The 57,671-nt window shown below is 48.1% G+C and carries 50 protein-coding genes, 5 tRNA genes, 1 rRNA gene, 1 pseudogene and 1 riboswitch (1 of these 58 running past the window's edge); of the genes and pseudogenes, 25 read left to right on the plus strand and 32 right to left on the minus strand.

What is annotated here, in order from left to right:
• From FYJ53_RS14380 to FYJ53_RS14390, 3 genes are all read right to left on the minus strand, one after another.
• A 16S ribosomal RNA gene (locus FYJ53_RS14380) occupies positions 1 to 86 on the minus strand; the annotation flags it as partial.
• Positions 87 to 502: 416 nt separating this feature from the next.
• Positions 503 to 1,066 (minus strand): ECF transporter S component, encoded by a 564-nt coding sequence (locus tag FYJ53_RS14385; RefSeq protein ID WP_013379303.1) that lies wholly within the window; start codon positions 1,064 to 1,066, stop codon positions 503 to 505.
• Positions 1,067 to 1,154: 88 nt separating this feature from the next.
• Positions 1,155 to 1,285: riboswitch (FMN riboswitch) on the minus strand.
• A gap of 71 nt (positions 1,286 to 1,356) precedes the next feature.
• The gene (locus FYJ53_RS14390; protein ID WP_013379302.1) at positions 1,357 to 2,289 is read right to left on the minus strand and encodes a magnesium transporter CorA family protein; all 933 of its coding nucleotides are present in this window, start codon (positions 2,287 to 2,289) and stop codon (positions 1,357 to 1,359) included.
• 414 nt (positions 2,290 to 2,703) lie between these two features.
• Here FYJ53_RS14390 and FYJ53_RS14395 point away from each other — a divergent pair, with 414 nt between their 5' ends.
• The 4 genes from FYJ53_RS14395 to nudC all read left to right on the plus strand — a co-directional run bounded on the left by FYJ53_RS14395 (position 2,704) and on the right by nudC (position 8,612).
• Positions 2,704 to 4,242, plus strand: coding sequence for a GGDEF domain-containing protein (locus FYJ53_RS14395; protein ID WP_227206249.1), 1,539 nt, complete (start codon positions 2,704 to 2,706; stop codon positions 4,240 to 4,242).
• A 192-nt stretch (positions 4,243 to 4,434) separates the two neighbouring features.
• The gene (gadC, locus tag FYJ53_RS14400) at positions 4,435 to 6,072 is read left to right on the plus strand and encodes a glutamate:gamma-aminobutyrate antiporter (RefSeq protein ID WP_013379298.1); all 1,638 of its coding nucleotides are present in this window, start codon (positions 4,435 to 4,437) and stop codon (positions 6,070 to 6,072) included.
• Positions 6,073 to 6,152: 80 nt separating this feature from the next.
• Positions 6,153 to 7,571, plus strand: coding sequence for a glutamate decarboxylase (locus tag FYJ53_RS14405; RefSeq protein ID WP_038354114.1), 1,419 nt, complete (start codon positions 6,153 to 6,155; stop codon positions 7,569 to 7,571).
• Positions 7,572 to 7,784: 213 nt separating this feature from the next.
• Positions 7,785 to 8,612: an NAD(+) diphosphatase gene (gene nudC, locus FYJ53_RS14410; RefSeq protein ID WP_038354115.1), complete on the plus strand. Its 828-nt coding sequence runs from the start codon at positions 7,785 to 7,787 to the stop codon at positions 8,610 to 8,612.
• A gap of 59 nt (positions 8,613 to 8,671) precedes the next feature.
• On the opposite strand, the gene FYJ53_RS14415 is transcribed toward nudC, so the two are convergent.
• From FYJ53_RS14415 to FYJ53_RS14450, 8 genes are all read right to left on the minus strand, one after another.
• A complete protein-coding gene (locus FYJ53_RS14415) occupies positions 8,672 to 9,325 on the minus strand; it encodes a TetR/AcrR family transcriptional regulator (RefSeq protein WP_013379295.1) in 654 nt (217 codons plus the stop codon).
• Between the two features lie 200 nt (positions 9,326 to 9,525).
• A complete protein-coding gene (locus FYJ53_RS14420; RefSeq protein ID WP_013379294.1) occupies positions 9,526 to 9,963 on the minus strand; it encodes an ACT domain-containing protein in 438 nt (145 codons plus the stop codon).
• 30 nt (positions 9,964 to 9,993) lie between these two features.
• Positions 9,994 to 11,046, minus strand: coding sequence for a nicotinate-nucleotide--dimethylbenzimidazole phosphoribosyltransferase (gene cobT, locus FYJ53_RS14425; RefSeq protein ID WP_038354116.1), 1,053 nt, complete (start codon positions 11,044 to 11,046; stop codon positions 9,994 to 9,996).
• 91 nt (positions 11,047 to 11,137) lie between these two features.
• The gene (locus FYJ53_RS14430) at positions 11,138 to 11,719 is read right to left on the minus strand and encodes an HDIG domain-containing metalloprotein (protein WP_038354117.1); all 582 of its coding nucleotides are present in this window, start codon (positions 11,717 to 11,719) and stop codon (positions 11,138 to 11,140) included.
• 13 nt (positions 11,720 to 11,732) lie between these two features.
• Positions 11,733 to 12,587: a shikimate dehydrogenase gene (locus tag FYJ53_RS14435; protein WP_038354118.1), complete on the minus strand. Its 855-nt coding sequence runs from the start codon at positions 12,585 to 12,587 to the stop codon at positions 11,733 to 11,735.
• A 168-nt stretch (positions 12,588 to 12,755) separates the two neighbouring features.
• On the minus strand, positions 12,756 to 13,589 hold the full coding sequence (locus FYJ53_RS14440) for a MetQ/NlpA family ABC transporter substrate-binding protein (RefSeq protein ID WP_013379290.1): 834 nt from the start codon (positions 13,587 to 13,589) through the stop codon (positions 12,756 to 12,758).
• Positions 13,590 to 13,609: 20 nt separating this feature from the next.
• Positions 13,610 to 14,269 (minus strand): methionine ABC transporter permease, encoded by a 660-nt coding sequence (locus FYJ53_RS14445; protein WP_013379289.1) that lies wholly within the window; start codon positions 14,267 to 14,269, stop codon positions 13,610 to 13,612.
• Positions 14,259 to 15,293, minus strand: coding sequence for a methionine ABC transporter ATP-binding protein (locus tag FYJ53_RS14450; RefSeq protein ID WP_038354119.1), 1,035 nt, complete (start codon positions 15,291 to 15,293; stop codon positions 14,259 to 14,261). The genes FYJ53_RS14445 and FYJ53_RS14450 overlap by 11 nt, the downstream gene beginning before the upstream one ends.
• Before the next feature lie 331 nt (positions 15,294 to 15,624).
• Between FYJ53_RS14450 and FYJ53_RS14455 the strand changes: the two genes are divergently transcribed.
• From FYJ53_RS14455 to FYJ53_RS14465, 3 genes are all read left to right on the plus strand, one after another.
• The gene (locus FYJ53_RS14455; protein ID WP_148427549.1) at positions 15,625 to 16,719 is read left to right on the plus strand and encodes a hypothetical protein; all 1,095 of its coding nucleotides are present in this window, start codon (positions 15,625 to 15,627) and stop codon (positions 16,717 to 16,719) included.
• A 66-nt stretch (positions 16,720 to 16,785) separates the two neighbouring features.
• Positions 16,786 to 17,451, plus strand: a complete 666-nt coding sequence (pyrE, locus tag FYJ53_RS14460; RefSeq protein ID WP_148427547.1) for an orotate phosphoribosyltransferase — start codon at positions 16,786 to 16,788, stop codon at positions 17,449 to 17,451.
• Between the two features lie 166 nt (positions 17,452 to 17,617).
• Entirely contained in the window at positions 17,618 to 18,118 is a 501-nt protein-coding gene (locus FYJ53_RS14465; protein ID WP_148427545.1) for a hypothetical protein, read from the plus strand.
• A 54-nt stretch (positions 18,119 to 18,172) separates the two neighbouring features.
• Here the strand turns inward: FYJ53_RS14465 and FYJ53_RS14470 are convergent, their stop codons facing one another.
• Positions 18,173 to 18,613, minus strand: coding sequence for a hypothetical protein (locus FYJ53_RS14470; RefSeq protein WP_148427543.1), 441 nt, complete (start codon positions 18,611 to 18,613; stop codon positions 18,173 to 18,175).
• Positions 18,614 to 18,784: 171 nt separating this feature from the next.
• On the opposite strand from FYJ53_RS14470, the gene FYJ53_RS14475 reads away from it, so the two are divergent.
• Both FYJ53_RS14475 and FYJ53_RS14480 read left to right on the plus strand, forming a co-directional pair.
• A complete protein-coding gene (locus tag FYJ53_RS14475) occupies positions 18,785 to 19,384 on the plus strand; it encodes a nitroreductase family protein (RefSeq protein ID WP_013379283.1) in 600 nt (199 codons plus the stop codon).
• 81 nt (positions 19,385 to 19,465) lie between these two features.
• Positions 19,466 to 20,179, plus strand: a complete 714-nt coding sequence (locus tag FYJ53_RS14480) for an ATP-binding protein (protein WP_148427918.1) — start codon at positions 19,466 to 19,468, stop codon at positions 20,177 to 20,179.
• Between the two features lie 103 nt (positions 20,180 to 20,282).
• On the opposite strand, the gene FYJ53_RS14485 is transcribed toward FYJ53_RS14480, so the two are convergent.
• From FYJ53_RS14485 to gatC, 11 genes are all read right to left on the minus strand, one after another.
• A tRNA-Lys gene (locus FYJ53_RS14485) sits at positions 20,283 to 20,358 on the minus strand.
• 167 nt (positions 20,359 to 20,525) lie between these two features.
• Positions 20,526 to 20,601: transfer RNA gene (locus FYJ53_RS14490), tRNA-Gln, on the minus strand.
• Between the two features lie 8 nt (positions 20,602 to 20,609).
• Positions 20,610 to 20,685: transfer RNA gene (locus tag FYJ53_RS14495), tRNA-His, on the minus strand.
• A 20-nt stretch (positions 20,686 to 20,705) separates the two neighbouring features.
• Positions 20,706 to 20,782: transfer RNA gene (locus FYJ53_RS14500), tRNA-Arg, on the minus strand.
• A 13-nt stretch (positions 20,783 to 20,795) separates the two neighbouring features.
• A tRNA-Gly gene (locus tag FYJ53_RS14505) sits at positions 20,796 to 20,869 on the minus strand.
• A gap of 173 nt (positions 20,870 to 21,042) precedes the next feature.
• A complete protein-coding gene (locus FYJ53_RS14510) occupies positions 21,043 to 21,543 on the minus strand; it encodes a metallophosphoesterase (RefSeq protein WP_148427541.1) in 501 nt (166 codons plus the stop codon).
• An 18-nt stretch (positions 21,544 to 21,561) separates the two neighbouring features.
• Positions 21,562 to 22,161 carry an XTP/dITP diphosphatase gene (locus FYJ53_RS14515; protein ID WP_013379280.1) on the minus strand — a complete coding sequence of 200 codons (600 nt, stop codon included), beginning with the start codon at positions 22,159 to 22,161 and terminating at the stop codon, positions 21,562 to 21,564.
• A gap of 20 nt (positions 22,162 to 22,181) precedes the next feature.
• Positions 22,182 to 22,904, minus strand: coding sequence for a ribonuclease PH (rph, locus tag FYJ53_RS14520; protein ID WP_148427539.1), 723 nt, complete (start codon positions 22,902 to 22,904; stop codon positions 22,182 to 22,184).
• 68 nt (positions 22,905 to 22,972) lie between these two features.
• Positions 22,973 to 24,412, minus strand: coding sequence for an Asp-tRNA(Asn)/Glu-tRNA(Gln) amidotransferase subunit GatB (gatB, locus tag FYJ53_RS14525; RefSeq protein ID WP_148427537.1), 1,440 nt, complete (start codon positions 24,410 to 24,412; stop codon positions 22,973 to 22,975).
• A 17-nt stretch (positions 24,413 to 24,429) separates the two neighbouring features.
• Entirely contained in the window at positions 24,430 to 25,893 is a 1,464-nt protein-coding gene (gene gatA, locus FYJ53_RS14530) for an Asp-tRNA(Asn)/Glu-tRNA(Gln) amidotransferase subunit GatA (protein ID WP_148427535.1), read from the minus strand.
• A gap of 10 nt (positions 25,894 to 25,903) precedes the next feature.
• Entirely contained in the window at positions 25,904 to 26,191 is a 288-nt protein-coding gene (gene gatC, locus FYJ53_RS14535) for an Asp-tRNA(Asn)/Glu-tRNA(Gln) amidotransferase subunit GatC (RefSeq protein WP_013379276.1), read from the minus strand.
• 192 nt (positions 26,192 to 26,383) lie between these two features.
• On the opposite strand from gatC, the gene FYJ53_RS14540 reads away from it, so the two are divergent.
• A complete protein-coding gene (locus FYJ53_RS14540) occupies positions 26,384 to 27,004 on the plus strand; it encodes a class I SAM-dependent methyltransferase (RefSeq protein ID WP_013379275.1) in 621 nt (206 codons plus the stop codon).
• A 45-nt stretch (positions 27,005 to 27,049) separates the two neighbouring features.
• On the opposite strand, the gene ligA is transcribed toward FYJ53_RS14540, so the two are convergent.
• The 6 genes from ligA to FYJ53_RS14570 are packed head-to-tail and all read right to left on the minus strand — an operon-like array spanning position 27,050 to position 36,563.
• Positions 27,050 to 29,050 carry an NAD-dependent DNA ligase LigA gene (gene ligA / locus FYJ53_RS14545; protein ID WP_148427533.1) on the minus strand — a complete coding sequence of 667 codons (2,001 nt, stop codon included), beginning with the start codon at positions 29,048 to 29,050 and terminating at the stop codon, positions 27,050 to 27,052.
• Positions 29,051 to 29,080: 30 nt separating this feature from the next.
• A complete protein-coding gene (gene pcrA, locus FYJ53_RS14550) occupies positions 29,081 to 31,285 on the minus strand; it encodes a DNA helicase PcrA (RefSeq protein WP_013379273.1) in 2,205 nt (734 codons plus the stop codon).
• 20 nt (positions 31,286 to 31,305) lie between these two features.
• Complete coding sequence (locus tag FYJ53_RS14555; RefSeq protein ID WP_038354131.1) at positions 31,306 to 32,445, minus strand: iron-containing alcohol dehydrogenase; 1,140 nt, start codon at positions 32,443 to 32,445, stop codon at positions 31,306 to 31,308.
• Entirely contained in the window at positions 32,442 to 33,785 is a 1,344-nt protein-coding gene (locus tag FYJ53_RS14560) for a cell wall metabolism sensor histidine kinase WalK (protein ID WP_013379271.1), read from the minus strand. Before FYJ53_RS14560 ends, FYJ53_RS14555 begins: the two co-directional genes overlap by 4 nt.
• A complete protein-coding gene (locus tag FYJ53_RS14565) occupies positions 33,769 to 34,455 on the minus strand; it encodes a response regulator transcription factor (protein ID WP_013379270.1) in 687 nt (228 codons plus the stop codon). The genes FYJ53_RS14560 and FYJ53_RS14565 overlap by 17 nt, the downstream gene beginning before the upstream one ends.
• A gap of 2 nt (positions 34,456 to 34,457) precedes the next feature.
• Positions 34,458 to 36,563: a hypothetical protein gene (locus tag FYJ53_RS14570; protein ID WP_038354132.1), complete on the minus strand. Its 2,106-nt coding sequence runs from the start codon at positions 36,561 to 36,563 to the stop codon at positions 34,458 to 34,460.
• A 703-nt stretch (positions 36,564 to 37,266) separates the two neighbouring features.
• Between FYJ53_RS14570 and FYJ53_RS14575 the strand changes: the two genes are divergently transcribed.
• Together FYJ53_RS14575 and FYJ53_RS14580 are read left to right on the plus strand one after the other, a co-directional pair.
• Positions 37,267 to 37,623: a hypothetical protein gene (locus tag FYJ53_RS14575; RefSeq protein WP_148427528.1), complete on the plus strand. Its 357-nt coding sequence runs from the start codon at positions 37,267 to 37,269 to the stop codon at positions 37,621 to 37,623.
• Positions 37,624 to 37,967: 344 nt separating this feature from the next.
• Positions 37,968 to 39,158 carry a glycoside hydrolase domain-containing protein gene (locus FYJ53_RS14580; RefSeq protein WP_187367889.1) on the plus strand — a complete coding sequence of 397 codons (1,191 nt, stop codon included), beginning with the start codon at positions 37,968 to 37,970 and terminating at the stop codon, positions 39,156 to 39,158.
• Between the two features lie 59 nt (positions 39,159 to 39,217).
• Here the strand turns inward: FYJ53_RS14580 and FYJ53_RS14585 are convergent, their stop codons facing one another.
• On the minus strand, positions 39,218 to 39,907 hold the full coding sequence (locus tag FYJ53_RS14585; RefSeq protein WP_148427523.1) for a hypothetical protein: 690 nt from the start codon (positions 39,905 to 39,907) through the stop codon (positions 39,218 to 39,220).
• A gap of 694 nt (positions 39,908 to 40,601) precedes the next feature.
• Between FYJ53_RS14585 and FYJ53_RS14590 the strand changes: the two genes are divergently transcribed.
• The 6 genes and pseudogenes from FYJ53_RS14590 to FYJ53_RS14615 all read left to right on the plus strand — a co-directional run bounded on the left by FYJ53_RS14590 (position 40,602) and on the right by FYJ53_RS14615 (position 49,128).
• Complete coding sequence (locus FYJ53_RS14590; RefSeq protein WP_154557398.1) at positions 40,602 to 41,465, plus strand: DUF6017 domain-containing protein; 864 nt, start codon at positions 40,602 to 40,604, stop codon at positions 41,463 to 41,465.
• Between the two features lie 91 nt (positions 41,466 to 41,556).
• Positions 41,557 to 46,425, plus strand: a complete 4,869-nt coding sequence (locus tag FYJ53_RS14595) for an S-layer homology domain-containing protein (RefSeq protein WP_154557399.1) — start codon at positions 41,557 to 41,559, stop codon at positions 46,423 to 46,425.
• 50 nt (positions 46,426 to 46,475) lie between these two features.
• Positions 46,476 to 46,940 (plus strand): PcfB family protein, encoded by a 465-nt coding sequence (locus FYJ53_RS14600; protein WP_154557400.1) that lies wholly within the window; start codon positions 46,476 to 46,478, stop codon positions 46,938 to 46,940.
• Positions 46,941 to 47,089: 149 nt separating this feature from the next.
• Positions 47,090 to 48,451: pseudogene (locus FYJ53_RS14605) on the plus strand (VirD4-like conjugal transfer protein, CD1115 family); the annotation flags it as partial.
• 96 nt (positions 48,452 to 48,547) lie between these two features.
• The gene (locus FYJ53_RS14610) at positions 48,548 to 48,925 is read left to right on the plus strand and encodes a TnpV protein (protein WP_154467857.1); all 378 of its coding nucleotides are present in this window, start codon (positions 48,548 to 48,550) and stop codon (positions 48,923 to 48,925) included.
• Between the two features lie 8 nt (positions 48,926 to 48,933).
• Positions 48,934 to 49,128, plus strand: a complete 195-nt coding sequence (locus FYJ53_RS14615) for a hypothetical protein (protein WP_154467858.1) — start codon at positions 48,934 to 48,936, stop codon at positions 49,126 to 49,128.
• A 51-nt stretch (positions 49,129 to 49,179) separates the two neighbouring features.
• On the opposite strand, the gene FYJ53_RS14620 is transcribed toward FYJ53_RS14615, so the two are convergent.
• Complete coding sequence (locus FYJ53_RS14620; protein WP_154467860.1) at positions 49,180 to 50,028, minus strand: helix-turn-helix domain-containing protein; 849 nt, start codon at positions 50,026 to 50,028, stop codon at positions 49,180 to 49,182.
• 174 nt (positions 50,029 to 50,202) lie between these two features.
• Here FYJ53_RS14620 and FYJ53_RS21520 point away from each other — a divergent pair, with 174 nt between their 5' ends.
• The 7 genes from FYJ53_RS21520 to FYJ53_RS14650 all read left to right on the plus strand — a co-directional run bounded on the left by FYJ53_RS21520 (position 50,203) and on the right by FYJ53_RS14650 (position 56,839).
• Positions 50,203 to 50,682 (plus strand): hypothetical protein, encoded by a 480-nt coding sequence (locus FYJ53_RS21520; protein ID WP_243143990.1) that lies wholly within the window; start codon positions 50,203 to 50,205, stop codon positions 50,680 to 50,682.
• Entirely contained in the window at positions 50,666 to 50,971 is a 306-nt protein-coding gene (locus FYJ53_RS14630; RefSeq protein WP_154467864.1) for a molecular chaperone, read from the plus strand. Before FYJ53_RS21520 ends, FYJ53_RS14630 begins: the two co-directional genes overlap by 17 nt.
• 443 nt (positions 50,972 to 51,414) lie before the next feature.
• Positions 51,415 to 52,659, plus strand: coding sequence for a serine/arginine repetitive matrix protein 2 (locus FYJ53_RS14635; protein ID WP_154557403.1), 1,245 nt, complete (start codon positions 51,415 to 51,417; stop codon positions 52,657 to 52,659).
• A 48-nt stretch (positions 52,660 to 52,707) separates the two neighbouring features.
• Complete coding sequence (locus FYJ53_RS14640; RefSeq protein ID WP_154557404.1) at positions 52,708 to 53,361, plus strand: CHC2 zinc finger domain-containing protein; 654 nt, start codon at positions 52,708 to 52,710, stop codon at positions 53,359 to 53,361.
• A complete protein-coding gene (locus tag FYJ53_RS14645) occupies positions 53,321 to 54,679 on the plus strand; it encodes a virulence-associated E family protein (RefSeq protein WP_154557479.1) in 1,359 nt (452 codons plus the stop codon). Before FYJ53_RS14640 ends, FYJ53_RS14645 begins: the two co-directional genes overlap by 41 nt.
• A gap of 267 nt (positions 54,680 to 54,946) precedes the next feature.
• A complete protein-coding gene (locus tag FYJ53_RS21185) occupies positions 54,947 to 55,114 on the plus strand; it encodes a hypothetical protein (protein WP_008978104.1) in 168 nt (55 codons plus the stop codon).
• A gap of 72 nt (positions 55,115 to 55,186) precedes the next feature.
• The gene (locus FYJ53_RS14650) at positions 55,187 to 56,839 is read left to right on the plus strand and encodes a recombinase family protein (protein ID WP_154557405.1); all 1,653 of its coding nucleotides are present in this window, start codon (positions 55,187 to 55,189) and stop codon (positions 56,837 to 56,839) included.
• Positions 56,840 to 56,953: 114 nt separating this feature from the next.
• Here FYJ53_RS14650 and FYJ53_RS14655 read toward each other — a convergent pair whose 3' ends face one another.
• Positions 56,954 to 57,671, minus strand: partial view of an ABC transporter ATP-binding protein gene (locus FYJ53_RS14655; RefSeq protein WP_008978102.1) — the final stretch only. 1,037 nt of this gene lie beyond the right edge of the window; the window shows 718 of its 1,755 coding nt (coding positions 1,038-1,755); its start codon lies beyond the right edge, outside the window; the stop codon is at positions 56,954 to 56,956.

The raw sequence follows: 57,671 nt of genomic DNA on the forward strand, positions 1-57,671 counted from the left end.
GATCATTCAAAACCTTCTCGTTCGACTTGCATGTGTTAAGCATACCGCCAGCGTTCGTCCTGAGCCAGGATCAAACTCTCAATAAAAAGTTTATCGTTTAGCCTTTCGGCTTCTTGATCTGGTTCATGTGATGATTTTTTTGAAGTGTTCATCGCACTTGCGTTTTATCCTTTGCTGATTTTCATCAGCTGGAATTTCAGGTTTTATGGTACTATTCTCTTTTCTATGACCCGAACCTCTTTATCTATACTAATGAAGAGATTCATCTGCCGTCCTTGACAGCTTGTTTATGATACAACATCTCACAGGCTGTTGTCAAGCGCTTTTTTGCTTTTTTCAAAATCTTTTTTCGAAGACTTTTACTCAAAATCAGCAGCGCCTTATTGCTGACGACTTGACATAGTTTATCAGCTTTTTTATGAACTGTCAATAGGTTATTTGATTTTTTTTATAAAAAAAGCGAAATCCGTGAAGATTTCGCTTCTCAATGGCTTATTCAGGCTTATTCAGCCAGCTTTGTTTCTTTGATTTCCATGCCTAACACCTTTGATACAGACTTGTAGACAATAAATGTAATGAGCGCATTGACACCTGTTTTAATTAAATTAAATGGTATAATGACTGGAATGAGCATTGCTATAACCGCCTCAATTGGTGTTCCCATAAACAGCGGTGTGAAAATCAGATTCCAGATAACCATTGTGATCGTCATTGCCAGGGCTCCAAAGAGCAGTCCAACAACAGCGCCCTTCCGTGTACGATGCTTCTTATAAATATTGCCTGCCACTAGGACAAAGCTTCCCGTCGCAAAGAAATGCATCATAATGCCGATAATACCGCTGGCCGAACTTACCGTTAATCCCTGTAAAATAGAGACAACCGCTGTTAAAACCAGGCCACCTAACGGCCCAAACATAAATGTACCGATCAAAATGGGGATATCCGCCGGATCATACTCTAAAAAAGGAGCTGCCGGGAAAATTGGAAAGTGAATTAAGTAGACCAATAGTATGGACATCGCTGCCAATACCGCCATTTGAGTGATCGTCTTCGTTTTGACGTTCATGATGATACCTCCTGTGGGTCTGTCAGGTCGTATTAAAAAAGCCCTTAGGTCTGTGTACCTAAGGGCTCAATACTAAGCGCATCAACTGTGCTAATTTCTTTCATCCGGACTATACCGTTGGTTCTGGATTCTAACCAGATCGGCCTTTCGGCTCGTAGACTTATTGCTCCTTCGCACATCACTACCAGTGAGGAATTACACCTCGCCCTGAAACAGACATATCATTTAATTTTCTGTATACATTATAGCGCCATTCGTCTATATTGTCAAGCAGCTTGAACAATTTATTGCTATGAGAACATGTTTTTTCTGAATAATATCATTGCTACCAAAGCGGTTAGGATCACAACGATAATCACAACTGCTCCAAAATTAGCAAACGGCAGGCCCGAAACGTTCATTCCATAAAAGCTTGAGACCATTGTTGGTATTGCCATCAATATTGTAATGGAGGTTAAAACCTTCATTACAATATTCAAGTTGTTTGAAATGATCGACGCGAAAGCATCCATCGTACCGCTCAAAATATTGCTGTAAATATTGGACATCTCAATGGCCTGCTCCACTTCAATCAGCACGTCCTCTAACAGCTCGCGGTCATCTTCGTAAAGCTTGATGACACGCCCCCGCTGAAGCTTTTCAAGCACGGACTGGTTCGCTTTTAATGAAGTGGAGAAGAACACCAAACTCTTTTCCAAATCCAATAACTGGATAAGTTCTTTGTTTTTCATCGAACGATGCAGTTCCTTCTCGATTTCGGTGCTCATTCGGTTAATATGTCTCAGGTAAACCAGGAACCGGGTCGCAACACGGTAAAGCATCTGAAAAATAAACCGGGTTTTCAGATTTGTAAAAACATGCTTTACCCGGCCCTTTGCAAAGTCATCGATAATGGTATTGCTTTGCAGACAGACCGTTATAATGTTCTCATGGGTTTCGATAATCCCAACCGGTATGGTACTGTATAAAACCATCTGTGAGGTTTTATCCACTATGGGTACATCGATGGTTATTAATGCCTGATTCATATCCTCATCAAGCTCGACACGTGAGATTTCTTCTTCATCCAGTGCGGCACGGAGAAAATCCTCTTCTACATTTAATTGATCTGAAATTGACAGAAGCTCTTCCTCTGTGGGATTTACCATGTTAATCCAGGCATGCTTTTCAATTTCATCAATTTCTACAATTTTTCCATCAATCGTTTTGTAAATATTGATCATTTTGACCTCCCTCGTTAGAAAGCGGTCAAAATATATGCTGATATTATGACCGCTTGATTATTCAATTTTAGTAAGCGCTTCTCTCCAGGGTCTGCGTCCATAATATCACTCCTTTTTGTATCTTAAGGGCTTATCACAAAGAAAAAACCTTCACATAAAACATGAAGGTACTGTTTAGGATTGTGCCCTCTACCTACTATACGTGTTTGAGAGAATAATGTCAATCTTTTTTTATTTTTACTCTCGTTAAACTTGTGTTAAAATAAAGTAGAGTTGGGTAGAAATCTCCTGGAGGTGACACATATTTTGAAAGTAAAAAGAAAGCTCCCCCTTTTAATGATTCTGTTAGTGGTGATACCGCTTTTAATATTATCTTCCATTATAAGCATTTATATGTCAAGAAGCTCTTTGGAGATGCGAAAGCAGGCCCTGTCAGATGTTTCTGAATCCATCGCCAACTATCTGGAAGAGTTTTACAAAACACAAATGGATGATCTGGAATTCACAGCTCAGATTCCCGCTTTCGCCAAGAGTCTGAGCGATCCGTCAAACTCTGAGCTCCTGGAGCCGGCGCAGCAGCTCCTGAACATCAGCGCTAAAACAAACAGCGTTGTCAATCGCAATTCAATCATCGACCTGTCCGGAAATGTCGTGGCTTCATCGGACCCTAATTATCAGGGGACAAACGTGAGGGATTCAAGCATGTTCAAAACATTGATTGAGCAAAACAAGGATTCCTACAATGAAGTTGTGGACACGCCGTCCAACGGCAGTAAATGCCTCGCATTGGCCATAAAGATATACGATACTTCCCAAAAACCCATCGGAATTTTAAACCGCAATGTCAGTATTGGAAGTATTAACCAGCAGATCAGCCAGCGTAAGGTGGGCGACAGCGGCTATGTCTATATTCTGGACTCCAAGGCCAAACAGCTTTCTACAATTATGGAGGAAGGTCTCTCCTCAGAAGAAAGTCAGGAGAACGCCCTCAATAATGACGCAGATCTGAAAAAGTTCATATCCGATGTTGAAAACAACCGACTAAAGAGCAACACTGGATTCTTTACCTATAACTATGATGGTACCCCTGTTATTGCCAATTACGAAAAGATCCCTACCTCTGGCTGGGTCGTGGTTGTCTGTATGACGCAAACCGAGGTTTTTAAAGAGGCCAACACCCTGCAGACCATGCTGCTTCTCACTACATTGACGATTACACTGGTCGCTCTGTTTATCGGAATTCAGCTTGCCAAAACCATTACAAACCCTCTTACCTATCTGACCGAAAAGATCAAGCAGATTCAGCATGAAAACTTTTCTGTGCGCTGTGAAATTCCAGGAGACGATGAGTTTCACGAGCTGGCTGACAACATCAATCAGATGACTGAAACCCTGGAAATCAGCAAGCATGAGCTGGTAAAAACAAATGAACTTTTAAAGAAGTCGGCTTATATTGACGGGCTGACCAACATTCCAAACCGTAAGTCTATTTATCACACAATGGACACGCTGTTCAGAAAATACAACAATCAGGCTCTTTTTCTTTTTGACCTTGACGGTTTTAAAACCATCAATGATACCTTCGGACATCATATGGGCGACGCCGCACTCAATGCTGTGGCCAAAATTCTAAAGGGCATTGCCAGCGATAATGTTTTCCCTGCCCGTCTGGGCGGTGATGAATTCCTGATATTTATCAATAATTATTCAAATCCAAAGGATGTTTTGGATTTAGCGGAAAATATCCTTCGGAATATCGAAAATATTAAAAATCTCAGGGAGCACCCTGTCAATCTTTCTGCCAGTCTGGGGATCACTTTCCTCAAGGATGATACCATTAACCGCAGCCAGTGGATACGCCAGGCTGATGAGGCCATGTACGATGCCAAGCATAATGAGACCTCCGCTTATGCTATCTATGAAAAAGAAGCTGATTTGTTTCATGAAGATTGAGACGAATTACCCAAAAAGATCCTTAAAAATCGCCTTAAATGCGATTTTTAAGGATCTTTGTCGTTTTTCAATCATTTTTAAAATAAAAATTTTTATTTTTACTTTTTTCTTCTTTTTTGTTTAAACCAAAATTTCGCCGGGTAAGTAATTAACCGTAAACCAAAAGAACATTTTTTAGGAGGTGTTTCTCACATGAATAAACCAAGTTCGCAAAGCACTGGACCTAAAAAGACCTTAACCTTATTTGGCTTCTTTGCCATTACTGCTTCAATGGTTATGACGGTCTATGAATATCCAACCTTTGCATCATCTGGTTTCCAGCTTGTATTTTTCTTATTACTTGGTGGATTTTTATGGTTCATTCCTGTTGCTCTCTGCGCCGCTGAAATGGCGACGGTCGATGGCTGGCAGGACGGTGGTATTTTTGCCTGGGTCGGAAATACACTTGGTGAACGATGGGGTTTTGCCGCAATCTTTTTTCAATGGTTCCAAATAACCGTCGGTTTTGTCACCATGATTTATTTCATTCTCGGCGCATTCTCGTATGTGTTTGACTTCCCTGCACTCAGCAGCAATCCGACCATACAGTTTATCGGCGTATTAGTTGTCTTCTGGGCCTTGACCTTCTCTCAGCTCGGCGGAACCAAGTACACCGCGATCATTTCAAAAGTCGGCCTGATTGTCGGGATCATTATTCCGGCCATTATTCTTTTCGGTCTGGCGATTGCTTACTTTACAACCGGCGGTCCGCTGAATGTCGAAATCAGCGCAAAAGCATTCATTCCTGATTTTTCTAAAATCAATACGCTGGTAATTTTCGCTTCATTCGTTCTGGCCTTCATGGGTGTTGAAGCTTCTGCCTCACACGTCAATGAGCTGCAGAACGCCAACAAGAACTATCCGCTGGCCATGTTTATGCTGGTCATTATGGCCATTATCTTAAACACCATCGGTGGTATGGCGGTTGCGGCTTCCGTTCCGGCAAGCGAATTAAGCATGAACTCTGGTGTTGTCCAGGCGTTCGCCGCTTTGATGAATCATGTTAATCCACATCTTGGATGGCTGGTTAAAATCATTGCCTGCATGATTGCGGTCGGCGTTATGGGCGAAGTAAGCGCCTGGGTTGTCGGCCCTTCAAGAGGTCTTTACACCACAGCACAAAAAGGTATCTTACCTGGTGTTTTCAAAAAAGTCAACAAACACAATGTTCCTGTTCCGCTGATTATGGTACAGGGCGTTATCGTCACCATTTGGGCAGCTGTTCTGACCTTTGGCGGCGGCGGCGCAAACATTTCATTCTTAACTGCAATTTCACTGACCGTTGTGCTTTATCTGGTCGGTTATATTCTCTTCTTTATCGGCTACTTTGTTCTTGTCTACAAACACAAGGATCTCAAACGTGCTTACCAGGTACCTGGCGGCACAGCTGGTAAGACCATTCTGGCAGGCATCGGCTTGATTATGTCGGTTGCTACCTTTATTATCTCTTTCTTCCCGCCATCTCAGCTTGCAGCGACAAACGACGGAAAATACGAAACGGTTCTGATGATCAGTTTTATCCTGGCTGTTATCGTACCATTCATCATTTACGCACTGCATGATAAGAAGGGCAAGAAGATTAAAGAACCGCAGCATGTTACCATGGCAGACCGTCCAGGTCATTTCAATTACATCAGTTTAAGAGGCCGTGGCGAACATCATATTAACCCAGATCCTGAAGATTACATGAATCAGGAAACCGCGCCGATTGCTGACCCAGCCCAGGAGGCCGCAGCTGCAGCGCAGACCGCTCAAACGAGCAAAGCGGACAAGCTGTCCACTAAAAAATAACTTATTTTACGCTGTGTCGTCAATTATCATTGGCTTGACATAAATAAATTTAATTCAAACATTTTTAGGAGGTAATCAAAATGTTATATTCAAAAGATGATCAGGACAAATTAAAGGATCGCTACTTAACCCCAATTTTTGGTACAGAAGCAAGTGATGAACCCTTACCCAAATACAAACTTCGCAAGGACCCAGTTGAACCGGAGGTTGCTTACCGCTTAATCAAAGATGACTTATTGGATGAAGGAAGTGCCAGACTGAACCTTTCCACCTTCTGCCAGACTTACATGGAACCAGAAGCTACAAAAATCATGGCTGAAACACTTGAAAAAAATGCGATTGATAAATCGGAATACCCTCAGACAACTGAACTCGAAAACCGTTGTGTCAATATGATTGCTGATCTGTGGCATGCACCGGATGATGAAAAATTCTTAGGCACCTCTACCGTAGGTTCTTCCGAAGCTTGTATGCTTGGTGGTATGGCCATGAAATTCAGATGGCGTAACAATGCGATCAAGCAGGGCTTAGATGTAAAAGCTAAAAAGCCAAACCTGGTTATCTCCTCTGGTTATCAGGTATGCTGGGAAAAATTCTGTGTGTACTGGGATATCGAAATGCGTCTCGTACCCCTGGATGAACAGCATATGAGCATGAACATGGATACCGTTATGGATTTCGTTGATGAATACACCATCGGTATTGTCGGTATCATGGGGATTACCTACACTGGTAAATTTGACGACATCAAAGCTCTGGATACTTTAGTCGAAGACTATAACAAGAAAAACCCTAAATTCCCAATTTACATCCATGTCGACGGCGCTTCCGGCGGTATGTTTGCACCGTTTATTGAACCAGACCTGGAATGGGACTTCCGTCTTAAAAATGTTGTTTCCATCAATACTTCCGGTCATAAATACGGCCTGGTATATCCAGGTATTGGCTGGGTATTATGGAGAGATGAAAAATGGTTGCCGAAGGAACTGATCTTCAGCGTCAGCTACTTAGGCGGCAGCCTGCCGACAATGGCCATTAACTTCTCACGCTCTGCAAGCCAGATCATTGGACAGTATTACAACTTCTTACGTTATGGCTATGAAGGCTACAAGAAGATTCACGAAAGAACAAGAGACGTTGCCATGTATATCTCTAAAGAACTGGAAAAAACCGGTTTATTTGAAATCTACAACGATGGCTCCAACTTACCAATCGTCTGCTGGAAGATGAAAAAAGACGCAAATAAAGAATGGAACTTATATGACCTTGCTGACCGTATCCGCATGAAGGGCTGGCAGGTACCGGCTTATCCACTGCCGGAAAACTTACAGGACGACATTATCCAGAGAGTCGTTGTCCGTGCTGACTTAAGTGAACAGCTTGGCGTTCTGCTCATGGAAGACATGAACCGTGCGATCAAGGAACTGGACGAAGCACACATTCTGCCACATGGCGGCGACCAGGTTAACAACAAGGGCGTATATGGTTTTACGCACTAATAAGAACATCAAAACCGTTTGATGTTTTCCTCTCCTAACCAATAGAACAGGAGTGTCTCCTATCCACTCCTCTAATCCACTACAACCCGTATCGCAGCGATGCGGGTTGTTTTTTAATGGCTGCATTGTCGTCCAGGCGCTGTTGTGGTATAGTTAGTAGCAGACGCAGCGGCTACGCCCTACGCCATTTCACAGCATCAAAGGAGTAAAATCATGATACAGGACATTGAACCTTACCGGCTGGCAAATGAATATGAACCAGCCCCGCCAAAAAAGGATGCTTATATTTTATGGTACAAGGAGGATTACATTCTTCTCAGGCACAGCGATGAAGCCATTTCCTTTCCCCGCTTTTCGGACATCCCACCGGACATGGGCGGGCGTTATGCCTATCTTTTTTCGGTGGGCCAGGACACCTTTTACCTCTCCGAAGCGCCTGAGGCTGCTTTTAACGAGGACTTTTATCTCGAAAACATGCAGGTCCTGCGCCGCACAAGCCCCCGCTACCTGACCTATGCCGGGCTGGTCGGCTACCAGCTGTATAACTGGTACCGGAACCGCCGTTTCTGCGGCCGCTGCGGCGAGCCCATGAAACCTGCCGCCAATGAGCGCATGCTTTACTGTCCGGAATGCGGCAATCTGGAATACCCAAAAATCTCCCCTGCTGTCATCGTCGCAGTGACAGACGGCGACCGTATCCTCATGTCAAAATATGCCGGGCGGGCTTTTAAAAAATATGCATTGCTCGCTGGCTTTGCCGAGATCGGCGAGACCATTGAGGAAACGGTCAAGCGCGAGGTCATGGAGGAGGTCGGCCTTAAGGTAAAGAACATCCGCTATTATAAAAGCCAGCCGTGGCCCTTTTCAGATTCTCTTCTCTTTGGCTTTTTTGCAGACCTGGACGGTGACGATACCATCACTTTGGATGAAAATGAACTGGCGGTTGCCGAATGGTTTACGCGCGACGAGATGCCGGTCAAGGCTGATGGCTTCAGCCTCACCAATGAGATGATGATGCAGTTTAAAAATGGCCTTTACTAAAGGGACTCGTACATCATAAAAAACCAACCCGTATCGTGGCGATACGGGTTGGTTTTTGTTTAAACCAGAAACCGGATATGCTCTGGATTTTTATTCTTCAGAAAATCAAAAGCCTGCTTGATGGTGTTCTGGATCATATCTCCGTCCAGATCCATCAGTCTGAAAAGTGTTTTTACAAAATAAAAGCACATCTGGTCTTTTCCAAATTCAATCTCGCGTTCATAGTAGTTAATGAACAGTTCTTTTCGGGAACCAAACTCAGCCATTGCAATAACATCCAAGTCCTCGTCTGTATAGGATTTGTTTAAAAAATCAAGGCATGAGCGGTTAAGTGTTTTGGTGATGGACAGGCGTCCGCCATTATCCACATCCTTAACCAGCACCTCGTAATACAGCAGAGTATTGTGGGGGTCGGATAGAATCGCATTGTAATACAGCACCAGTGTAAAGCAATACTTGGTGTAAAGGTTCAAGTCTTTTTCTGACGCTTCAGAAACATAATCATAAAGCGCCATAAAAAAGGTATTGTAAATATCAGAAATCATATCATCTTTTTTCTTAAAGTAATATGTGATTGTTCCCAGCTTTACATTAGCATAATCCGCTATATCCTGGATACCTGTTTTATTATAGCCATTTTCATAAAAAAGCTGCTTGGCTGCATTAATAATGTTCTGTTTGGTGAGCGTCCCTTTTTTTGATTTAGCTACCATTAACAGTTCCTTTCTCGTTAATTTGGGGTGGGGTTTTTACTGTAAAAATTATTTATTCACTATTAAAATTGGATATTGGTTTTATTATATCTATTTTTTGAAAAAAAGTCCATAAAAAAATAAGAAAGCTTTGATTTTACGAGATTTTATCTTAATAAAAAACAGTGTTGACTCCGAGGAGGCAACACTGTTTTTTATTTTTATTTCATGAGCAGCTCATCACTCTCCAGAAGATTGGCGTGGGGCTCCTTGTCAAAGACTTCCCGCACCTTTTCGTCGTCGTCTTCATCAATCTTAAAAATGATAATGGCGTTGGAGGTGTTCTGCGGCAGGAAGGAGTAGGCATACTCAATATTGACGCCGCCTTCTGTCAGCAGCTCAACCATATCGCTCATTCCGCCTGGGCGGTCTGGAATCTCAACCGCCATGACATTTGTTTCATTCGCCATGATATGCGCTTCTCTGAGCGCCTCCAGCCCTTTATCCGTATTCTGTAAAATCAGGCGGACAACGCCGTAGTCAGCGGTCTCCGCGATGGTTAAGGAACGGATATTAACGTCTTCGGCCTTTAATACCTTGAGCATCTCGCTCAGGCGGCCTTCTCTGTTTTGTATAAATACAGATACCTGTCTGATCATATTCTGCCTCCTGTTTCTCTGTTTTCCTTTTTAAACAACGTCCATATTAACATCTGCATAGGTGGCCATATCGCGGTTCATGGCAACTGCGGCATCCAGCAGATAAAAAGCCAGCGCAGCCCCGCTGCCTTCGCCCAGGCGCATATCCATGTGTAAAAACGGTGCAAAATCCAACAGCTCTGAACCAAATTTTGCGCCCTTTTCATCAGAAGCATGCGAGCAGATCAGGTAATCCTTGACCTCTGGTTTCAGGGCAATGGCAATGGCGGCGGATGCGGTAGAAATATAGCCGTCAACCACAACCGGCACATGGCAGGCCGCGCCTGCGAGCATGACGCCTGTCATGGCCGCGATTTCCAGACCGCCAACCTTTGACAGGATATCGACCGGGTCGTTTTTATCCGGTTTGTTTAAAGCGATAGCATCGCGGATAACCTGTGCTTTGTTTTTTGTCAGGTCTTCTGAAAGATTGGCGCCCACACCGGTAATTTCCTCTGGATCAACATCGCCCAAAACGGCAAAAATCGCAGTGCTTGGGGTTGTGTTTCCAATGCCCATCTCACCGGTTCCTAGAACCTTATAGCCTTTTTCAATGGCTTCATTGGCGGCTTCAATGCCGATTTCCAGCGCTTTGACTGCTTCTTCACGGGTCATGGCAGGTTCCTTGCGCATGTTGGCGGTGCCGCGGCGGATTTTCTTATCCACAGCTTCACAGTCTGCCGGAAGGTCTGGGATCATGCCAACATCATAGACGAAAACATCGGCGCCTGCCAGGCGGCTGAGCACGCCGACACCTGTCCTGTAGGCCGCGATCATGGGGGTCATCAGCTCTGTGAATACCTGCGGCGCGGCAGAAACGCCTTCGTCGCACACACCGTGGTCGCCTGCAAAGCAGAGCACTGCCTTTTTCTTAATATCCGGGATGACCTCTCCGGTAATGGCTGAAAGCTGTTCAGCAATATTTTCCAGAACACCTAAGCTTCCCACTGGTTTTAAAAGGATGTCAATGCGTTCTCTCGACTGCTTTTTGGCCGCTTCGTCAATTTTCTGGATTTTATCCAGGGTTTCCTGTAATAAACTCATTTTATTTCCCTCTCAAGTTAATTTCTTTTTCTAATATAGTATTATAGCATTACCGCTTGTGCGATAAAAGATGATTTCATGCGAATTCGGGTTAATTTTCGACCTCGCCTCTGAGATCAATGGCGTCGCAGACTTCACGCATCCCCAGGATCACTTCCTCAATAACATCTCCGAGGTCCATTTCCAGCCGCTCACAGCCCTTTTTAATGATCTCACGGTCGACGCCTGCGGCAAACCCTTTGCTTTTAAACTTCTTTTTAACAGACTTGGTCTCCAGATCCAGCACGCTTTTAGACGGGCGCATAATGGCCGTGGCGTTGACCAGGCCCGTCAGCTCGTCAATGGTGTAAAGGACCTTTTCCATCTGCGACTGTGGCTCGATATCCACGCAGATTCCATAGCCATGGCTGGCCACTGCCCGGATGATTTCGGGGTCGATGTCACGCTCCTGCATAATTTCCTGAACCTTTACACAGTGCTGATCCGGATACTTTTCATAATCCAGGTCATGGAGGAGTCCGACGATTCCCCATTTTTCCTCATCCTCGCCGTATTTCCGCGCAAAATGGCGCATAACACCTTCTACCGCCAGGCCGTGCTTTACCAGCGCGTCACTCTCATTGTATTCCTTCAGAAGCGCCAGGGCTTCATTTCGGGTTAACATTTTTGACATATTCTGCCTCCTGTTATTTAAAATATTTATTTTGGACGTCATATACCGGCATTTCGTGTCCGGTCCACAGTTTAAAAGCGTCTGCCCCCTGCCAGAGCAGCATGCCCAGACCGCCGACGGTTTTACAGCCCTGTTCCTCCGCCATTTTTAGAAGCTTGGTTTCTCTGGGGTTGTATACAATGTCAGATACCACAAGCCCGGGATGGAGCAGGCTTTTGTCCTCAATCACCGACTGACCGGATCTTGGTGCCATGCCAATCTGGGTGGCATTGGTGAACAGCGCCGCGCTCTCAAGCGCTTTGCTGAGCTGAGCGGTGTCCGCAATGCTGTAGGCCGAGGCGATGCAGCCAGTGTGCCTGTTGATATCATCGGCGATTTTAACGGCTTTGTCCAGGCTCCGGTTAAAGATCACAATTTCTGCCACACCATCCAGGGCCGCCTGTATGGCAATTGCCCGGGCCGCACCGCCGGCCCCGCCCAGCACCATCTTTTTATGGATAACATCCACGCCATATTCGCGCAGCATCCGCATATAGCCGCTGCCATCGGTCGTATAGCCCTTTAATACACCGTTCTCGCTGACGACCGTGTTGACAGCCTCCATGAGCTGCGACGCTGGTGAGAGCTCATCGACCAGCTCACACATTTTTGTCTTGTTTGGCATGGTCAGGTTCCAGCCCCGGGCATTCAGAAGCTTCAGCCCTTTTACGGCTTCTGCCAGCTGCGTCTCGCCAACCTCAAAGGCAAGGTAGGCATAATCCAGCCCCAATAGCGAAAAGGCCATGTTATGCATTGCCGGCGATACGCTGTGGGCCACAGGGCTCCCCAGCAGACAGATCAATTGTGTTGTTCCTGTAATCTCTACCATCACGCTTATTCCTCACTTTTATCAAATCGTTATTGCTATTATAGCACAAATTTTCTAAAGAGGATGGACTATATAAAATTCAAAGGGTATCGCGGCAATACCCTTTGAATAAACCTTATAAAAAAACAGGAGACCGCCACCGGCGTGTCTCCTGTTCAGATTCGAGCTTTAGAAAATTGATACAACAGAGCCCTGGTAGGTATCTTCGATGAATTTTTTCACATCGTCGCTCTTTAAGGCTTCCATTAAGGCTTTGGTTTTGTCAGAGTTTTCATCGCCTTCGCGGACTGCTACAACATTAGCGTAGGTCTGGGCAGCTTCAGAATCTTTTTCTTCTTTGGCTAAAGCGTCAGTAACCTTTAAATCTGCCTGTAATGCGTAGTTGCCGTTGATGACAGCCATGTCAACATCCTGTAAGGAGCGGCCAAGCTGTGCGGCTTCCAGCTCCTGAACATTTAAGTTTTTGGGATTTTCTGTGATGTCTTTAGGTGTAGCGGACAGTCCAGCATCAGGATTTAATTTAATCAGTCCATTCGCTTCCAGCAACAGCAAAGCGCGTGCTTCATTGGTTGTGTCGTTTGGAACCGCAATGGTTGCGCCATCACTCAGCTCAGCAAGCGATTTTGTTTTTCCAGCATATAAACCAAGTGGTTCATAATGAACTGCCCCGGCTGATACCAGTTTAGTGCCATTTTTTTCGTTAAATTCATCCAGATAAGGCTTGTGCTGGAAGTAATTCGCATCCAGCTCTTTGTTTTCAAGCGCCATATTCGGCTGCACATAATCCTGGAATTCAGTAATCTTAAGCGTATATCCCTTTTCCTTCAGAACATTTTCAGCTGCTTTTAGAATTTCAGCATGAGGGGTCGGCGATGCGCCCACCACGATGGTTTTATCATCCGAGCCAGAGGCTGATCCCCCGCCGGAAGAGCTGCAGCCTGCGGCCATCACCGTCACAAGGCCTAACGCTACCAGTACAGACAATACTTTTTTAAATTTCATCCTTCTTTTCCTCCTGGAAATTATTTTCTCTTATCCTGCTTTTCAGCGATCTTCATCCCGATTTCCTGGAATACCTGAACCACCAGAACCAGCAGTACAACAGTCACAATCATCACGCCGTTCTCGTAACGGTAATACCCGTAACGGATGGCAATATCACCGAGGCCGCCGCCGCCCACAATACCAGCCATAGCTGAATAGCCCAGGATGGTGGTGGTCGAAATGGCTGCGCCCACGATCAGCGAAGGCTTGGCCTCCGGCAGAAGCACCTTGCAGATTACCTGGAAAGGGCTGGCTCCCATAGAAAGCGACGCCTCAATCAGTCCCTTATCCACCTCACGGAGTGAGGATTCCACCATACGCGCGATAAACGGCGCAGCCGCCATAACCAGCGGCACAATGGTCGCATTGGAGCCAATGGTGGTACCGGTAATGAAGCGTGTGATCGGGATAACCGCGATCAGCAGGATCAAAAACGGAATGGAACGGGTAATATTAACAATAATGTCTAAAATTTTATGGACAATGGGCAGAGGCTTAACCCCATCCTTGTCACAGGCCACCAAAATAACCCCCATCGGGATTCCCAGCACATAGGAAATCAGGGTAGATGCCAAAGTCATGTACAGGGTTTGAAGCAGGCCCCACCAGATCATATTAATCATTGTGCTATCCCACATAGTCCGGCACCTCCTCCACAGTCAATCCATTGGATCTCAGATAATTCAGCACCTTGCTGGCGGTTGTGCTGTCCTCAGGCAGCTGGATGACCATCTGTCCGCGGGCAATGCCGTCGATATTTTTCATGTCCGCATACATAATGTTGACCAGCGCCTTACATTCCAGAATCATCCGGGCTATTACCGGATCGTAGGACGAGCTTCCGTCAAAGACGATGCGGCAGCAGTTCTTGCCGACGTGGCCAGTGAGGTTTTCACCGTCCGGGAAAATCATTCTCCTGGCAATGGCAGTTTTTGGATTGGTGAATATTTCCTCCACACTGCCCTGCTCGGCAATATGGCTCTTATCAATAATGGCCACATGGCTGCATATTTCCTCCACCACGCTCATCTCATGGGTGATCACCACAATGGTGATGCCCAGACGCTTGTTTATATCCTTTAAAAGTGTGAGGATCGACCGTGTGGTGGTGGGGTCAAGAGCTGAGGTGGCTTCGTCACACAGCAGCACCTTCGGGTTGTTGGCCAGCGCACGCGCGATGGCAACACGCTGCTTCTGCCCGCCGGACAGCTGGGAAGGATAAGACTGCGCCCGGTCGCTGAGGCCGACGAGCTCTAAAAGCTCTGCCGCGCGCCCCTTGGCCTTGGACTTGTCATACCCCGCGATTTCAAGTGCAAATAAAATATTCTTTTCGGCAGTCCGCTGTTCCAAAAGGTTGAACTGCTGAAAGATCATCCCCATGGAATAACGTACTTTCCGAAGATCCTTTTCCGATATTTGCGAAATATCCTCACCGTCCACTAAAACGCCGCCCTCGGTTGGTTTCTCCAGCAGGTTCATACAGCGCACAAGCGTGCTTTTTCCAGCGCCGCTCATGCCGATGATGCCAAATATATCGCCTTTATGAATGGTAATATTAATATCATCCAAAGCCTTCACATCGCCACTTTTTGTATGGAAGGTTTTCCCCAAAGACCGTATCTCAATGATGGGCTGCGCCTGTTTGTTTATTGGTGTTTCCATTTCTACCTCCTCTCAAAAAGCTTGATTTTTCAAATATCATTTCGTACTCTTCCATATGGTATTGAAAGGATACACTTTTACAATTATATTCTAGATTTAAAGCCTTTGTCAAGGTATACAGCGTTCAAGTGCAAAACCTGCAATATTCATATAAATTTATTCATATATGTTTTATATGTTTTTATTATAAAGATTCTTTTCACTTTTGTCAATACTTTTGAAAAATATTCGTCCATGCCTTTTGTTCTGCGTTGAATCCCTGATTTTAAAGTGCTATAATGAGCTTTAAAAGGAATACTATTTTATGGCTATCAATTAGGAGTGAATTAAAATGATGTTTAAATTACCTGAATATATCCCACCTGACTTTCACACAGAGCATTTTGCCGGTTCTCCGGACGTTCATACCGAGCCCGCCCCCATGGACGGCGTCGTTCCAGAAAATTTTTACGCAACCTCCATTTTTCCTGAATATTTCAAGATCAACGGCCACTGGATTCTGATCCGTGAAAGCCGGATGGACTGTGTTGTCGTCATTAAGGACGGACTTCCCCACGCAGTCGAATTCCGAAACGTCAAAAAAGGCGACGCGGTTGTCATCGGCCGCAGCGACAACGGCGAAACCGGCGTCTATGTCCACCAAAATGCCTTTAACCGGAATTTCCAGGACAATACGGACAATTTTGCCTTTCGGATGAACAATTCCAGAGAGACGGCTTTTTCCAGCGATTATGACCGGCTTTACGACCTGCTGCGCTACGAAAAGGACCATGGCTACGTGGTCTGGGTGCTTGGACCGGCAGTCGCCTTCGACTACGATTCCCGAAACGCCATGTCATCGCTCATAAAATCCGGTTACGTCGACGCTCTTTTTGCCGGAAATGCCCTGGCAACCCATGATCTGGAGGCAAGCTTTTTTCATACCGCTCTGGGGCAGGACATTTATTCAAAATGCAGCTGTAAAAACGGCCATTACCATCATATCGAAACCATTAACCGTGCCCGCTCCTCCGGATCGCTTAAAAACCTGATCCATGACTATAACATCCGCGACGGCATTGTTCACGCCTGTCTGAAAAAGGACATTCCCCTGGTACTGGCCGGCTCGATCCGTGACGACGGCCCTCTGCCTGGCGTCTATTCCGATGTCTATGAAGCCCAGGACGCCATGCGGGCTTATACGCGCAGGGCAACCACCGTCATCTGTCTCGCAACCCAGCTTCACACCATCGCGACCGGCAATATGACACCCTCTTACCAGCTGGTGGGCGGCGTGGTCCGGCCTGTCTACTTCTACACCGTTGACATCTCTGAATTTGTGGTAAACAAGCTTAAAGACCGGGGCAGTCTGAGCAGCGAATCCTTTATTACCAATATCCAGGATTTTGTCGTGAATCTGGAGCGCCATCTGCTCGGCAACGGATAAACTGTTTGCCACCCGGGCAGATATCGTATATAATTTTATTTAGAAAACAATTATCTGGAGGATACTATGGGTTACAAAGAAGACTTTATCGATTTTATGGTGCGCTCCGGCGTTTTGACCTTTGGCGATTTCGTGACCAAGAGCGGCCGTAAAACACCTTATTTCATCAATACCGGCAACTATAAAACCGCCGAACAGATTTCAAAGCTGGGCGAATACTACGCAGCCTGCATCAAAGAAAATATCGGGGAGATGAATTTTATGTACGGCCCTGCTTACAAGGGTATTCCGCTCGTTATCACCTCCGCGGTTTCCCTTTACAGAGACCACGGCGTCAACATTCCCTACTGCTTTAACCGCAAGGAAGCCAAGGACCACGGTGAAGGCGGCAGCATTATCGGCTACAAGCCCCAGGACGGCGATAAGGCCATCATCATCGAGGATGTTATCACTGCCGGCTCCTCTGTCCGCGAGAGCGTTCCACTGCTCAAGGGCCTTGCTGATGTCGACATCACCGCCCTGATCATTTCGGTCGACCGGATGGAAAAGGGCAATAATGACAAAAGCGCCATCCAGGAAGTTGAAGAAGATTTTGGCATTATCACTTACCCGATTGTAACGGTACGGGATATCATCGCCCATCTCTACAATTACGAAATTGACGGAAAAATCGTGATCGACGACGAAATGAAAAAACGTATGGAAGATCATCTTGACAAAAACGGGATCTAACCCGAAAAGCTCCGGAAACCTCCGGAGCTTTTATTATACCGTTCATTAAATTCATATTAAATCCCCCAAAAGTCACTTTTTCTAAAATCATATTGCTTTCACTCACATAAGATGCTACAATGGACTTAATTAGAGATATTCTAAAATATATGAAAGGAGAAATCACATGTCCGATAGTATTTATTACTCTTCAACCGATGCGGGTGTTGCTGCTATTATTTTATCTTTTCTGGCCGCTTACTTCGTGATCATTTTAGTTATTGGTATCGTCTGCTATGTTTTTAACTCACTCAGCTTATACCAGATGGCCAAAAACCGCGGTTTTGACAGCCCCTGGCTGGCCTGGATTCCCATCGCCAAGACTTACCTGATGGGTAAAATCATCAACGAAAAGGTCGCATTTGGTTCATGGGTCATTCCATACGCCCATGTATTCCTGCCATTGCTGCCATTTGCGAGCGGACTGCTTTCCATGATTCCATTCATTGGCTGGCTGTTCCCCATCGCCTATGCCGTTTATTATTTCGGTGCATTATACCGTCTCTACCGCATGTATAAACCGGAAAACGCTGTTTTATTCCTGGTACTCAGCATTATTTTTGCCATTACTCAGCCGTTCTTCCTGTTCTCCATGCGCAACAATCAGGAAGAAGAATATCTGGCGTAAACCAGACGGTTCAATTCCTATTTACTAAAAAAACGTCCCCGCGGGGACGTTTTTTTATGCCTGCTGTGCTGAGCGCATATTTCTCCAGGCTCCAAAGGTATAAACTCCCGGAATGATCAGCCCTGCCACCAGGGTAAGGATCATATCCGCTGTAAAGCCGGTCCGCAGACTGCCGTAAATGACAGAGCCCGCCTGAAACACAATAATGACGATGCCGAGAATAAAACACAGCGCACCCTTTTCCGCTTTTTTAGAAAAAGCGACGCCCAAAATTCCCACCACAAGCTCAAAAACACAGATCACTGTGCTCACCATCAGATTAACTGATAGATCTCTGATGGTAACGCCCATGATCTTCTCCATATCCGCCGCCATGGACGGATCCATGTTATTATAGCCAATGATGCCGGAAACGGCGATAACAGCGCCAAAAACGCCTATGACGGCCATTAAAATCCCGCCAACCTTTAAAACTTTTCTTCCTGCTGCTTCCATAGCTGCCACCTCCATACTTTTCCTGACCAATTGTAGCACAATTTTTTTAAAATCACATTATATTTTTATTCTCCAGTGTTATTTTTTTTATAAACCGGGTATATTTTTAAATAATAATTATTCTAAAATATTATTTTCGTATATAAATTTAAATTAAAAGGAGAATACATTATGTCAAAAGATTTTTACAGTGCGATTTTAAACCGCCGCAGTTTCTATGCCATCAGCAAAAAAAGCCCGATCTCCGACAATAAAATCGAAGAAGTGATTGGTCACGCCATCAAGCACACACCCTCTGCCTTTAACAGCCAGAGCTCAAAAGTCGTTTTACTCTTTGGCGAACAGCACGACAAGCTCTGGGATATTGTGATGGAGACACTCCGTCAGAAGGTGCCTGCAAACAAATTCCAACCGACCGAGGACAAGGTTAACAGCTTTAAAGCCGGCCACGGAACGGTCCTTTACTTTATTGACGATACCGTTACAGACAGTCTGGTAGAGCAATTTCCACTGTACGCAGATAACTTCCCGGTGTGGGCAGAGCAGGCTAATGGTATGCTTCAGTTCTCAATATGGAATTCCCTTGAAATTGAAGGCCTGGGCGCAAACCTTCAGCACTACAACCCTCTTATCGATGAAGCTGTCAAAAAAGAGTGGAAACTTCCTGATTCCTGGCGTTTAAGAGCACAGATGCCTTTTGGTGAACCCACTGCCATGCCTGGCGATAAGGATTTCCAACCACTATCAGAACGCTTAAAAGTTTTCTACTAAAATGCATTTGTTGCTGATGCAACAGAATTCCTCCAAAAAATATGCTATACTACAGTCAACACCTGAATTGGAGGAATAATGATGATACGTAAAATCATTAAAATTGATAAAGAAAAATGCAACGGCTGCGGCCTGTGTGTAGACGCCTGTCACGAAGGAGCCATCGGTCTGGTTGACGGTGTCGCCACACTGTTAAGGGATGATTACTGTGACGGTCTGGGGGATTGTCTGCCAGTATGTCCCGAAGACGCCATCCACTTTGAGGAGCGTGAGGCTGCCGCCTATGATGAAGCCGCTGTTCAAGCTAAAATGGAAGCTGAAGAGGTTCAGCCTAAGACACTGGCCTGCGGCTGTCCGGGAACGACCTCCCGCAAAATTGAGCATCACTCGAAAACGGAGGCCTGCAGCCACAGTGCTGCCCCTGTCCAGTCCCGCCTAAACCAGTGGCCGGTACAGATCAAGCTGGTGCCGCCCAAGGCACCGTATTTTAACAATGCCGACCTGCTCATCGCTGCTGACTGCACCGCTTACGCCTACGGTGATTTCCACAATGAATTCATCAAAAACCGGATCACCCTCATCGGCTGTCCAAAACTCGATGATGCAGACTACGCCGACAAGCTGACGGATATTCTGGCCAATAACGATATCCGGTCGCTGACCGTTGTAAGAATGGAAGTGCCATGCTGCGGTGGCATTGTCAATGCTGTTAAAACCGCTTTAAAAAACAGCGGTAAGATGATCCCATGGTCGGTCACAACGGTATCGACGGATGGCAAAATTTTAGATATTTAATATGAAAAATAACCCGGCCCGTATCGTGACGATACGGGGCCGGGTTTATTTGTTCTCTAAATAAAAAAAAGCAACTGTTTCACAGCTGCTCTATCTTCTAAAATGGTGACCCATGGGCGACTTGAACGCCCGACACCCTGATTAAAAGTCAGATGCTCTACCAACTGAGCTAATGGGTCATAGATTATATTCTTTTTCTTCCACTTCGCAAGGATGCTTGTCTTATGTTGAAATTGCTCCGCAATTCCATTGAGAGCGTTACTCGCGCCTGCTCGTAACTTGCAACTTCGCTAATGGGTCATAGACTATCTTTTTTTAAAAACTTTTCCAGCTTGTTATAACAAAGTGGCAGGGGTAGCAGGACTCGAACCTACGCATGCCAGAGTCAAAGTCTGGTGCCTTACCGACTTGGCTATACCCCTGTAAAAAATGGGGTGGACGAAGGGACTCGAACCCTCGACAACCAGAACCACAATCTGGCGCTCTACCAACTGAACTACGTCCACCAAGTTTAAAGGAAAAGATATGGCGCGCCAACAGGGATTCGAACCCCGGGCACACGGCTTAGAAGGCCGTTGCTCTATCCAACTGAGCTATTGGCGCAATTTTGCATAAATGGAGCGGGTGAAGGGAATCGGACCCTCGCGACTGGCTTGGAAGGCCAGGGCTCTACCACTGAGCTACACCCGCATACTTTAAAAAACTGTTTTGTTAATGAAAATTGCTGTCGTCCGCATTGGCTGAAAAGTGTTGATATCGCCTTGTTCACAGCACTTTCTCGCTGAGGACAAGTGTTAGTATACTGCAAAAAAAGACGAATGTCAACACTTTTTTCACAAAAACGCGTGAAAATATATGATTTTTTACAGAGTTCGGTTTTCCTCTGACATAAGCGGAATAATCTCACCACTAACACTTTCATTTTCAATGGTCAGAATGCCAAAGGTTTTTTCTTTGCCAAAATGAGGAAGGGATACACTGCCTGGATTCACCATTAAAAGGCCGTCATCCTGGTCGATCATCGGGATATGGGTGTGGCCGAAAAGCACAATATCCGCGTTTTCCTCCAGCGCTTTATAGCGCAGGGTGCTATACTCATTTTTGACGTGGAGGGTGTGGCCGTGGCAGGCCAGGATCACCTTGCCGCCAAGCTCGGTTTTGATAAAAAGATGCCCCTCCTGGGAATAGACATCCATATTGCCCTTGGCCGCAAATACCGGCACCGATGTCCAATGTTTGATCTGCAGGGCGTCGTCCACATAATCGCCCATATGAAAAATCGCCTCTACTCTGCCCATCTGGCTGACCGCGCGTTCCAGGTCCCCCAAATTGCCGTGGCTGTCGCTGACTAATCCGATCCGCATGTTCCCTTCTCCTTTCTGCTACTGGTATTTCTCTAAAATCTGTTTTGCGCGCGCTACAGCTCTGGCACGGTGGCTGACAGCATTCTTTTCTTCTGGCGCCATCTGCGCGTAGCTTTTGCCTGTCTCTTCCACAATAAAAAGCGGGTCATAACCAAAGCCCTCATCCCCCATAAAATCATAGGCGATCCTGCCTCTGACAGTCCCCCGGACAGTCAGCTCCTGGCCATCGGGTAAAATCATGGCGATCACACTGACAAATTCGGCGCCGCGTTTTTCCTCAGGCACATCTTTCATGGCATTTAAAAGCTTTTCGTTGTTATCACGGTAACTCACATCCTCCCCGGCATAGCGGGCAGAATAGATCCCCGGCGCGCCGTCCAGCGCGTCCACAGACAGTCCGGAGTCATCCCCCATAATGATCATCTCAGCGTCCTTCACAAAAGGCTGAATGGCTCTTACCTTAATCAGGGCATTGTCCTCAAAGGTCTCGCCGTCCTCGATGATCTGAGTGTCGATACCCATATCCTTCATGGTCTTAACTTCAAATTTATGATCCAGCATGGCCTTGATTTCGCGGGCCTTGTCTTTGTTTCCGGTTGCAAGCACTATGGTTTTCATCACAATCCCTTTCCGGGCGCTTAGAGTGTCCCCAGCGCCTCTTTCTGAATGTTAATCAATTGATACACACCGTCTTCTCCCAAAGCCAGAAGCTTCTGGAATTCATCCCGGGTAAAGGGGCGTTCCTCTCCAGTTCCCTGGATTTCCACGATTTCGCCTTTGTCGGTCATGACAATGTTCATATCAACCTCTGCGGTGGAGTCCTCCTCATAGCAGAGATCCATAATGGGCTCGTTCTGGTTGATGCCGACACTGGTGGCCGCCACGTAGCCGTTAATGGGCCACTCATCAATAATTTCTTCCTCCATGAGCCAGGTGACTGCGTCATAAAGCGCCACAAAGGCACCGGTGATGGACGCGGTGCGGGTGCCGCCGTCGGCCTGGATCACATCGCAGTCAATCCATATTGTCCGTTCTCCAAGCTTTTCCATGTCAATCACAGAACGCAGGCTCCGGCCAATCAAACGCTGGATTTCAACGGTTCTGCCGTCAATTTTACCGCGGCTGCGGTCCCTTCCCTTCCTGGAGCCGGTGGAGCTTGGAAGCATTTCGTATTCGGCGGTAACCCAGCCCTTTTTTTCACCTCTTAAAAAGGGTGGTACCTTATCTTCCACCATGGCCGTGCAGATGACCTTTGTATTTCCCACCTCAATGAGCACAGCGCCCTGGGCGTTTCTCGTAAAATGCCGGGTGATGCTCACCGGTCTCAGGCACTCGTTGCTTCTTCCGTCAATTCGATTCAAAATTTTCTCCTTCTTTTAATCACAACAACGGACGATCATGAGACCGCCCGTTGCTTTCAGTTGTCTATTCAGCTCTCTAATTTTCTGGCGACCAGCTCACGGATGATCTTGTTGGCAACCTGCGGGTTTGCCTGGCCCTTGGTGGCCTTCATGACCTGTCCGGTCAGGAAGCCGTAGGCCTTTTGGTTGCCGGCTCCGATATCCTCGATGGATTTGGGGTTGTCTTCGATAATCTGGGCAATAATGCCTTCCAGCTCGCTGATATCGCTCATCTGGGCCCAGTTGTTTTCTTCCACAATGGCCTTAGGGTTCTTGTCCTCTTCAAACATTTTCACCAGCACCTTTTTGCCGATGGTCCCGCTGATGGTGCCGTCCTTGATGAGCTTAAGCAGCTCAGCCAGCTCGGCCGGGGTAAAGGGAATGTTTTCCATTGACAGCTCTTTTTCCTTGAGCATGGCCGGGATATCCACCATCAGCCAGTTGGAAATCTGCTTGGGTTCATCGTACAGCGCAACGGTTTCCTCGAAAAATTTCGCGGTGACCTTGGAGGCCGTCAGAACACCGGCGTCGTAATCCGGCAGCTTGTACTCTGCCACATAGCGGGCGCGTTTGGCTTCCGGCAGCTCGGGCAGACCAGATTTGATCTGGTCAATGGTTTCATCGGTAATGACAATGGGCACCAGGTCTGGTTCCGGGAAATAGCGGTAATCGTGGGCTTCTTCCTTACTTCTCATGGAGGAGCTGACGCCCTTGACGTCGTCCCACTTGCGGGTTTCCTGGATAATGCGGTGTCCTTTTTTGAGCTCGATGATCTGGCGTTTGCTCTCGTACTGAACCGCACGCACTAAAGCCCTGAAGGAGTTCAGGTTCTTCATTTCTGTACGGGTTCCCAGCACATCGCTGCCCTTTTCCTTGACAGAGAGGTTAACGTCGAAGCGGATAGAGCCCTCTTCCATTTTACAGTCCGAAACGCCCACATATTCGAGAATATTACGGATTTTTTCCGCAAAAACGCGGGCTTCCTCCGCACCGCGGATATCCGGCTCTGTGACGATCTCGATGAGGGGCACACCACAGCGGTTCACATCGACCAGGGTGCCGTCTGCGGATTCATGGAGCAGCTTGCCGGCATCTTCCTCAATATGGATACGGGTAATGCCGATTTCCTTTTTTTCGCCTTCCACTTCAATATCCACAACCCCGCCGGTACAGATGGGCAGATCAAACTGAGAGGTCTGATAGGCCTTTGGCAGGTCAGGGTAAAAATAATTTTTACGATCCATTTTGCTGAAATTCGCAATATGGCAGTTCAGGGCCAGTCCGGCTCTCGCGGCATACTCAACGACCTTCTCGTTGAGCACTGGCAGCACGCCGGGCATCCCAAGACATACCGGGCAGGCATGTGTATTTTCATCTGCACCGAACGTGGTAGAGCAGGAGCAGAAAATTTTAGACTTTGTTGCTAACTCGGCATGGATTTCCATCCCGATGACAATATCGTATTCCATCTTTATTCCTCCTTTACCTATACAAGCTTTGGCTTCTGGTCTTTAAACGCGGTTTCACGTTCAAAGGCGTAAGCTGCCTGCAGAATTTTTTCTTCGCTCAGTACCGGACCCAGCAGCTGCATGCCGATGGGCATACCATCGTTGTCAAAGCCACAGGGAATTGAAATCCCTGGAATACCGGCGATGTTCACCGGAACGGTGTAGATATCGGTCAGGTACATTTCCAGCGGGTTACTGGTCTTTTCGCCGATACCAAAGGCCGTTTTGGCAGTGGTCGGTGTCAGCAGGACATCGCAGGAATCAAAAACATTCTTAAAGTCATCCATGATCAGGGTACGAACCTGCATGGCTTTCTTATAATAGGCGTCATAATAACCGGAACTTAAGGCATAGGTTCCCAGCATAATACGGCGTTTAACCTCGTCGCCAAAGCCCTGGGTTCTGGTTTTACGGTACATATCGACCAGGTCTGCGTATTCCTCGGCGCGGACACCGTAGCGGATACCGTCGTAACGGGCCAGGTTGGAGCTGGCTTCTGCGGAGGAGATCAGGTAATAAGCGGACAAGGCGTAGTCCAGATACTCAAAGGAGACATCCACGATTTCTGCTCCCATGGCCCGGTAGGTGTCAATGGCGCTGTCAATGGCTGCGCGCACCTCTGGCTGAAGGCCTTCGCCCATAAATGCCTGGGCCACACCAATCTTCATGCCCTTGGCGCCTTCCTTCAGGTTCTGTGTATAATCCTTTTTATCCACCTTGAGCGAAGTTGAATCCTTGGGGTCATGGCCCGCGATGGCACTTAACACGATGGCGCAGTCCTCAACATCCTTGGTAAAGGGGCCGATCTGGTCTAAGGAAGACGCAAAAGCCACCAGGCCATAACGGGAAACCAGTCCGTAGGTCGGCTTCATACCCACCACGCCGCAGAAGGCAGCGGGCTGGCGGATCGATCCGCCGGTATCGGAGCCCAGTGAGTAGTAAGCCATATCGGAGGCCACTACCACTGCAGAGCCGCCGCTGGAGCCGCCGGGCACGCGTGTGAGATCCCACGGGTTTTTTGTGACCTTGAAGGCGGAGTTTTCTGTGGAGGAGCCCATGGCAAATTCATCCATGTTGGCCTTTCCGAGGAGAATCCCCTTCTGGGCCAGCAGACGGTCATAGACCTCTGCGTTGTAAGGCGGCACAAAATCGCCCAGAATTTTGGACGCGCAGGTTGTCTGAATACCGTCGGTGCACATGTTGTCCTTTAAGGCGTAGGGAATACCCTCAAGCACATCCTTCCTGCCTTCTTTGGCGATGAGCCCGTCCAGCTCCTCAGCCTCTTTCATGGCGGTCTCGGTCGTCAGGCAGAGATAGCCGTCAACCTTATCCTCTACCGCGTCAATACGGTCCACCGCTGCCTGGGTGACCTCTTTGACAGATACTTCTTTCTTTTCAATAAGCCCATTGATCTCATGGACAGTCAGTTGTGATAATTCCAATTCGATCCTCCTATTCCAGAACTCTCGGCACTTTAAAGCAGCCGGCTTCTGATTCCGGCGCGTTGGCCAGGACTTTTTCAATTGGCAGTGAAGGCTTCACTTCATCTTTTCTAAAAACGTTCTGAACCGGCAGAATATGCTCTGTCGGCTTTACGTCTGATGTATCTAATTTATTCAAAGTCGCCGCGTAATCAAGGACTGCGCCCAGCTCATCCGCCAGACGGTCCGTTTCCGTTTCGGTGAATTCAAGGCGGGCCAGATCCGCAACATAGGTAACTTCTTCTCTGGTAATACTCATGATTTCATTCCTTTCGGGTAAATTTTTCTCATTATATCATTATAATTCAAAACCCTTTAAATGTAAATTATTTTCAGTAAAATTCAACCCGTATCGTGGCGATACGGGTTGACTCTCTCTTGACAGCGCGAAGCTTTTCACATATAATTACATATGAACAATTATTCATACAATAATCTCAGCGAGGTCGCTATGAACATTATAAAATACATGGGCACACAATTTTCAAACCCAAGGGGGCTTGGCGGTCATTTCTCCACCTTTCTGATGAACCGGCTTAACACACTCCAGTACAAAAGCATTGAGGCTGTCCTCAGGCAGATAACTCCTGAGAGAAGCCTCGATATTGGCTTTGGAAACGGCCATCTCCTGCGTCGGTTTGCCAAGGGCCTTCCCGGCCAGTTCTACGGAATTGAGACCTCTGATGACATGCTGGAGCTTGCCATTCGAAAAAGCGAAGCACTCATCGCGCAGGGCCGTCTGGCCCTTGGGCCGGGAAACGCCCTTCAGCTTCCCTTTCCCCCCGATTTTTTTGATTTTGCCTATACGGTGAACACGGTCTATTTCTGGGAGGACCCCTTAAAGGGCTACCTGGAAATTTACCGTGTGCTGAAGCCCGGCGCTGTCTTTGCCAACGCTTTTTACACAAAGGCCTGGCTGGACCGGCTGCCCATTACCCGCCAGGGCTTTATGAAATACACGGCCGCCGACCTGGCCCGCATGGCCGAAATCGCCGGATTTGAGAATCTCAGGCTGATCGAAATCCTGAAAAACAATATTTACTGCCTTGTGGCCGCCAAACCAGTGGATTAATCTAAAAACCAAGGGGTATCGTGGCGATACCCCTTGGTTTTATTTTTATTCCAGGCCGACCATTTTTTTAAAGGCTTCCTCGTCAATGACCGGCACGTCCAGGCTCATGGCTTTCTCAGCCTTTGAGCCGGGGTTCTCACCGGCCAGCACATAATCGGTTTTTTTGCTGACTGAGCCGGACACCTTGGCGCCGTGGCTCTCCAGGATCTCCTTGGCCTCACGGCGGCCCATGGTGGGCAGTGTGCCGGTCAGGACAAAGGTCTTACCCGCGAGCTCTGCTGTTGCCCTGGCGGTATTTTCCGTCATGTTGACACCAGCCTCGCGCAGGCCGTCCACAATGCGGCGGTTGGCGTCGGTCTTGAAAAAGTCCACAATTTCCACAGCCATTTTTCCGCCGATGTCATAAATCTCTGTCAGCTCCTCCTCGGAGGCTTCCATAAGGGCGTCCATGCTGCCGAAGTGGGAGGCCAGTATTTTAGCCCCATTAGCTCCTACCAGCGGAATTCCAAGGGCAAAAACCACTTTGGAGAGGGGCCTGCTCTTAGAGTCCTCTATGGCGTTTATGAGGTTATCCACAGATTTTTCACCCATTTTTTCAAGTCCGGTCAGATCCTCACGACGGTCCGAAACATGGTAGATATCCACAATGGTGTGGATCAATTCGTTATCCAGCAGCTGTCGCACCACCGCGGGGCCCATGCCGTCGATGTTCATGGCATCTCTGGAGGCAAAGTGCACAATCTTGCGGAACACCTGGGCCGGACAGTCCATATTCAGACACTTGGTCACAGCCTCGCCGGGCACCCGGTAGGTTTTGGAGCCGCAGACCGGGCAATGGGCAGGCATGGTGAAAACAACCTCTGCGCCAGTGCGGTCCTCTGGGATGGAGTGGTCCACCTCAGGGATAACATCCCCGGCCTTCTGGATGACAACCCTGTCGCCGATCCGGATATCCTTGTCGATGATGTAGTCCTCGTTATGGAGGGTCGCCCGGGAAATAACGGAGCCGGCCAGCAGCACAGGCTCAAGCTCTGCCACAGGCGTCAGGGCGCCGGTACGGCCCACCTGCACGGTAATATCCCGCACAGTGGTCACTGTCTGCTCAGGCGAGAACTTGTAGGCAATGGCCCAACGCGGCGACTTAGAGGTGTCCCCCAGCCGCTCCCGCTCCGCCAGATTATTGACCTTGATGACCATGCCGTCAATCTCATAGGGCAGGGCCTCTCTTCCGCCATGTTCCATCTCCTCAATGTAGGTGATGATGTCCTCCATATCCTTGTAAAGCTTCACCTCACTGGTTTTAAAACCGCAGTGTGTGAGGAAATCAAAGCTTTCCTTATGGGTCTCGAAGGACCGATTCTCGCAGTATTCCAGGTTAAATACAAAGATGTCCAGAGGCCTTTCGGCCGCCAGTTTAGGGTCAAGCTGACGGATAGAGCCTGCGGCGGCGTTTCTGGGATTGGCGAACAGGGGCTCACCCTGTTCCTCCCGCGCAGCGTTCAGCTCCTCAAAGTCCTCCTTATAGATCAGCACCTCCCCACGGACCTCCAGGGTCATGGGTTCTGTGAGACGCAGAGGAATGGTCTTGACCGTTTTCAGATTCTGGGTGACATTTTCGCCGGTCACACCGTCGCCGCGGGTAGAGCCGCGGACCAGCAGTCCATTTTCGTAGTCTAACACGACGGTCAGGCCATCGAATTTATGCTCGACACAGTACGCCACATCGGGGCAGACCTTGCGGATACGGGTATCAAAATCCCTCAGATCCCCGGCGTTAAAGGCGTTGCTGAGGCTGAGCTTGGGCGTGGTGTAGTGAACCTTCTCAAAGGCCTCTGACGGCGCGCCGCCCACACGCTGGCTGGGTGAGTCAGAAGTCAGGAACTGTGGATAGGCTGTCTCCAGACTGATGAGCTCCTGCATCATGCGGTCATACGCATAGTCTGGTATGACAGGCGCGTCCTTATCGTAATACCGGACATTGTTCTCTTCAATTTGTTTTTTAAGCTGACTGATTTTGGCCTCAGCCTGTTTTAGTTCTTCATTCATAAGTGATTGTCCTCAACGCAAAATTTAGACCTAGGCTTTTGTTACATAAGATGGGTCCAGTTTCTTTATACCCACTCCTGGGAATGCGATTGACACCTGATTCGGTTTTACCTCGACAATGGTGCCGATGCCAAATTTTTTATGCTTGACCTTATCGCTGAGATTAAAGGCGCCGGAGCTTTCCTCCTTGGCCTTTTTAGGCGCTGCAGATTTATAAACATTGGGTTTATGCTGCAAATGGTCGGAAAAGCTGTAGGTCTTTTTCTCCACCGAGGCTTCCTCGACAATCTCGTTGCGCTCGTATTTCTGGACATTCAGTTCCAGGCATTCCGGAGGCAGCTCCTTCAGGAAGCGGGACTGCATCTGAGGCTGGCGGCGTCCGTAAACGGTGCGTTCTGCCGCCCATGACATATACAGCCGCTCCTTGGCGCGGGTGATGCCCACATAGCAGATACGGCGTTCTTCCTCCATTTCCTCTGGGTTGTCCATGGAACGGCCGTGGGGGAATATCCCTTCCTCCACGCCGGGCAGAAAGACCACTGGAAACTCAAGCCCCTTGGCGTTGTGCAGGGTCATGAGCAGGATCTTCCCTTCCTCGCTGTCATACTTGTCGGTTTCTGCTGTCAGGGCCACGGTTTCCAGGTAGGCGGTCAGGCTCTTGTCATCGCTGTTCTTTTCAAATTCCACGGCCGAGGAGATCAGCTCCTCAAGGTTTTCGATACGGCTCTCGCTGTGGTCCAGCTTGCCGAGCTCCAGCATCTCAAGATAGCCGGTATCCTTGATGACATGGTCGATGAGCTCGCTGACCGAATCGGTTTCGCAGCGGTCCCGCAGCTCCTCCATGACCGCGGCGAACTCGCGGACCTTGTTGCGCACACTGGAGCTGAGCTCTGGCACTTCCTCGCAGTGGTAAAAAGTTTCCATGAGGCTCCAGCCCTTGAACTCGGCAAATTCCCGGATTTTTTCCAGGGTGGCTGTGCCGATGCCGCGCTTAGGTACGTTCACGATGCGCATAAAGCCGATATTGTCCAGGGGATTGATGAGCACATGGAGGTAGGAAATAATATCCTTGATTTCCATACGTGAGTAAAAGCCTGTGCCTCCGATGAGCTGGTAAGGCATGCCCTCGCGCATGAAAGCCTCTTCAAAGAGACGGGACTGGGCATTGGTGCGGTAGAGCACCGCAAAGTCGCCGTAGGTATAGCCCTTATCTGCCCTCAGGTTCTCGATTTCCTGAGCTACAAAGCGGGCCTCGTCATAGCCCTGGTTAAAGGATGAGACGACGATCTTATCCTCCCCGGGATTTCGGGTCCAGAGGTTTTTATCCTTACGGCCAGTATTGTTGGCGATCACCTTGTTGGCACAGTCCAGGATCACGCTGGTGGAACGGTAATTTTCTTCCAGCTTGACAACCTTGGCGTCAGGATAGTCCTTTTCAAAGTCGAGGATATTGTTAATATCTGCCCCACGCCACATGTAGATACTCTGGTCGTCGTCCCCGCACACACACAGGTTGCGGTGCTTCGCGGCCAGCAGGTTAACCAGCTCGTACTGGCTGTGGTTCGTATCCTGGTACTCATCGACCAGAATGTACTTAAACCGGTTCTGGTACTGCTCCAGAATTTCGGGAAAGCCCTTAAACAGCACCAGCGTGTTGTAGATGAGGTCATCGAAGTCCATGGCGTTGTTCTTTTTCAGGGTGTCCTGGTACAGGCGGTAGTACTGGGCCACCTTCTCTGCCCGGAACTCGCCGGGGTTGTTCTTCAGGTAATCCTCCGGCGTCCAGAAATTATTCTTGGCTGTGGAGATCTGGCCCGATACATACTGGAATGGAAACATCTTATCGTTAAAATCCAGCTCCTTGATCAGGGTTTTGTAGAGGCGCTTCTGGTCGTCGGTATCATAGATGACAAAGTTGTCTTCATAGCCCAGCCACTGGCTGTGGATACGCATGATGCGGGCGCACATGGCGTGGAAGGTATACATCCAGATGCGGTCGCTCTCCTCCACATTCATGGCGGCGATACGCTCGCGCATTTCGCCCGCTGCTTTATTGGTAAAGGTAATGGCCAGGATCTGTGACGGCCAGGCCTTTTTACTCTCGATAATATAAGCGATTCTGTGGATAATGGTCCGGGTTTTCCCGGAGCCGGCACCGGCCAGAATCAGAACCGGCCCTTCGGTCGTTGCTGCTGCTTCCCTCTGCTGTTCATTCAGTCCGTCTAATAAACTCATTGTTCCTCCGCTTGTTCTCTCTAAAACAAAATATCGCCGTAGTAGATGCTCTTTAAAACCTTGTCCATTTCCTCGCGGGTCATCGGCACCGGATTACGGGCGGTCGAGCCCTTCATGGAATTGTCCAGAAGGCTCTCGTAATGGGCGTTGAAGTCCTCCTCGCTGATCCCCATCTCCCTGAAGGTTTTAGGAACGCCAAACTGGGCGTTAAAGCCCTCGATGGTCTTTATAATATCGGCTCCGATCATTCTTGACAGCTCATCCAGATCTGCCTTGACGGCCTCATCCCGCGCGTTGTACTTGAGAACATAGGGCAGGGCCACTGCGTTGAGCAGGCCGTGGCTTGTGCCAAAGCGTCCGCCGAAGGCATGGGCAATACCGTGGTCCATCCCCAGGCCGGAGTTCTGGAAGGCCAGACCGGCCAGGCACTGGAAGTTGTGTACCTTCTGGCGGTTTTCCACATCGCCCTTTTCGTAGGAGAGGGGCAGGTACGCGCACAGCCCCTCCACTGCGCCCTTGGACATGAACTTGCAGAAATCGTCGTTGTTCTTGTTAATGTAGCTCTCGACCGCGTGGGTCAGGGCATCCATACCGGTTTCTACCATGACGTGTTTTGGCATGGACAGGGTCAGGCTGCCGTCGAGGATGGCGATGTCGGGGATAAACGCCGTGGTCTTCAGGCCCACCTTAATATTTTCCTCTGCAAAGGTAATGACCGCTGCGCGGGTGACCTCACTGGCAGTGCCAGAGGTGGACGGCGCAGCGATAAACTGAAGCTTTTTCCGTTCTGCCGGCGCCTTGCCGCCGCGGATATCCTCCAGTGTAAGTTCCGGGTATTCGCACATCAGGGTCATAACCTTGGTGGCGTCGATGGCGGAGCCGCCCCCCACTGCCATGACCGTGTCCGGGTCAAAGGCCTTCATGGCCGCAAGGCCGGAGAGCACCTCGCCGGTGGTCGGGTTGCCGCCAATCCCGCTGTACACCTCGCAGGTTTTGCCCTGCTCCGCGAAAACTGCTTTGATGTGGTCAATGGTTCCGTTTTTAAACATAGCGGACTTTCCGGTGACCACAAAGATCCGCTGTCCATCCAGATTTTTAATATAATCAATGGCGCCTGGTCCTGTGACCAGCTTATTGCCGTTAAACTTTAATTCTTTCATTCGTTTGCCTCCTTTGGTCCTTCATAAGACGGGAACACAATGATCATTTTGGTTCCCACATTTTCTTCGCTTTCCACCCGGATGATGCCCTTGTGCTTCTGGACGATCCAGTAGGCGATGGACAGGCCAAGGCCTGTGCCGCCCTCTGCTCTGGAGCGCACCTTATCCACACGGTAGAAGCGCTGGAAGATTTTCTCCTGTTCCTCTTTGGAAATACCGATGCCCTTGTCGGTCACACAGATTTCAATGCCTTCTTCAATCCGCTCTGCCTGGACGACGATGGTTTTATTCCGCTCGTCAGCCCCCGGCTCGGTATATTTGATGGCGTTGTCGATGAGGATGACCATGAGCTGAGTCAGCTGCTTTTCATCCCCCATCACGTTCAGTTCCTCCATAGGGACTTTGCTGAGGATCGTGATGGATTTCTGGGCAGCCATGGGGATAAACCGCTCAGTAACCTCCATAATCAGGTAGCCAATATCCACCGGCGCAGGCTCAAAATGCACGTCGCCAGAGTCGGCCCTGGCCAGGAACATCAGGTCCTCGACAATATGGTGCATGCGCTTGGTCTCGTCATAGGCGTTGTCCAGCCAGGTGGACTGGCTCTCAACGGTTTCGTCGCCGCTGGCCTTCACCACTTCCAGATTGGTCTGGATAACGGCAATGGGCGTCCTGAGCTCATGGGACGCATCCGCGAGGAATTCCCGCTGCTGGTCCATACTCTTTCGCACAGGCACCAGCGCCCTGCCGGACAGAAAATAACCGCACAGTAAGGAAAGGGTCGCGCCGGCCAGCACCACGATAAGGATCATCCGGACCGCGTTCTTTAACACACCGCGCTCCGTATCCATATTTTTCATGGCCTGCACCACCCGCATTTCACCATCCTTACTGACGGTAACATAGGTACAGATTTTAAGATTATTGTCGTCGGTCTCATAGTCACTGATCAGGTACTTGTCCCGGTTGCCGCTGAAATAGCGGTTGATAAGCCGGAAAAGCTGGTCCTGATTCAAGGGCTGGGACTCGGACTTGTCCATCACGTTAAACGCATCATCCCAGATGGTAAAGGCAATGCTGTTGTGCACCAGTGTGTCCTTAAACTCCTGGTAGCCCTTCTGGGTCTCTGGCGCAACCGTGCCGCCCTCCTGCTGGGTCTGGAGCTGCTCAACATTGTTGGCCAGCTGGGAGCAGTAGATCTCAAGGTTGTTGCTGACGCCGGACTCCATGTCCATGTTGATGGTCAAATAGAGCGAAACAGCGACAAATACCGACAATCCAATCAGGACCGCGGTATTCATCAGCGTCAGGTTTAATCTTAATTTATTGAGGCTGAGCATTGTCCTCTTCCTTCAGCACATAGCCCAGACCACGGATCGTCTTGATGACAGTCCGGGATTTTTTCAGTTTTTTCCGCAGGTAGTGGACGTAAATCTCCACCGAATTCTCCATGGCCATGCTCTCAATGCCCCAGATCCGGTCGAGGATCTGTTCCTTTGAGATGGTCATCCCCGGGTTTCTGATAAACATTTCCAGCAGCTGGGCCTCCTTGGAGGTCAGCTTGATGGGCGCGCCGCCGATGAGCAGCTCGCCGCTGTTGATGTTCAGCGATAAATCGGAAAAGGTGATGGCATTGTCCTGATAAACCTCCCAGGGACGTCTGCCCAGGGCGCGGATACGGGCCAGCAGCTCCTCAGTGACAAAGGGCTTGACAAGGTAATCGTCCGCTCCCATATCCAGGCCCTTTACCTTATCGGCCGTACTGTCCTTTGCGGTCAGGAGCAGCACAGGCACGTTCTTGCCGCGGTCGCGGATGGATTTGAGAATGTCCAGCCCGCTCATACCTGGCAGCATAATGTCCAGGACAATGACGTCGTAGACATCATTCTCGCTGAGCAGCTTGCCCTCAATGCCGTCGTGGACCACATCGACCAGGATTTTATTTTTTTCAAGGATTTTCCCCAGGGCGGTTGCCAGAGACACTTCATCCTCTACCAGTAAAACACGCATGCTTACTCACCCCGCTTGTCGTCGTCCCAGTTCAGGGGCTTGAATTCGGGCTCGGGCGCCGCGTCTGCCGGTGCCGCCTGCGGCCGGGGCGTTTCGGGCTCGGTATTTATTTCCCGGGTTATGGGCTCTGCCGGCTGCTCGGCCAGGGTGCGGTCAACCTCCCGTTTACATTCGAGGAAGGTCTGCACTGCCCGCTCATAATTGTCCAAAAAATCGGTATCCGGCAGGATGTTTTTATCCATCAGATAGTAGATAAACAAGCCGATATAGTAGGTCTTTTCCGGCTCAATGGTCTTAAGGCTGGAGTATTTGAAAAAGGCGGTCACCAGGTCGTCCCCGGCTGCCAGAATATCGCCGCCAATGCGGACCCACTCCTTGGACAGGGTATCGATGAGGGAGGCCTTAAAGTAGCACCACAGCAGCCCCTTGGCAATGCTCTCGCCCGCAATCTCCAGATTGGCCTGGAGCTCCTTGGCGCCGTTTTTAAAGGCGTCGAGAATCTTGGGCGCGTAGATGACATCCCCGGTGGCGTAGCGCTTGCGCAGGCCGCTCTTTTCAGGAATCAGCCGGTTCAGGAGTATATCGTCCTGCCGCAGTTCCTTCTGAATGACATACCACTCGTCGTACAGGCAGAAGGGCATGTAGCCAAAATCCCTGAACAGGTGGTCGGACACCCGCTTGACTTCCATGAGCTGCTCAGGGTCGCCGTAGACAGCCTCCTCAACCTCAATGAAGTTTTCCATCTGGTAAAACATATTGTTGCGCTCAAAATAATGGCTGATGCCCATGATCAGCTTGACGTCGCGGCTGAAGAACAGGATGCCGTCCAGCTCGTCATCGTTTGGCACCTCGTCCTCCATTGGCAGCTGGAGGTACTGGCGGCCGTTGTACATCATCTCGTTACACGGGAAGTACAGGTCGTTGGGATAGTCGTCGGTATACATGAAAAACAGACGCTTGCTCTGGTCAAAGGCGACAATATAACCCTTGGTCGCAAAGAAAGCCCAGCCTGTTTCCGGATCCTTTTTGCCGTATTTTACATGGAAGCCGTCCGCGTACAGGCAGTTCTTCGCAATGTACTCGGCTGCCTTTTCTTTACTGTCGATCCCCATGAGCGCCAGGTTGGCCGTGTATTTTTTCCAGAGCAGCTCTACTGCCAGGCCATCTGGGGCCTGTATGGGCGATTTGCGCCCCTCGGGGTCTTTTCGGATGTTTTTGGCAATACAGAGCAGCACGCAGTCCAGATGAATGGTGTCAATGGCTTCATCGGGCTTCAGAGATTTCAGGTCTCTCACGACTTTCTCGTTAATGATGTTGAGGGTGTCGCGTATGCGGCGCTCCTCTTTCTTGGTGGTCTTTGTATTGAAATTGTCAATGGTTTTGGTAATGGTCTTTGCGTTTTCCACGCCATTCACATAGCACTGGACATTTTTTTCCGGATCGCCGGTATAGAAAAGATTTTTAAAGTCGATCAGGTAATAGTCCTCAGTCTGCCTCATTTCATAGTCAATGACGGTTTCGTCCTTGATCATGACGTAGAGCAGTGTTTTCTTTTCAATGCGCTCCATAATAAAGCCCTTGCGGGAGAAAAAGGCGTTGACGTAGGTTCGCGGCACTTCCTCGCTGCAGTTCATAGACAGCTGTTCCATGTAAAGGGTATTCTGCATCATGTAGCTGACAAAATTTTTGCTCTTGTCCAGCCCGTTGTTTTCCAGATTGTCAAAGAAGCCGTAGAGCAGCACCTTGTAGACAATCTTGGCCATGTCGTTCTGCTTGTTGATGATCCGGTCGGTCCGGTTGATAATGGTCTGGTTCAGACTGGTCTTATCCGAAAAATAATTCGGTTCGACGACCAGCAGCGCTTCGACTGCCAGAAAGATCAAGGTGTCAATATCCACGGCTGCCATGTTGGTGGCGTGGTAGTTTTCCTTGAGGTTTCCCATGACACGCTGGTACATTTCGTCGATCTGGCTGATGCCCTCCTTGATGGTCCTGTGGCATTCGCTGCAGAGCGCGTCGTATTGTATGTTAATCCGTGAATTGTTTATTTTTAAAGAACGCTCAAAAAACCCCAGTTCTTTTCCGCATTTTTCACAACAATTCTTCATTAAAACACCCTTCCTTTCGATTGAAATAGATCTATTGGTTAAATCCTTCATCCACATCTAACACTTTGCATAGTTCATTATAGTTTATCATAAAACCCTTAAATAATGTAGCTAAAAAGCGGGGAAGATTTGGTCAAAGCGCAAAAAACCAGAGAAACAGGCTCTCTGGTGAGAAAAATTATTTTCAAAGGGTATCGCCGCGATACGGGTCGGAAATAAAAAAACCATGTCGGCATCATAATATGTATCATTGAGCGTTTTTCAATACAGATCATATCCAGCGAATCCTCAATCTAAATCGACGTAATCTTAAAGATTGAAGATTGAAGCTCAAAACCATATTTATTCTTAAATGAAGATTTTAAAGTTGAAATTTTTTAAAATTGTATGAAAGCGCATGGAAATGCGGCCTTAACAGTAGCATAACAAATCGCTTCACAGAGTAGACACTTAGACATCACACAAACGTCAAATTGAAAAAGTATAATCATCGCAACTTAAAGAAGAATTCAAATCCTCTTTTAAGGAATGGTCGTGAGAATGCAGTCAAAGAAACGAAAATACTGTATTTATCCTTTTACAGACTGGTCAAAAAACTTAGTGGTTGATGAATCGGTCAGGGCAAAATGATACATCGACTGAAATCGTGAGCTGGTGATTGCGCATAATCCAGTTCAAAAAATGATATAAGGAGAACGTTATTATGGATACAATGGTTGAAAAGACACAAAAATGGTTGAATGCAAACTACGCGCAATATGGAACGGATCGATTCCCTGAGGTTGTGGAAGATGGAGAAACGGGATGGGGCACAATTAACGGCTTGATCCGAGCTTTGCAGATTGAATTAGGGATTCAGGAAACGGCTGATAACTTTGGGGCTGGAACAATCGCGCGATTTAATCAACAATATCCGAATGGAATTTCAGAGCAGACAGATTCGGATAAAAGCGAATCAAATGTTTACGGTATTATCCAAGGCGGTCTCTGGTGTAAAGGTATAGTACCGGATCAAGTGAAATCACCAAGCATTTTTATTCTGGAACCGGATCAGGGATAAAGTCATTGAAAACAGATGCTGGTGTGTCCGCATCCAATTCAACTGTCACTCTGAACGTCATGAAAGCATTGTTATCAATGGATCAGTTTGTAACACTTGTCGACTACGGTGGAACAGAGACAATCACAAAAATTCAGCGGACTTTAAATTCAAAGTATGAAAGCTACATTGGCTTATCTCCCTGCGACGGATTGTACGGAAGACAAATAAACGAGTCGATGATCAAGGTTCTACAAGCCATTGAAGGCTACAGTGTTGAAGACGCGACCGGAAATTTCGGGGATGGCGCAAAGGCAAATCTTGTAAATATTCTAGTTCCAGGAAGCGGTGACTCTGAGGCGCTGTTGCTTACCCGTTATGCGCTGTGTTGCAATGGTTATACCGTCAATTATACGTCCACTTCGTGGGATTCAGAGATGGCGTCTCAGGTTACGGCTTTTCAAAGCGACCTGGCACTCCCACAAACAGGGACTGTTGATGTCAATACATGGATGTCACTGCTGCTAAGCAAAGGCAACCCTGATCGATCCTGTGATGCTTGTGATACCCGTTTTGAAATCACGGATTATCGAATGCAGCATTTAAACGCCAAAGGGTACAGCATTGTTGGACGCTATCTGACGGGCGGTGATTTTAAGGAATTAAGAAAAGGAGAGGCACAGCGCATCATTGCGGCCGGAAAAAAGCTATTTCCAATCTTTCAGGAATCGGGCAGTGATAGTGAATACTTCAATACTACCAATGCAGCCTGTGACGCAGAATCGGCTGTAGCGGCAGCAATGAACTATGGTATCAAGAGCCATCAAGGAATTGTCATCTATTTCGCCGTCGACTTTGACACTCAGGATACCACCATCGAGAGCGTGATTCAGCCATATTTTCATACGCTTCAGGATGTGATGAAAAATAAGCTTAATAATGCTTTTAAAATCGGTGTCTATGGTACACGCAATGTCTGTGAGCGTGTGATCAATATCGGATATGCCGATACAGCTTTTGTCAGCGATATGTCCACAGGGTATAGTGGCAACATGGGTTATAAAATCCCATCAGAGTGGACTTTTGACCAGTTTAGTGAATACACAGTCGATGACGACAGCGGCGAATGGGGAATGGATAAAGTCGCATTCAGCGGATACACGCAGCCGATTGATGCCAGTCAGTTGTCGAATACACCTTTAGTATCCTACTGTGTTCAGACCATCCGCGACAATCGACAAAATATGTATCTGGAGGATATCTCAGGCGTTTCAAATGGACGCGATTTCCGAGTGCTGTCCAATGAAATATATTTAACAATTAGTTATTCCGGCGACACTGTGCATGGAACGCCTCATGGAGTTGTAAGGCTAATGGATACGGATACGTCAGAATCTCTTTACATTTCAGATATTGGAAATGGACAGACAAACTCTTACACGATTCCAATAGCTTACGCTAATACAATGCATCTCAATTATACATCCAAAGTGGATGGGTATGGACTGGTCGACGGTTCCTTCACCACTTATTTAACTTCAAAATTATATGTTTAATAACACGAAAGACGAGATGACTGAAACCATCTCGTCCTTTTTCATGCCGTTTAAGGCGTTTAGCTTAATGGATAGCGCAAATAGAAATTAAACTCAAAACTACTGTCTCCATTTAAAAACACATAATTTCCAAAACCACATTGATAAATTTCAGAGCCTTCATTATCATCATCCTTGTTCTCAATAATCGCCTGCACTTTTTCAAGCGTCATCTCTGGATAAACGGGTTTTAACAAATACAAAATGATTTCTTCCATGGCCGTTTGGTTATTGCCCTCCGGCATATTTTGATGATAAGTAACGCTTACTCGAAAATAAATGGGATAATCTTTCTTAAGATTCTCTTTAAGATTCTCATTGTTGTAAATGTCATGGAGATTCACAATATTACGACTACTCTTTTCAAGTTCACTTTTCACAAAGTTATCTGGGAGTTTGAATGTATAACTATTAGAATTTTCATCCCGATCATGTTTAAAATCCGATTCATCCGACAGGTCAACCTGATAATACTGATTAAAATCCTGAATATAGCGATCCGGTGCGCTTGTTATCTGTTTTTTTCTACGATTCGCCTGCTCTGCTATATGTTGTGAATAATCACTGGAAATTTCATCCTGACGATTCTGTACATTATGGTAATAGCGATAAATAGCATAAATAAAGATAACTGCAAAAATGATAAAGATGCATAAAAATGAAAACACAAAAATTTTCACCACGCGTTTTTGTTTTTTTACCTGCTTCATTCTATTTTATATTTTTCACTTTTTCATTCTCTGTCTGTATTATATAGCGTTTGAGAGGTAACTTACCTTAATCCATTGATAAAAGACTTCGGAAAGTTAAAATTTCCGGAGTCTTTCCTTTTATCTTTCTTCATCTTCAAACGCCTATTCAAAAAATAAAAAAAGCCCTGAAACCTTGATTTCATGGGCTTTTTTACTTTTTATAAAATGGTGCGAGTGTTCTTACAGAACTTAACGAAAAACATAGTAAAATCAAGGGTTTACGGCTTTCAATAATCAGCAATAACTCCAAAATTAAATATTTTTCTTCTTCAAAAATGCTTTGATATTCAAAAAATCAAGGCATTTTTTGTTTCTCTACACCATTTTAGAAACCGCTTTTGTATATTTTTATCATAGCATAAAATCCTCAAATAGTCAACAACACGAAAAGTCAAATTTACTACGAAAGGAATTTTGACAATGAAAACCGAAAATTCAAAGCAGCTATGCCCCACTTGCAAAGTCGGGCAGGACACATACTTGCTTGACAACAGAAATCCGTTTTGTCCGCATTTGCATTGTCATAACGGCAAAACCTGTTCGGCGTATGTGCCGCTTGAAAAAATGAATAAGGCAAAGCGATAGCGTTAGGATTTAACAAAAATCTTAGCGCTTTTTTTATTGCCTCGAAATCTGAAAGGAGGATTTTTGTATGGCAGTTTTCAGAATAAACAAAACCCGTGATTATACCGTGATGTCAAACTATCACTTGAAAGATACGCGGCTGTCCCTGAAATCAAAGGGGCTGCTATCTATGATGTTGTCCTTGCCGGAGGAATGGAACTATACCACAAGAGGGCTTGCGGCTATCTGCAAAGAGGGCGTTGACAGTATCGGAACGGCGTTAAAGGAATTGGAGCGCAGCGGATATATTAAAAGAAACCGCGTCCGCGATGAAAAAGGCAAGATAACCGACACCGAGTACATCATATTTGAGAAGCCGCAGGAAACGCCCGATACGGAGCGTCAAGATACGGCAGAGCCATATACGGAAAATCCGTATATGGATAAACCGAATACGGAAGCACCGTGTACGGAAAACACCGCACAATTAAATACTAATATATCAAATACAAAAGAATTAAATACTGATGTATTAAATACTTATCCTATCAAATCACATCAGGAACAAGATACGATTGGATATGATGAGGTAGAAAGCTACAGACAGGTAATCAAGGAAAATATTGAGTATGACATTTTAAGCGTAAAGCTGAAATCAGACATTGCAATGCTTGATGAAATCATTGACCTATTGACGGAAACGGTATGCACAGGCAAAAGCAGTTTGGTAATCGCCGGCGATACTTACCCGGCGGCAGTTATAAAATCAAAGCTGTTAAAGCTAACTTCGGAGCATATCGAGTATGTCATAGACTGTATGCACGCAAACACAACCGACATTCGCAACATCAAAAAGTATTTATTGGCGGCGCTGTTTAACGCTCCCTCTACCATTGACAGCTATTATACATCAAAGGTAAATCACGATATGTACGGCGGAAACTATGAATAAATCGCTTTACAAAAAATACAGGCCGCCGTAAATTCTGTATTTGATATATATAAAACACTTTTGAAAAATTTACAAGGAGGATTTTTTAGAAATGAAAATCAGAAACAAAGCAAAACACATTTTGTCGGCTGCTCTTTCAGCGGTAATGCTGCTTGGAAGTATGCCGACTTTAACATTTGCGGCACAGGTGAACGAATATGTTGACCCCGCCGACATTTGGGTATCTGCAAACGGCAGAACAAACGAACTTGATTTTAACGCAACGATTACACAGGAAACGGGCTGGTGCCCCGTCTGCAACAAAGACACGATTATGCTTACATACAGAACGCCCGAATACACAAAATCAGGCACAACAGCATTAAATCGCGGCGTCAAGTATTCGGACGGAACAATGGTTGACGGTGAAACAGTCGGCAATCTCGACAACGGGCGTCCCAATCAGGACGCAACCTATTCGACCTATCATTGGACAAAATCGGTTTGCCAGACCTGCGGCACGATTAACTCCATTGACGGCGAAGGCAGTTACAGTTTTAGTCGTAACGTTTATGGCCTCAATAGCTGCGACCACAACTTTTTCTTGGATTTTGACAATACCACCTATGAGCCGTACAACAGCACAAAGCACACAACCACATTAAAGCGCGGCAAGTATTGTCAGTTTTGTAAGGGCACACAGGCGAGGGCAACCGAGAGCCTTGAAAATCATCACTTTACGGAAACGATTGACGGGCAGCTTGGCAATAACCGCTTTTATGTATCGGAGCATTGCGACGATTGCGGCTATGAAACAAGCGAATACATCACCGCAAAATCCGTTGTATCATCATATTACGGAACGGCTGATGAAAGCGCGCATACCGTTACCGTTTCGGATTTATCCGACAGCGGCGTACATACAAGTATTCGTTACGGAACGAGCGCGGGAAAATGTAATTTAACCTCCGCGCCGAATTACACCGAAGCAGGCTACTACCCCGTATATTATGAAATTGATTACAAGTATGACGGCAAAAATATGACGGAAAACGGCGTAAGCTATGTTTGGCTTTTGGAAAAAGAGGGCGACACGATTATTGTTATCCCGCCTACGAATACAGAAGAAAAGCACACGCATGATTTCCGTTATCTTGAAGCTGTAAAATCAAGCTGCGATAACTTGGGTTATGAACGCTGGCAATGCGACGGTTGCGGCAGCTTGGAAAAAAGAAATTACACACCGGCAATCGGACACGATTATGAAAATATAACTATCCGTGAAGCGACCTGCAAGCAGGGCGGTTTATCGCTCAGTCTTTGTAAAAACTGCGGCGATTTTCACCAGACGACCACGCCGACAGGCGAACACAGATACAGAGCCGAAAAGCACAACCCTACTTGCCGAATGACGGGCTACACGGAATACACTTGCGAAGTATGCGGCGACAGCTATATGAATAACATTACCCCGCTTATCTCACATTCCTTTGAGAGAATTACAAAAAAGCCGACTTGTACCGATAAAGGCTATACAACCTCTACCTGTACTATGTGCGGCTTAAATTATGTCAGCGACTACACCGAGCCGACAGGTCATAATTGGGACGAGGGACACGCTGTTACTTCTTCCACTTGTACGGCGGAGGGCGTCATTGAATATCATTGTCAAAATGAAAATTGCAAGGAAAAGATGATTAAATCAGAGTCGGCAACGGGGCACACACCGGGAACGGCTGCAACCTGTACCGAGCCGCAGACTTGCGAAAAGTGCGGTACGGTGCTTGAATTGCCGAAAGGACACAGCTATTCCGAAGCGGTGATTGCCCCGACTTGTACCGCAATGGGCTATTCCGTATTTGAGTGTACCGAGTGCGGCGACAGCTACACAGGAAATTTTACGGATAAAGCGGAACACGATTACAATGCTGTTGTAACTGCTCCTAATTGCACACAGCACGGATTTACAACTTATTCTTGTAAGAATTGTGATGATGAATATATTTCAGATTACACAGACAAAATCCCTCACGATTACAGAGCGGAAATCACAAGCCCGACTTGCACAGGATTTGGACACACAACCTATACTTGTTCCGTATGCGGCGAGAGCTACACGGCAGATTACACAGACAAATTACCGCATAATTACAACAAGCAGGTGATACCGCCTACTTGTACCGAACACGGATATACAGTCTATACTTGCCCCGATTGCGGAAATGAGTATATCGGCGATTTAACGGAGTGTGAACAGCACAAATACACCGAAACGGTGATTGCCCCCACCTGTACGGAAATGGGATATACAATATTTACTTGTGAAACTTGCGGCGATACATATAAATCCGAATACACGGAAGCGGCGGGACACAAGCCGTCCGATTGGATAATTGATGTTCCCGCAACAATAGAAAATGCCGGAAGCAAGCACATTGAATGTGAACGTTGTGGCGAGGTTTTACAGACGGTAGAGCTTGCACAGTTGATTGATAAGGATAATTCGGACGAGGACGGAAACGCAAAGGTCGGCAAATACGCCATTGTCTTGACCGACAAGGACGGCAAACCGATTTTCAACAGTGAAATCACGATTGACAAGGACGACAATATCACAATCAAATTGCCCGACGGCAGACTGCTTGACTATGCAGACCGTACCACAATTACCGTTATCAATACGGAAAATCAGACGGCGGCAAAGGATTTGAATATCTTTATCGCTGATACCAACGGCAACAATGCAACGGGCGTTACAGACGCAAACGGACAGTTTATCGCCCCTGCTTCTTCATCTTCTACGGGTGATGATAACGGCACAATCGGCAAGGACGAAAACGACGGCAAATTTACTTATGTTGTCAGGGTAACAGACAAGGCAAATGTAACTGTTCCGAATTGTGAAACCTATATCGGCGAAAGCAACAATGTTGTTGTGAAGCTGCCGGACGGCTTGATTTTGACGCAGGACAGCCCGGCGATTATCCATATCACAGACCAGAACGGCGAACCACAGAAAGGCGTTACCGTCATAGTAATTGCAGACAAGGACTATATAGAAAAAGGAGTAACCGATATGTACGGCAAATTAACCGTGCCGCCTGTCAATTCGGGCTATACCGATAAGGACGGTAAGGTGAGCGTACAAGGCTATTATGTTTTTGTAAATGACGAAAATAAAAATATTGAAAGCGCGCTTGTAACCTTAAATGAGGATAATTCCTTTACGGTTCTGCTCCCTGCCGAAAGCCTGATTGACTATGCGAACAGAATTACCGTAACCATTCTTGATAAGGACGGCGGAACCGTTAAGGATATGAATGTAACCGTAAAAGATGTTGCCGAAAATGAGAAAAGCGGTGTTACAGATGAAAGCGGCAAAATGACCGTTCCCCCTCTTTCGGAGGACTACACCGACAGCGAGGGCAAAGCAAAAGTAAACGGTATGAATATTCTTGTTGCGGACGAAGCACAGCCGATTGAAAACGCTTTTATCAAGATTGCAGAGGACAGCAAAATCAATGTTATACTTCCCGAATCAAACAAGATTGATATTGCAAACCGTATCAGCGTAACCGTTACAGATAATGAGGGTAAGCCGGTTAAGGGCTTAACGGTTCTTGTTTCGGAAACAGCAGCAGAGGGCGCGGAATCCGAAGCAAAGACCGCCGAAGATATAACGGACGCAAACGGTAAAATCACCGTACCGCCGACAAATATTGATTACACAGATATTAACGGCACGGCACAGGTGATTGAGGGCGAAAACAGCTATAACATTGTTGTTGAGGACACAAAGGTGAAAATTGAAAATGCGTATGTGGAAATCAAGGACGGAAAAATAAGCTTTCTGCTCCCTGATGAACACACTTTGACAACGGATAACCAAACAACCGTAACCGTTACGGATAAGGATAGCAAGCCTGTTTCGGGTATTTCTGTAACTATCAAGGATAAAACCACAGAAAAGACAGCGGCAACCAATTCAAGCGGCAAGGTAACATTACCTGTAAAAACTTCCGGCGGCGGTGGCGGCGGAAGCTCCAGACCGTCGGGCGGCGGCTCAGGCGGTGGCGGCGGATATGTTAAGCCGTCATATACTGTTAAGGTTGTTGACAAGGACGGTAAGACCGTCAATGTCAATAAGACAGTCAAGGACGATAAAATCACTTTGACACTCCCGAACGGAAAGACGCTTGACGATAATTATTATACAATTACCGTAACTGATAACAAAGGTAAGACAACGGCGGATATTGATGTTACGCTCAAAGACAAGAATAATGCCGCAAATGGTAGCACAAACAAGGACGGTGTTATCATTCTTCCCGCAAGCAAACATAAGTCCTACATTGTAGGATATACGGACGGAACTTTTCAGCCAGACGGCGATATGACGCGCGCGGAAGCGGCGGCGATTTTTGCAAGACTGATTTCAGAGGAAAAAACGGAAAATATAAGCGGCACAAAAAATAATTTTACTGATGTAAAATCTAACGAGTGGTACGCGGGCTATATCAGCTATCTTGAAAAGTACGGTATTATCAAGGGCTATGCGGACAATACTTTCCGTCCTGATGAAGCGGTAACAAGGGCTGAATTTGTTTCTATGACAGTGAGATATTACGGCTTGTTTGACAAGGTAAGCTATCCGGCGAACACAACGAAGTATTCCGACATTAACGGCAAGCATTGGGCAATTAAAGATATTTCTTTTGCTAAAAATATCGGCTGGCTCAACGGCTACGCGGACGGTACTTTCCGCCCGGATAACAACATCACCCGCGCGGAGGTTGTAACGGTGGTAAATCACGCAACGGGCAGATATGCGGATAAAGATTACATCAACAAAAATCTGTCCGTACTCAATAAGTTTACCGACCTCAAAAACAATTCTCATTGGGGGTATTACTCTATTATGGAAGCGGCGAACACGCATAAGGCAGTCAGCAATTCCGATACGGAAACTTGGGTAAAGTGATGTCATTGACTGAAAATTGAGTGTAAATTGACAGAAAGGAGTGTTGCCTATTGCAGGAAGAAATCAATCAAAAGACGATTGCGTTAGCCATACAGACATCTAAAATGACGGGGCGCATCTTGGCGCAGGCTATGCGGATATATTTGCAGAGCCGTAGGGATAAATCCCACGAAATACCGAAAGGCAAACAGAGCTTGGCGGATTTGGAAAAGCAGAACGCCGCCTTGTCTAACATTGAGATTACAAACAAAAATATCCGTTCCTTTGATAAGGTTGCGAAAAAATATAAAATTGACTATGCCTTGAAAAAGGACAGGAGCAAATCGCCGCCGCTGTACTATGTATTTTTCAAGGGACGGGACGAGGAACGCATTTCAATGGCGTTTGCCGAGTATTCTAAAAAGTTGCTCAAAGAAAAGCCCTCTATCCGCAAAGCGCTAAAAAAGTTTGCCGAGCTTGCAAAGTCGCAGGACAGGCAGCGCGAAAAGGTCAAGGACAGGGGTATGGAATTATGAAGATAGATAAGAAATTTATCATTTCCAATCTTCCGTACCTCTTTATCTTTTGGCTTGCGGATAAGCTGATGTATATGTATAGGATAACAGAGGGTAATAAAATATTTGCGGTTGTCAAGGGAGTATCAGAGCTTTTTAACGCTCCGATACTCTCTTTTCATATCGCGGATTTATCAATCGGCGCATTGGGCGCGCTTGCTGTCAAAGGCATTTTGTATGTGCGGAGCCTGAACGCGAGGAAATACCGTAAGGGCATTGAATACGGTTCGGCTCGCTGGGGCACGGCGGCGGATATAAAGCCGTATATGGACAGCGATTTTCAGAATAATATTTTGCTTACCAATACGGAACGGCTGACAATGAACAGCCGCCCTAAAAATCCAAAGTATGCAAGAAATAAGAATGTTGTAGTTATCGGCGGCAGCGGCAGCGGTAAGACAAGGTTTTTCGTCAAACCGAATTTAATGCAGCTACACAGCAGCTATGTCCTGACCGATCCGAAAGGTACTATACTCTTGGAGTGCGGGAAATTGCTTGAACGCAGCGACTACGTTATCAAGTCGCTCAATACGATAAATTTCAAGAAGTCAATGCACTACAATCCCCTTGCCTATATTAAATCCGAAAAGGATATTTTGAAATTGGTAAACGTGCTGATTGAGAATACCAAAGGCGAGGGCGAAAAAAGCAGTGAGGATTTTTGGGTGAAATCCGAACGGCTCTTGTATTCGGCATACATAGGCTACATCTGGTACGAAGCGCCGGAGGAAGAAAAGAATTTTATCACGCTGCTTGATATGATTAACGCAAGCGAAGCACGGGAGGACAACGAGAATTTCAAAAGCGCTGTGGATATGCTCTTTGACAGGCTGGAAGAAAAACAGCCGGAGCATTTTGCAGTCAAGCAATACCGCAAATTCAAATTGGCCGCCGGAAAAACTTTGAAGTCGATTTTGGTAAGCTGCGGCGCGCGGCTTGCTCCGTTTGACATTGCGGAGCTTCGGGACTTAATGGAATATGACGAATTGGAGCTTGACACATTGGGCGACAGGAAAACCGCGTTTTTCGTCATTATCAGCGACACCGACGCAACTTTTAACTTTGTTGTTGCAATGATGTATTCACAGCTTTTTAATCTGCTGTGCGACAAGGCGGATAACGAATACGGCGGCAGGTTGCCCGTACACGTCAGATGTCTTTTAGATGAAATGGCAAATATCGGCACAATACCGAATTTTGAAAAGCTGATTGCGACAATCCGAAGCCGTGAAATTTCCGCTTGTATTATCTTACAGGCGCAAAGTCAATTAAAAGCAATCTATAAGGACAACGCCGATACCATAATCGGAAATTGCGACAGCACCTTGTTTTTGGGCGGCAAGGAAAAATCCACGCTCAAAGAAATATCGGAGGTTTTAGGCAAGGAAACCATTGATATGTTTAATACTTCCGAAACACGCAGCAATCAAAATTCCTACGGACGCAATTTCCAAAAGCTCGGCAAGGATATGCCATAATTCATGGTGACGAGTTCAGTTGCCTTGAATTTTACATGAACAGGGACACGATCAACTGGATTCTGAAAAACTGAATACAGGAGGTCGAACATGGAGCATTTATCAAAGAAAATCCACCAAAACGGCATCAGCTACACGCTGGTGGGAGACTACTACATCCCTGACCTGAAGCTGCCGGAGGAAAGCCGCCCCATTGGGCGGTGGGGCCGGATGCATAAATCGTTTCTGCAAGAACACCGGCCCGTCCAGTACAATGAACTGCTTCTGTCAGGAAAACTCTGGGCATATCTTGCTGACCTGAACGAACAGGCCGCTGACCGGCTGGCGTGTATCGTCTCGCAGATGCAGGAGGCGGAGGGCGTCAATGAGGAACTGAAAGCCCATGACCAGCTTGCATGGGTCGGGGCCATGAACAGCATCCGCAGCCGGGCAGAGGAAATTATTCTCGCAGAACTCGTGTACAGATAGGAGGCGCTATGAGATACCGCATTGAACGTACGAAAGGCCAGTATTGCCATTTTGCTAATAGCCGGAAAGAATTGCTTGACTACCTGAAACACGCATCGGCGGGAACGGTCACGGACATCCGCAAGATTTATAAAAGCGGTGTCACGGATTCCGTTATGGAAATATATTTACCATACATCAAAACTACAGAACCCATGAAGTAACAACATCATCTTTAGAGCCACTCACTGGGATTATCCGGCGGGCGGCTCTTTTTACTTCCGCTTACGTCTGGCCTTCCGATTGGGCGGGATAGGGCTGGCCTTTCCTCTCATATTGTTGGGATTTTTGAGCATCTTGGACAGGCTCAGTATCCGCAGGAAGGCTGAGAAATCCTCTGAGGAAATCTTCTCAAAGGGTATCTGTAACTTATCGCAGAATTCATGGATCAGCATTTCCACATCGCTGCCCTGCTGGGCGGCCTGTTCAAATTGTTCCTTGACGTCCTCCAGCGTGGGCTGCGGGTCAGCGGTGGTCTTGTCTTTTAGATGTGCCTCCCGTATGTCCCGGACAATGCTGTCCAGATCGTCATGCAGGACATGGCTGAAAAAGTCGCTTTCCTGTATCTGCCCTAATTCCAGCGTCCGCATATAAAGGTCATTCTCTCCCGGCGCATGGCTGTTGATGACGGTCTGCCGGGTGGCTTCGAGGATCAGGTTCATCTGCTCCACCCGCATATCGGCAATCCGGTCAATGAAGATTTCCATATCGGTCATAAGCCGCTGAAAGTTCGGATGTGTGGCCAGTTCGCAGAGAAGCCGGTTGTTGATCCTGCTGCTACTCAGAAGTTCTACCATATCGTCACTCAGATGCAGAGAGTGAAGCTCTGTATTTGGGTGATTTTTATTTTCGGACAGCCCCATCAGATAGTCAGTGGACACACCATAAAATTCCGCCAGCGTTGCAATCGCAAACGGGCTGATGTCCTTATAATCATCGCTTTCATATTTTCCCAGCGCCGATCTGGACAGCCCCGTCTGCTCCGCCAGCTGTTCCAGCGTCAGGTGCCTGTCCACCACCCGCAGGTCTTTGAGCCGCTCCGGGATTGACAGCTTTGCGTACATCTAAAGCCCCCTCTCGTTATTGTTTTTCAGTGATTACCTTCATTATAGCACGATTCCATAAGCGTGGAAATATGCGGATTTCGAGCGTTTTTCCGACGTTTTGGATATACGGGAAAGAGCCTCTTTTTTCGGTAAACTGGTTCTTGCAGACAGGCACAGAACCTTGAAAATTGAATGACCGGCTGCAAGGGGTATGGCCTCCGGGGAAGTGACGCCAGGACAGAGATCGAGCGCACCAAAGAGGCCGATACGCCGGGAGAAATTCCGGGCAGGAGCGGCTTGCAGGCAGACCGGCGGACAGGAAACAAATTTATCATGCGGGGCGCATGGCTCCGCAGCAAAGAAATTGAGGAAATCATTATGACACTGAGTATGAAAGAAAAGAAGATTCTCTACGCTTACGGCTGTCCCAGCCACCACAATACGGTGACACGGCTGAAATGGCTGACGGCCCTGGCGGTTGACCCGGAGGCCAAACGCCGGATGCTGGGTCTGGCCCGAAAGGTGGAGACGGAGGTGGACGAAAGCTGGTACGAGGCTTTTTACCACCATCTGCGCATGGAGATGGACGAGTACCGCCGTCTCAAGCGCAGCCTGCGTGTGCTGAAATCTTACACTGATTATGAGGAGGATTTATATGAGGAAGCTGTCTAAGTATGAGAAAGAAACCATCATCAACTGGAACGAGGCAGAGAACCTTGCCAGCGTCTACACCTTCAATGCCAGCTTGAAGCGCAGGCTGGCGGAGTTCAGCCGGAAGTACCCACTGTTGTGCCGGTTGGAGCGCAGCACGCCGGAGGGCAGCGTGACCTATGTGTTGGATAAGTCCCGGCTGTCGATCCGGCTGGTGCCGCCGTACAGCGAGGAACGGAAAGCCACCGCAAGGGAGTACGCAAAGGAGCATGGCTTTCAGGTGGTGGCAGCGGAAGAAAAAATCGCCTGAAATCGGAGCGTTTACGGGAAGAATGACGGGCTTGCACCCGATGTTTTGACCGGCAATCCCCGCAGGCGTATTACGTATCCACTCCCCGCCTATGGGCGCAAATGTGCGGATACGGAGCCGGTGAAACTGGTAAACACCGCTCCTGCGGTGGAAGCCAGCTTCGCTTGCGGGAGTACAGAGGGCAGCCAGCCCTTTGTTGGGGTCGAGGGGCAACGCCCATTGGCAGGTTAAGGGCGGCAGCCATTATCGGGTCAAGGACGAAGTGCCTTGGCGGGTTGAGGGCGGCAGCCCCATCGGGTCAAGGGCGAAGCGCCTTGCCCAGGGAGAGTTGATGCCTGCGTCAACTCGTACTGGGTATTACCTGACGCAAAATTCGCAGGATATGCGGCTTCGCCGCCCTTCCCCGGCTCCCGCAGCATCTTCACAGGAAGGAGAAAATCTGTTTGAAACTGACACGACACAATGGACGCTCCGGCAAGCATGGCACCTACAATCCCCGCCACAATGACCGCCGGTTCGATGTGGAGAACAGCGAACACATTGACGCAGAACGGGCAAGACGGAATGTCTACTGGGACTGCTACCGGGGCTTCACCACACACGAGTTCCGGGAAAACCCGGAGCAGCCGGATTTCAGCTTTGAGGAAATCGAGCAGATGTACTACTACGAGCATTACGGCGGCCATGTGGAGGCCCAGAACGCCCGGAATGAGAAAACCCGGCACACGGAGCGCAACCGCACCGTGGAGGACTTGCTGAAAAACAACAAGACCTGCCCGGAGGAAAGCATCTACCAGATTGGCACGATGGGAGAATCCGTCTTGCCGGATACGCTCTTTTCCATTGTCAATGAGTTTTATGAGGAATTTGAGCACCGCTTCGGTTCCCATATCCACATCTTAGACTGGGCGCTCCATCTGGACGAGGGGACGCCCCACATCCATGAGCGGCATGTCTTTGACTGTGAGAACCGTTACGGGGAGCTGTGCCCTCAGCAGGAAAAGGCGCTGGAAGAACTGGGCATCCCTCTCCCCAACCCGGAGAAACCCAAAGGCCGGAACAACAACCGCAAGCAGACCTTTGATGCGGTCTGCCGGACGATTTTGTTTGACATCGCCAGACGGCATGGGCTGCATCTGGATCAGGAGCCGTCCTACGGCGGGCGGGACTATCTGGAAAAGCAGGATTATATCCTGATGAAGCAGAAGGAGCAGCTTGCGGCGCAGGAGCAGAAGCTGGAAGAACTGACCCTCAAAATCGAGGATGTGGAGACACTGTTAGATGATGTTTCCGATGCAGCCTACGACAAGGCGGTGGAGGTCGTGACCGATACCGTCCGGCAGGAGACACACAAAGAAGATATTCGTCTGGTGGAGGAAACAAAAAAATGGGTGCTGTCGCCGGAGCGCAAGGCCCCAAAGAAGGAACGTGATTACGCCGCCGCCCGGCTGGATGGAGTCATTACCAAAATCAAAAACGCCATGCAGCACGCTCTGGCGAAAATCCAGCGGACGCTGATGCAGCCGGAGGTCAAGCAGGCCGGGAAGGAGCAGATCAAGAAAAAAGCCAAAGAATCCATTATGGATATGCTGGCAAAGGCGAAAATCAACGCTGACCGGGATAACCGGGAGCGTTGGGAACGTGAGGGGCGGATTGCCCTGACCAAAAAGAACGATATGGAGTTATAGGGCATCTGATTTTCTGCGGAAACCGGATGCCTTTTTCTCTGTCTGGAGATGAGAAAATCGAATGTGTTTGAAGCGGTGAAGCAGGCTGTTCCCACAAGGCAGGCTGCGGAATCTTACGGGGTGCGGGTCGGCAGGAACGGGATGGCCTGCTGTCCCTTCCATGATGACAAACATCCCAGCATGAAGGTTGACCGCCGGTTCCACTGCTTCGGCTGTCAGGCGGACGGGGATGTGATTGATTTTACCGCCCGTCTGTTTGGTCTGAGCAGTAAGGAGGCAGCGTTGAAGCTGGCGGAGGATTTTTCTGTCAGCTATGACGCCAAAGGCCATGACCCGCCCCGCAGGAGGCCGGTCAAGCGAAAAATCAGCGAGGAATTGCGTTACCGGCAGGCGGAGCAGAAATGTTTTCGGGTGCTGTGCGATTACCTGCATCTGCTGGAACGCTGGGAGCAGGAATACGCCCCGCAGAACCCGGATGAAGCATGGAATCCGCTGTTCGTGGAGGCCCTGCAAAAGAAATCGTACACGGAGTATCTGCTGGATATTCTCCTGTCCGGCAGCATAGAGGAACGTGCTTCCGTGGTCGCTGAATACGGAAAAGAGGTGAGGAAGATTGAGCAGCGAATATCAGAGTTTACCGCCAGCCACCCGGCAGGCCGCCATGAGCGGAGCCGAAGCCTTAGCGCCGGAGCGGAGCGTTGACGAGGTGCGGGAAAGCCTGTCCGTCACGGAAAAGGGCCAGCCCGCCAACACCATCGGCAACTGCCGGACGGTGTTCTGCCATGACCCGCTGCTGAGGGACGCCATCCGGCTGAACCTCCTGACTGACCGGGTGGACATCGTGCGGGATTTGGGCTGGCGCAGGAACACCAGCGCCCTGACGGATACGGACGTGAAGTACCTGCTCCTCTATTTTGAGCAGACCTACGGCCTGACCAGTGAAAAGAAAATGACGGCGGCTCTGTCCATCGTGGCGAACGAAAACTGCTACCATCCCATACAGGATGTATTAAACGGCCTTGTGTGGGACGGGACGCCTCGCATCCGCTCCTGTCTCCATCACTTCTTGGGTGCGGAGGTCAGCGACTATGTGGAGGAAATGTTAAAGCACTTTCTGCTGGGCGCTATCCGGCGGGTGTTTTCTCCCGGCTCCAAATATGAGGAAATGCTTTGTCTGGTGGGCGGACAGGGGGCTGGCAAGTCCAGCTTCTTCCGTCTGCTTGCGATCCGGGACGAGTGGTTTTCCGATGACCTGAAAAAGCTGGATGATGACCGGGTGTTTTTGAAGTTGCAAGGCCACTGGATCATCGAAATGTCGGAGATGCTGGCCACCAGCAGCGCCAAAAGCATTGAGGAAATTCGCTCGTTCATCAGCCGCCAGAAGGAAACCTACCGCACACCTTATGAGGCCCAGCCCAAAGACCGGCTGCGGCAGTGCGTGTTCGGCGGTTCTTCCAACACGCTGGACTTCCTGCCCCTTGACCGGGCCGGGAACCGGCGGTTCCTTCCCATCATGATTTACCCGGAGAATGCGGAGGTTCACATCTTGGAGGACGAGGACGCATCCAGAGCCTATCTTTTGCAGGTCTGGGCGGAGGCCATGACCATCTATCGCAGCGGACACTATTCTATGAAATTCGGTAAGTCCATCCAGCGGCAGCTTGTGGAGGTGCAGAAGGATTTTATGCCGGAGGACACGGAGGCCGGGCAGATACAGGGCTTTCTGGAACACTACACCGGCAGCATGGTCTGCTCCAAACAGCTTTTTAAGGAGGCGCTGGGCCACACCTATGACGAGCCGAAGCGGTGGCAGCTTCACAATATCAACGAGATCATGAACACGGTGGTGACTGGCTGGAAGCCGTTCTCCAATCCGAGGATGTTCGCCGGATACGGCAGGCAGAAGGGCTGGGAGCGGATCGCCTCCGGCAACGAACTGCCCGGCAACGAAGATGGATTTGTGGAGCTGAGTGAGGAAGAATGCCGCCAGATGGAACTTCCGAAGGAGTGGATCGCATAAAACCATCGGCCTGTTGCCGGGTTGGTTGTCACTTGGTTGCCGGGTTCGTTGCCGGGGATTTCCCTGTCTGGATACGGGAAAAGCCTGTAAATAAGGGATATTTTACTATTTATCTTTATCTCCGGCAACGAAAGCAACGAGATTTTTCAAGAAAATTCACAAAGTAAGATTTACAGGCCAGACGGTAGTTTACAGGTTTTCAGAGGTTCGTTGCCGGACTTCGTTGCCGGGGCTGCCGTCCGGCCTGTCTCTCTATGGAGGTAGCCTATGGAAAAAAGCAAACAGCAAAAAAATAAAGTCCGTTTTATCGTGGTGCGGGAGTTCTCCGGGGAAAAGTCCATGCGGGAAGCCTTTGAGCAGCTCATTGAGCGCCAGACCTGCGAACACTTCGAGGAATGGCGGCATCAGAAGGAAATGGCAGAAAAAGCTGCGTAAAAACGGTTGATTCAGGGACAGGGACATGGTACTATAATGGTATCGTGTCCCTGTTCATAGAAGGAGAACGCTATGAGCAGGAAAAAACAAGTCTATGAGAAAATCACCGCTCTCTACTGCCGTATCTCTCTGGATGACGGCGGCGACAATGAGAGTATGAGCATCAGCAACCAGAAACTCATGCTCCGGGACTTCGCAGAAAAGCATGGGATGTTCCAGTATGAGTATTATGTGGATGACGGCTATACGGGCCGCAACTTCAACCGTCCTGCCTTTCAGCGTATGATCGCTGACATTGAGGCAGGCAAGGTCGGCTGCGTGGTCACGAAAGACCTATCGAGGCTCGGCAGGAATTATATCGAAGCCGGCAGCTATATCGAGATCTTTTTCCCCAAACACAATGTGCGCTATATCGCCATCACGGACGGCGTGGACAGCCTGACCCGTCAGGAAATGGACATCACGCCCTTTAAGAATATCCTGAACGATATGTACAGCCGGGATATTTCCAAAAAGGTGCTGGCGGGACGCATGACCCGTTCCCGGCAGGGAAAGTTTTGCGGTGGGCAGCCGCCTCTTGGCCTGATGCGTGACCCGGAGGACAAAGGGCATCTTATCCTTGACCCGGAGACAGCGCCGGTTATCCGAAAAATCTATGACATGGCACTGGACGGCTGGGGCTGTATGCGAATCGCAAAGCAGCTCATGGATGACAAGGTTCCTATCACGAGGGTAAAGAGCAATACGGAATGTGACGTCAACTATTATGCGTGGGGCGGTGCAAGAATCAGTCATATCCTGCGAAACCCATTCTATAAGGGCGCACATCTGGTCTGCCGGACACATCAGAAAGGGATTCGTTCCAACACCTATGACATTATCCCCCGTGAGGACTGGGAAATCATTGAGGATTGCCATGAAGCAATCGTTTCCCCGGAGGAATGGGAACAGGTGCAGGAAATCATTGACCGCAGGCCCACCATTATGAGAGGCAACGCCTGCCCCTTCTATAACCTGTTCCACGGGCTGGTCTACTGTGGCACTTGCGGGAAGTCCATGCAGGTGCGGTATGAAAAAGTCGGCAGAACCGGCAAGAACCGTTTTACCGGCGAGATGCGGGAACCAATTGATAAGGCGTATTATATCTGCCAGACCTATAACCGGTTGGGCAAGAACGCCTGTACCAGCCACAAGATTGAAGCAAGGGATTTGTATAATCTGGTGCTGAAGGATATACAGGAATTGGCGGCGCAGGCCATGAAAGATGCTGATATGTTTTACCAGCGGCTCAGCAGCCGGATGGAGCGCCGGTATCTGGTGGACGCTTCTCAGACCGAGAAAGAACGGAAACGGCTGGAAGCCCGGAATCAGGAAATTGACGGGATGTTTTTAAGCCTGTACACCGATAAGGCCAAAGGCATCCTGACCGAACAGCGGTTTATGAAACTGACGGCGGCGCTGGAACAGGAGCAGGAAGCCAACCAGAAGCGCCTGCACGATCTGGCGATGATGCAGAGTCGGGCGGACATGCAGGAAATCGAAGTTCGCACCTTTATCAAGGAAATCCGGCGCTATGCCGCTATCGAGGAATTGGACGAGGCGATACTGAACCGTCTTATCAGCAAAATTCTGATCGGCGAGGTCAGGAAGGTGGACGGCCAGAAGGTGCAGGAAGTCAGAATTGTTTATAACTTTGTCGGGGAAATCCCGGAGATTGCAGCATAAGAACAGCGAAGCCCTCCCCATGCAGGGGAGGGCCTTTTATTTTGGCTAAATATGTGATGTTCAAATTGCGAATAATTGTTTGAGTATTTAACGCACATGCAAATATCTGCATTTTTATAAGTGTCCGCCTTGTGCTGCAACCAATCGCTGGAACAACCCGTTTTCTTCTAATAATTCTGTTGGCGTTCCCATTTCCACGACCTGTCCGTGATCCAAAACAACAACTTTATCCGCATTTGCAATCGTCCTCATGCGGTGAGCAATCACCAACACAGTTTTTCCTTGCAGCAGTTCTGACAACGCCTGCTGTACAAGGGTTTCATTTTCCGCATCCATAGAAGCGGTGGCCTCGTCCAATATTACAACAGGAGCATCCTTTAAGATTGCCCTGGCAATCGAAATACGCTGTCTCTCACCGCCGGAAAGAATGCACCCATTTTCTCCGATATCGCTTTGATAGCCTTCTGGTAGCCGTGATACGAACTCCTCGCATTGCGCGGCTCTTGCCGCCGCCAGCACTTCCTCATCGGTGGCATTCTGCCGCCCCAGCCGGATATTTTCCATGACGGATTGATCAAACAAAGTAACTTCCTGGAACACAATCGAATAATTTTTGAACAGCGTTTCAGGCTCTACTGTAGTAACGTCCACACCGCCTAATAAAACCCTGCCGGAATCAGCATCCCAAAATCTTGCCGCCAGCCGGGAAACGGTAGATTTTCCGCCGCCTGACGGGCCTACCAGCGCAGTAATCTCACCCTGCTTTGCCACAAAGGAAACACCATTCAGGACACGCTCGCCATGTCTGCCAGAAACAGCCGTATCCTCCAAA

This window comes from Eubacterium sp. BL-380-WT-2B (assembly GCF_009696115.1).
Taxonomy (GTDB): Bacteria; Bacillota; Clostridia; order Eubacteriales; family Eubacteriaceae; genus Eubacterium; species Eubacterium callanderi.

Coding starts and splice junctions, on each gene's coding strand:
- FYJ53_RS14385 (WP_013379303.1), bottom strand. CDS start 1,066: ATGAACGTCAAAACGAAGACGATCACTCAAATGGCGGTATTGGCAGCG.
- FYJ53_RS14390 (WP_013379302.1), bottom strand. CDS start 2,289: ATGATCAATATTTACAAAACGATTGATGGAAAAATTGTAGAAATTGAT.
- FYJ53_RS14395 (WP_227206249.1), top strand. CDS start 2,704: ATGCGAAAGCAGGCCCTGTCAGATGTTTCTGAATCCATCGCCAACTAT.
- gadC (WP_013379298.1), top strand. CDS start 4,435: ATGAATAAACCAAGTTCGCAAAGCACTGGACCTAAAAAGACCTTAACC.
- FYJ53_RS14405 (WP_038354114.1), top strand. CDS start 6,153: ATGTTATATTCAAAAGATGATCAGGACAAATTAAAGGATCGCTACTTA.
- nudC (WP_038354115.1), top strand. CDS start 7,785: ATGATACAGGACATTGAACCTTACCGGCTGGCAAATGAATATGAACCA.
- FYJ53_RS14415 (WP_013379295.1), bottom strand. CDS start 9,325: ATGGTAGCTAAATCAAAAAAAGGGACGCTCACCAAACAGAACATTATT.
- FYJ53_RS14420 (WP_013379294.1), bottom strand. CDS start 9,963: ATGATCAGACAGGTATCTGTATTTATACAAAACAGAGAAGGCCGCCTG.
- cobT (WP_038354116.1), bottom strand. CDS start 11,046: ATGAGTTTATTACAGGAAACCCTGGATAAAATCCAGAAAATTGACGAA.
- FYJ53_RS14430 (WP_038354117.1), bottom strand. CDS start 11,719: ATGTCAAAAATGTTAACCCGAAATGAAGCCCTGGCGCTTCTGAAGGAA.
- FYJ53_RS14435 (WP_038354118.1), bottom strand. CDS start 12,587: ATGGTAGAGATTACAGGAACAACACAATTGATCTGTCTGCTGGGGAGC.
- FYJ53_RS14440 (WP_013379290.1), bottom strand. CDS start 13,589: ATGAAATTTAAAAAAGTATTGTCTGTACTGGTAGCGTTAGGCCTTGTG.
- FYJ53_RS14445 (WP_013379289.1), bottom strand. CDS start 14,269: ATGTGGGATAGCACAATGATTAATATGATCTGGTGGGGCCTGCTTCAA.
- FYJ53_RS14450 (WP_038354119.1), bottom strand. CDS start 15,293: ATGGAAACACCAATAAACAAACAGGCGCAGCCCATCATTGAGATACGG.
- FYJ53_RS14455 (WP_148427549.1), top strand. CDS start 15,625: ATGATGTTTAAATTACCTGAATATATCCCACCTGACTTTCACACAGAG.
- pyrE (WP_148427547.1), top strand. CDS start 16,786: ATGGGTTACAAAGAAGACTTTATCGATTTTATGGTGCGCTCCGGCGTT.
- FYJ53_RS14465 (WP_148427545.1), top strand. CDS start 17,618: ATGTCCGATAGTATTTATTACTCTTCAACCGATGCGGGTGTTGCTGCT.
- FYJ53_RS14470 (WP_148427543.1), bottom strand. CDS start 18,613: ATGGAAGCAGCAGGAAGAAAAGTTTTAAAGGTTGGCGGGATTTTAATG.
- FYJ53_RS14475 (WP_013379283.1), top strand. CDS start 18,785: ATGTCAAAAGATTTTTACAGTGCGATTTTAAACCGCCGCAGTTTCTAT.
- FYJ53_RS14480 (WP_148427918.1), top strand. CDS start 19,466: ATGATACGTAAAATCATTAAAATTGATAAAGAAAAATGCAACGGCTGC.
- FYJ53_RS14510 (WP_148427541.1), bottom strand. CDS start 21,543: ATGCGGATCGGATTAGTCAGCGACAGCCACGGCAATTTGGGGGACCTG.
- FYJ53_RS14515 (WP_013379280.1), bottom strand. CDS start 22,161: ATGAAAACCATAGTGCTTGCAACCGGAAACAAAGACAAGGCCCGCGAA.
- gatB (WP_148427537.1), bottom strand. CDS start 24,412: ATGGAATACGATATTGTCATCGGGATGGAAATCCATGCCGAGTTAGCA.
- gatC (WP_013379276.1), bottom strand. CDS start 26,191: ATGAGTATTACCAGAGAAGAAGTTACCTATGTTGCGGATCTGGCCCGC.
- FYJ53_RS14540 (WP_013379275.1), top strand. CDS start 26,384: ATGAACATTATAAAATACATGGGCACACAATTTTCAAACCCAAGGGGG.
- ligA (WP_148427533.1), bottom strand. CDS start 29,050: ATGAATGAAGAACTAAAACAGGCTGAGGCCAAAATCAGTCAGCTTAAA.
- pcrA (WP_013379273.1), bottom strand. CDS start 31,285: ATGAGTTTATTAGACGGACTGAATGAACAGCAGAGGGAAGCAGCAGCA.
- FYJ53_RS14555 (WP_038354131.1), bottom strand. CDS start 32,445: ATGAAAGAATTAAAGTTTAACGGCAATAAGCTGGTCACAGGACCAGGC.
- FYJ53_RS14560 (WP_013379271.1), bottom strand. CDS start 33,785: ATGCTCAGCCTCAATAAATTAAGATTAAACCTGACGCTGATGAATACC.
- FYJ53_RS14565 (WP_013379270.1), bottom strand. CDS start 34,455: ATGCGTGTTTTACTGGTAGAGGATGAAGTGTCTCTGGCAACCGCCCTG.
- FYJ53_RS14570 (WP_038354132.1), bottom strand. CDS start 36,563: ATGAAGAATTGTTGTGAAAAATGCGGAAAAGAACTGGGGTTTTTTGAG.
- FYJ53_RS14575 (WP_148427528.1), top strand. CDS start 37,267: ATGGATACAATGGTTGAAAAGACACAAAAATGGTTGAATGCAAACTAC.
- FYJ53_RS14585 (WP_148427523.1), bottom strand. CDS start 39,907: ATGAAGCAGGTAAAAAAACAAAAACGCGTGGTGAAAATTTTTGTGTTT.
- FYJ53_RS14590 (WP_154557398.1), top strand. CDS start 40,602: ATGGCAGTTTTCAGAATAAACAAAACCCGTGATTATACCGTGATGTCA.
- FYJ53_RS14595 (WP_154557399.1), top strand. CDS start 41,557: ATGAAAATCAGAAACAAAGCAAAACACATTTTGTCGGCTGCTCTTTCA.
- FYJ53_RS14610 (WP_154467857.1), top strand. CDS start 48,548: ATGGAGCATTTATCAAAGAAAATCCACCAAAACGGCATCAGCTACACG.
- FYJ53_RS14615 (WP_154467858.1), top strand. CDS start 48,934: ATGAGATACCGCATTGAACGTACGAAAGGCCAGTATTGCCATTTTGCT.
- FYJ53_RS14620 (WP_154467860.1), bottom strand. CDS start 50,028: ATGTACGCAAAGCTGTCAATCCCGGAGCGGCTCAAAGACCTGCGGGTG.
- FYJ53_RS21520 (WP_243143990.1), top strand. CDS start 50,203: ATGACCGGCTGCAAGGGGTATGGCCTCCGGGGAAGTGACGCCAGGACA.
- FYJ53_RS14630 (WP_154467864.1), top strand. CDS start 50,666: ATGAGGAAGCTGTCTAAGTATGAGAAAGAAACCATCATCAACTGGAAC.
- FYJ53_RS14640 (WP_154557404.1), top strand. CDS start 52,708: ATGAGAAAATCGAATGTGTTTGAAGCGGTGAAGCAGGCTGTTCCCACA.
- FYJ53_RS14645 (WP_154557479.1), top strand. CDS start 53,321: ATGAGCGGAGCCGAAGCCTTAGCGCCGGAGCGGAGCGTTGACGAGGTG.
- FYJ53_RS21185 (WP_008978104.1), top strand. CDS start 54,947: ATGGAAAAAAGCAAACAGCAAAAAAATAAAGTCCGTTTTATCGTGGTG.
- FYJ53_RS14650 (WP_154557405.1), top strand. CDS start 55,187: ATGAGCAGGAAAAAACAAGTCTATGAGAAAATCACCGCTCTCTACTGC.